We start from the raw sequence: 57,671 nt of genomic DNA on the forward strand, positions 1-57,671 counted from the left end.
GAAGGCCTTGCTGAACTCGGGCGAGGACGGGCGCATGTCGCCGCCGACCAGCACCGTCTTGCCCTCCAGCGCCAGGACGTCGACGAATGCCGCGCCCACCGCCTCGACGATTTCGGCGGTGATTGATTCGCCGACAATGCCGCGCACGTCGTAGGCCTTGAAGGAGGCCGAGAGGTCAAAAGTCTTTGTCTGGTCCATAGTCACGCGTCTTATCTTACGTTGACGGCCGAATCTTACGTGGACCGCCGGATCGTGCCGCGACGGCGCGGCCGTGGGGCTTCCCGGCGCCGGACCGCGGGCGGATCCGCTGTGATTGTCCACATAGCGGCGCCCCCGGCTTCGCTGCTGTCGGAGGGGGCTGGGATACTGAGGCAATGGCCAATAACCAGAACGCTGCAGTCCTTTCCGCCTCCGCCGACCCCGCCGGAGGCGCCGGTTCCGCCGCGGGCGCCTCGGGTGCCGGGACCCGGGAGCAGGCCCAGGAAGTGCTGCGCGAGCTGGTCGGGCACCCGGCCGCGGAGTTCCACGACGGCCAGTTTGAGGCCATCGAGGCCCTCGTCGACGGCGGCCGCCGGGCCCTCGTCGTGCAGCGCACCGGCTGGGGAAAGTCGGCGGTGTACTTTGTCTCGTCCCTGCTGCTCCGGCGCCGCGGCGCCGGGCCCACCCTGATCGTCTCCCCGCTGCTGGCCCTCATGCGTGACCAGGTCGCCGCCGCGGCACGGGCCGGCGTCCGGGCCGTGGCCATCAACTCCGCCAACCAGCTGGAATGGGACACTGTCCGCGAACAGCTCGCGGCCGATGAGGTCGACGTCCTGCTGGTCTCGCCCGAGCGGCTCACCAATCCCTCGTTCCGGGAGAACCAGCTCCCCGAGCTGATCCGCCGCACCGGGCTGCTGGTTATCGATGAAGCCCACTGCATCTCGGACTGGGGCCACGACTTCCGTCCCGACTACCGGCGCATCGCGGACCTGATCACCCAGCTGCCGGAGTCGGTTCCGGTGCTGGCCACCACCGCCACCGCCAACTCCCGGGTGGTCCACGACATCGAGGAGCAGCTGGGCGCCGGCGTGCTGACCATCCGCGGCGCCCTGGGCCGTGAATCGCTGCGGCTCGGCGTGCTGCGCCTGCCGGACTCCCGCGACCGGCTCGGCTGGCTGCTCACGCACCTGAAGGACCTGCCCGGCAGCGGCATCATCTACACCCTGACGGTCTCCGCCGCCGAGGACACCGCCCGGCTCCTCGCCGAAGCCGGGCACGAGGTGCTCGCCTACACCGGACGGACCGACCCCGCGGACCGGGAACGCGCCGAGCAGCTGCTCAAGGACAACCAGGTCAAGGCCCTCGTGGCCACATCCGCCCTCGGCATGGGCTTTGACAAGCCGGATCTCGGGTTCGTCGTGCACCTTGGGGCGCCGTCCTCGCCCGTGGCCTACTACCAGCAGGTCGGCCGTGCCGGCCGTGGGGCCGCCAACGCCGACGTGCTGCTGCTGCCAGGGTCCGAGGACCGGGACATCTGGCAGTACTTCGCCACCGCGTCCATGCCGTCGGAGGAGAAGGCCGGAGCGGTGCTGACCGCCCTCGCCGACGCGGGGGCCGCCGTGTCCACGGTCGCGCTGGAGGCCCGGGTCGATCTGCGCCGGACCCCGCTGGAGCTGCTCTTGAAGGTCCTGGCGGTCGACGGCGCCGTGGAGCGGGTAGGCGGCGGCTGGCGCTCCACCGGCCAGCCGTGGACCTACGACGCCGAGCGGTACGGCCGGATCGCGGAGGCCCGGGTGGACGAGCAGGACTCCATGGTGATCTACCAGGACACCGCCGGCTGCCGGATGGAATACATCACCTCGGTCCTGGACGACGAGACCGCCCGCGCCTGCGGCCGCTGCGACAACTGCGCCGGACAGTGGTTCCCGGCGGACATTGCCGCCGCGGCCACCGAAGCCGCGGGTCAGACGCTGAGCCGCGCCGGTGTGCCGCTGGAGCCCCGGCTGCAGTGGCCCAGCGGCATGGACCGGCTGGGCGTGCCCGTCAAGGGCAAGATCAAGCCCGAGGAAAGCGTCGCGGCCGGCCGTGCGCTGGCCCGGCTCACGGACCTGGGCTGGGGCGGCGCCCTGCGCGAGGCCTTCGCCGCCGGAGCCCCCGACCGCACCGTGGACCCCGGCATGCTGCAGGCCTGCGTCCAGGTGCTGCGCGAGTGGGGCGCCGGTGACCCCCGCACGCCCGGCTGGAGCGGGGCAGGCCGGCCCGCCGCCATCATCAGCATCCCGTCCCGCGGGAAGCCCGCCCTGGTGGACTCGCTGGCCCGGGGCATCTCGGAGATCGGCCGGATCCCCTACCTGGGCCAGCTGCAGCTCGAGCACGGCGGCCCGACCGGCGGGCGCGGCGGCAACAGCGCCTACCGGCTTGCCGGGGTCTGGGACCGCCTCGTGGTGGGGCCGGAACTGGAAGCTGCCCTGGCCGGGATCCAGGGCCAAAGCGTGATGCTGATCGACGACCTCGTCGACAGCCGCTGGACCGTGACCGTCGCCGGCCGGGCCCTCAGGCGCGCCGGCGCCGGCGCGGTCCTGCCGCTGGTGCTTGGCCAGGCCGGCTGACCTCGGCCCCGGCGTGGCGCGGCAGCGTCAGGCTGTCCAGGGTGCTCAGGAGCATGACCACGGCAAGCACCAGGAACGCCGCCCGGTACGGTGCCACCGGATCCCCGGCACCGGCCCCCGCCCCGCCCAGCAGCGGGCCGCCGGCCTCGTACACCCGGATCAGCAGGGCCCCGATGGCGATCCCGGCCGCCGTCGCGAGCTGCACGAGCGTGGCGGAGACGGCGTTGGCGGACGGCAGCTGGGCGGGAACGACGTCGGCGTACTGCACCGAGGCATAGGCCGAGAAACCGATGGACCGGAAGGCTCCGCTGGCCACGAGCAGCCCGAAGATCAGCGGCTCCGGGGTGCCGGCGTCGAGCAGGGCGCACAGCGCGAAGGTCGCCGCCGAGGCCAGCGACGCGAAGACCAGCACCGGCTTGAAGCCGAAGCGCCGGATGAGCGGGGTCGTGGCGGGCTTGATCCCGATATTGCCTACAAACACCGCCGCGACGAGGACCCCGGCGCGCAGCGGATCCCAGCCGAAGCCGTTCTGGAACATCAGCGGCAGCAGGAAGGGTACGGCGCTGATGGTGAGGCGGTAGATGAAGCCGCCGGTCGCCGTGGCGCGGAACGTCCGGGCGGAAAAGACCCCGAGGTCGAACAGCGGGGAGCGGGCCCGCCGCATCCACCAGGCCGCCGTGACCAGGAACAGCAGCCCGGCGGTGATGCTGAGGGCTGCCAGGCGTCCGGCCTCGCGGCCGCCGGCCAGCTCCAGGCCCACCACAACGCACCCCACGCCCAGGGTTGTGAGGGCCAGACCCAGCCAGTCCAGGCGCCGTGTCCGGTCACCCGCGGCGGCGGGGACCAGCCGCAGGGCCGCGAGGAACGCCGCGAGCCCCAGCGGGAGGTTGATCAGGAAGATCCAGTGCCAGGACAGGAACGTGGTGAGCGCCCCTCCCACCAGCGGGGCGAGGACCGGCGCCAGCAGCCCCGGCCACACCAGGTAGGCCGTGGCGCGGAGCAGGTCCTTTTTTGCCGTCCCGCGGAGCACCACGAGGGTGCCCACCGGGACCATCATGGCGCCGCCCGCGCCCTGCAGCACCCGGCTCAGGGTCAGCATGGTCAGGTCCTGGCTGAGCGCGCACAGCAGCGACGCCACCGTGAACGTCGCAATGGCCAGGCAGAACACCCGCCGCGCCCCGAAACGTTCGGCCAGCCAGCCGCTGAGCGGGATCCCCATCGCCACCGTCAGGAGGTAGGCGGTCATGGTGATGCTCACGTCCGCCGAGGGCACGGAGAAGTCCGCCGCGATGCTGGGGATCGCGGTGGTCAGGACGGTGCCGTCCAGGAACTCCATAAAAAAAGTCGCAGCGACGAGCAGGGCCAGGCGTGGACTCCACTGCTCCGCCGCTGGGCCGGCGGACGGTGCGGGCCGGCTCATGCACGGACCGCCGCGGCGCCAGGTTCAGCCCTGCGGAGCACGGCCGGAGTCCCGCGGGCCGGAGCCCGGCGACCCGGACTCCAGGGACCCGGACTCCAGCACCGCCATGGCCGCATTGTGCCCGCCGATGGCGCTGACGGCACCGCCGCGCCGGGCCCCGGAGCCGCAGAGCAGCAGCTGCGGGTCATCCGTCGCGACGCCCCAGCGCTGCGCCGGGGTCTCCAGCGGTGCGTTGTCCTCGACGAAGGGCCAGTCCAAGCCCCCGTGGAAGATGTTGCCCCGCGGCATGCCGACCGCGCGTTCAATGTCCAGGGTGGTCTTGGTTTCGATGCAGGGCTGCCCGTCCGGACCGGCCAGCAGCAGCTCCTCGATGGGTTCGGCCAGGACCGAGTTCAGGGACTTCAGGACCGCGGCCTGCAGCTCCGCCCGGCGCCGGTCATTGTTCTCCGCGGTGATCAGCCGGTCCGGGACGTGCAGGCCGAACACGGTGAGGGTCTGCGCCCCGGAGGCCTGCAGTTCCGGGGACAGGATGCTGGGGTCCGTGAGGGAATGGCAGTAGATCTCGCAGGGCAGCGGGTCCGGCACGGTTCCGGCCGCGGCGGCGAGGTAGGCGCCGTCGAGCTGCGACCAGGTCTCGTTGATGTGGAAAGTCCCGCCGAAGGCCGCTTCCGGGCTGACATCCGGGTCCAGCAGCCGGGGGAGCCGTTTCAGCAGCAGGTTCACCTTGACCTGGGCGCCCTCCCGGAGGTGGTTCGGGTTCCGGGTGGAGTGCGGGGCGCTGCCGCCGGCAGCCCCGGAACTCCTGAGCCGGTCCAGCACCACCGGTGCCACGTTGGCGAGGACCCAGGAGGCGGTGGCAGTGTGCTCTGCCCCGTCATGCCGGTAGCTGACCACACCGCCCGGGCGGACGGCCGTGACCTCCGCGGACGTCAGGATCGCCGCCCCGGCCTCCCGGGCGGAGCGTTCCAGCTCCCCGGACACCGCGCCCATCCCGCCCACGGGAACGTCCCAGTCGCCCGTCCCGCCGCCGACCAGGTGGTACAGGAAACAGATGTTCTGCTGCAGATCCTCGTCGCCGGCCCGGGCAAAGGTGCCGATCAGGGCGTCGGTCAGCACTACGCCGCGGACCAGGTCGTGCTGCAGCGACCGGGCGATGGAATCCCCGAGGGGCCGTTCGATCATGGCATCCCACACCTCCGCCGCCCCGGCCCCGGCCGCGAGGGCCCTGGCCTCGGAACGGGTCGGCAGCGGCGCCGTCATGGTCGGCCAGAGGGCCTCGGTGAGGCGGCGGCAGCCGGCGTAGAACTCGGTGAAGGCGCGGAATTCGCCGGCGGGAGCCCCGACGGCGGCAAAGGACGCCGCAGTGGCCGCGGCATCGCCGTTGTCGATCAGCAGGGCACGCCGGCCGTCGTGCGGGTCCGGGGTGTAGGACGAATACCGGCGCCGGGCCAGCCGGATGCGCAGGCCCAGATCGTCGATGACCTGCTGCGGGAGCAGGCTCACCAGGTAGGAATACCGCGAGAGGCGCGCGTCGACGCCGTCGAACGCCTGGGCGGACACCGCGGCACCCCCGGGGTGTTCCAGCTTCTCCAGCAGCAGGACCTTCCGGCCGGCTTTGGACAGATATGCGGCCGCGGCCAGGCCGTTGTGGCCGCCGCCTACGATGATCGCGTCAAACGCGCTGTTGCTCGACATGGGCTAATCCTGCCACCCGGGCCGGGGTAAGGCGTCCCGTGTCCGGCCCCCGGACGTGCCCGGGGACGCAAAAGGCCCCGGTCCAGGGACCGGGGCCAAACGCGGAGACGGGGGGATTTGAACCCCCGGTGGAGTTGTGCCCCACACTTCATTAGCAGTGAAGCCCATTCGGCCGCTCTGGCACGTCTCCAATTGCTATTAACTAGCCAACCAAGGATACGCAGAAGGTGCCATGCAGTGCAAAACGAGCACCGCGGAGCCACTTCCGGCCCATGTTGGGCTGCGCATGGGCGCGGAGTGGCCCCGCGCTGCTCTTCGGGGGGACTGCTCAGGCGCCGCGGCCGGCCAGCGCCCGCCAGAGGAAGTGCTGGCTGCGGCTCTGCAGCGCCGCAGCCTGCCGGTTGTCCGACGCGCCGGCATGGCCGCCTTCCAGCGCCTCGTGGAACCAGACGTTGGGGATGCCCATCGCCTGCATGCGGGCGGCCATCTTCCGCGCCTGGACCGGGCCCACGCGGTCGTCCGAGGTGGCCGTCCAGATGAACGTCTCCGGGTAGTCCACCCCGTCCCTGAGCAGATGGTACGGGGAGAACGTCCTAATGAAGTCCCACTGTTCGGGAACGTCGGGATCGCCGTATTCGGCAATCCAGGAGTACCCGGCGGACAGCTTGGAGTAGCGGCGCATGTCCAGCAGCGGGACCCCGCAGGAGACCGCCCCGAAGAGCTCCGGATACGTGGTGAGCATGTTCCCCACCAGCAGCCCGCCGTTGGATCCGCCGACACAGCCGAGCCGCTCGCGGGAGGTCACGCCGCGGGAGATCAGGTCTGCGGCCACGGCGGCGAAATCCTCATAGGCCCGGTGCCGTTTCTCCTGCAGCGCCGCGCGGTGCCACGCGGGGCCGTATTCGCCGCCGCCGCGGATGTTGGCCACAACGTAGACGCCGCCGCGGGTGTGCGGGGCATCCCCCTCGTGCCCGGCGGATTCCGGGGTGCGGCGTTCCAGCCAGGCCCGGCCGACCGCGCCGCTGTAGGCGGGGGTCCGGGAGATCTCGAAGCCGCCGTAGCCCGACAGCTGTGTGGGGTTCTGGCCATCCAGCACGAGGTCCCTGGACGCCACCTGGAAATACGGCACGCGGGTGCCGTCCTTGGACACGGCGAAGTGCTGCTGGACCTCGTAGGCGTCTTCGTTGAAGAACGACGGCGAGGTCCGGATCACTTCGTGCGTGCTGTCCACGCCGCCCCGGGCGGTGCGCCTGAGCGTGCCGCGGGTGAGGGTGCTGGGCGTGGTGAATCCGGTGGCCACGAGCCAGAAGTCGTTCCCCGCGCCGGGAGCCTCCTCCTCGGCGACCGGTGCGGCGCCGTCGGTACCGTCATCGTCCGTGTCGTCGTCCGTGCCGCGGGCGTCGTCCTCGTCGTCGACGGCGTAGGCGTTGACGTCGTGCAGCGGCGGGCAGGCATCCAGCACGGTGGAGGCCCAGGTTGTGTCCGTCCCGGGCATCTGCGGGTCGAGGACCCGGATCTCCGAGGAGACGTCGCGGAGCAGGTTCAGCAGCAGGAAGTCCCGCGTCCAGCTCCAGGACTGCAGGGAGGTGTGCTCATCCGGCTCGAACAGCACGGACAGTTCCCGGCTGCCGGCCAGGAAATCCTCGAAGCCGGCGGCGAGCAGCGATCCTGCCGGGTGGGTCGTTGCGCCGACGGTCCAGTCCTTTTGCGGCCGGAACAGCAGCCAGCCGCGGTGCGCGCTGAGGTTGACGTCCGGGGGGACGTCGAGCTGGACCCACCGGCCGTCGCGCAGCACCGAGGTGGTCCGCTCGAAGAAGCTGATCCAGTCCACGGCAAAGGTCCGCTCGAACCCCGGGGTGGAGTCGTGCGCCACGAGGGCCATCATGTGGTCCTCGGGGATTTCGAACAGCCGTTCCGCCGTGGCCAGGGTTCCGCCGCGGCGCAGCTTGACGCCGGTCCGGGCGTAGGAGGACGTGGTGGCGGGCAGCCCCTCGGCCGTGGAGGAGACCAGCAGGGTGTCGGCGTCCAGCCAGGAGGCGTTGCCCTTCGCGGTCGGCAGGTCGAAGCCGCCGGCGGCCGGATCCACGAAGTGGCGGGACTCGACGTCGAACTCGCGGTAGCGGTTCGCGTCGCCGCCGTCGGGGGAGAGCGCCAGCAGCGCCAGCCGGTGCGGTTCACCCGCGGCCGGGCGCAGGAAGTTGGCGCCGTGGAAGACCCACTCCTCGCCTTCCGCCGCGGCCAGCGCGTCCACATCCAGCAGGACGTCCCACTCCGGAGCCCCGCCGCGGTAGCTGTCCCAGCTGGTCCGGCGCCACAGGCCCTTCGGGTTGACCCGGTCCTTCCAGAAGTTGTAGTACCAGTCGCCGTGCTTGCCCACCATGGCGATCCGGTCGGTGGAGTCCAGCACCTCCAGAATGCTGCCTTCCAGCGCGGCGTATTCCGCGTCCTCCAGCAGCTCCTCGGTCCGGGCGTTCTGCTCCCGCACCCAGGCCAGCTGTTCCTCGCCGTAGATCTCCTCAAGCCAGATGTTCTCGTCAACGGGTTCGGGCGCGGTGCCCTCGGCGGTGTCCGCGGCGGGACGGTCGGACTCGGGCGGGGGAGCAGCTTCGGCGGTGGTCATTTTTCCATCCAAGCAACATCGGCGCGCCAGTAGCAAGTCAAGCCGAAGCGCCGCGGAACCCGTGCCGGGGACATCAGGCAGGTCGGGGCCGTGTGCCGGTAGCGGATACGCTGGATGCCGTGGGCATATCGCAGAGCATCCGGACGGCACTGATTGGCGCCGGCCCCCGGGGCACCAGCGCGCTGGAGCGGCTGCTGGCCAACTGGGTGCCCGCCGGACCGGACGCCACCTTGCACATTGATGTCATCGACCCCTATCCCGCGGGACCCGGACACGTCTGGCAGCCCGGGCAGTCCCGGCTGTACCTGATGAACACGCAGTCGTTCTATCCCACGGTCATCCCCGAGGACCCCGACCTCGCGCGGCCGCTCGCCGGCCACACCTTCGACCGCTGGCGTGAACTGCAGCAGCACCAGCCCCACCCCTCCCTCACCGCCGAGGACCGCGCCGAACTCTCCGGGCTGGGCTCCGCGGACTTCCCCAGCCGGGCCCTGTACGGGCGCTACCTGCGCTGCACCCTGGAGGAGCTGCTGTCCCGCCTCCCGGCCGGCGCCACGGTGGACTTCCACAACACGACGGCGACCTCCGTCCGCCACGCCGCCGCGCCCGGGCCGGGCGACGACGGCCGCGTGCGGTTCGACGTCGGACTGGCCGACGGCGCGGTCCTCACCGTCGATTCCGTGGTCCTGGCCCTCGGCCACCTGGAATCGCGGCTCAACCCCGAACAGCGCGACCTCAAGGCGGCGGCGGAGGAGCTCGGGCTGCTGTACCTGCCTCCCGCAGCCCCGGCCGACGTCGACTGGTCGCTGGTGCCGGCAGTCAAGCCGGTGCTGGTGCGCGGCATGGGCCTGAACTTCTTCGATGCGATGGGCCAGCTGACCGAAGGCCGCGGCGGACAGTTCCTGCCCGGCGAGAACGGCGGACTCAGCTACCTTCCCTCCGGCCGCGAACCGCTCATCATCGCGGCCTCCCGGCGCGGCACGCCGTACCGGGCCAAGGCGACCCTCGCCGGCTATTACCCCGAGGCCGTGACGCTGCGGTACTGCACCGAAAGCGCCGTGGCGAAATTCGCGGAGGCGGGCATCCGGCCCGCCTTCGACCATGACCTCTGGCCGCTCCTGCACCGCGACGCCCTCTGGGCCTACTATTCGACGCTGGCGCGCTCGCAGCCCGGCGCCGTCCTGACGGAACCGAAGGAGTTCCTGAGGGCGCTGGAGGAGGCCCTGCATCCGCACGCGCACTCCGCCGCGAAATGGGACGATCTGGTCGACGACGTGCTGGAAATCCACGTCCGCCCGGCCCACCGGCTTAACCTGCTGGGACTCGCCGCACCGCTGGCCGGGAGATCGTTCACCACCCGCGCGGAACTCGACAACGCCGTCGTCGACTATCTGCTCGACGACGCCCGGCGTTCCGCCCTGGGCGAGGACGACCCGGTGAAGATGACCATCGGCGCCCTGCACCACGGCCGGGCCGTGCTGAAGACCGCCGTCGCGGACGGCGGGATCACCGATGAATCGTGGGTCGCGGGCCTGCGCGGCTGGTTCGAGTCCTTTGTGGAAGGCCTGGCCAGCGGTCCGCCGGCGCTGCGGTCCGAACAGCTCGCCGCCCTGGTGAGTGCCGGCGTCGTCCGGTTCGTCGGCCCGGACCCGAAGTTCGGCGTGGACCGCAAGACGGGGACCTTCACGGCGGTCTCGCCCTGGGTGGGAAACAGCGCGGAGGACGTCCCCGGGGAAGTCGTCCAGGCCGTGGCCATGGTCGAGGCGCTGGCACCGGCCAACAAGGTCCCGGTCAACAAGTCGCCGCTGCTGGAGCAACTGCTCGCCGAAGGCCTGGTCCGCCCACGGCTCATGATGACGGTGGAAGGGACGCCGGTGCCGACGTCCGGGCTCGACGTGGCGCCGCACCCCTACCGGCCGCTGGGCGCCAACGGCTCGGTGACCGAGGGCCTGTTCGTGCTGGGACTGCAGCTCTCCGCCGTGCAGTGGGGAACCGCCATCGCGGCCGAGGCCCGGCAGAAGAGCGGACCCGTGTACCGCAGCGGCCAGCGCACCCTTCGGGACGCCGACGAGATTGCCCGGGCCATCCTCGGACGCTGACTAAGCAGCCCGCGCCCGCCCGAAAAATGAGCATGCCCTCCGTCCGGGTGGCCGAAACGTGCCCGAAAAATGGGCATGCCCCCGTTCGGGTCCCCGACAAATGAGCATGCCCCCGCCGGGTCCCCATTAATGAGCACGCCCTCAGGTCGCATTCACGAAAAATGAGCATGCCCTCCGTCCGGGCCGAGCACTGGACATATGGGCTATATGTCCAGTGCTGCAGCCCGGGGGAGGGCATGCTCACTGGTGCGGGGGTGCGGGCTGGCTAGCCCTTGAGGCAGTGGCGGTAGGCCGCCATCGCCTTGCCGTACGCAACCTGGCCCACGATGTCCGCGGACCGCTTCGGCTTGACCGGGGCGGTGCACGCCGGCGGGACCGGAACGCTGGCCGCGACCAGGACGGCCGTCCTCACCACGGTTCCGGACTCGACGGCGGTGAGCACCAGGGTGCCCGTGCCGGCCGCGGCGCCGGCGGGAACCGCCACCTCAACCGTGGCGGCGCCGGCGGAAACCGGCACCGTGCCCAGGGCGGTGACGGTGCCGTCCGCATCCGTGAACTCGGCGCGCAGCGAGGTGTTCACCGGGCTGCCCAGCGAGGTGAGATCGAGCTTGGAGACGGCCAGGGTGATGGCCTCCCCGCCCTTGACCTCGGCGGCCGTGGTGTTCACCACGGCAACGGAGCGGCGGGCGAAGTCCGGCGAGACCGGGCTTTGGGCCTGCAGGTACTTGATCCACGCGTCGCGGTCCACCAGTCCGGAGTCCTTGGTGTTGGCGCCGGACGTGAAGATGCGGAAGTTGTCGCCGCCCGTTGCCAGGAAGCTGAACGTTCCGATCCGGTAGGACTGCGCCGGGTCGATCAGCGCGCCGTTGACACGGATCGAGGTGATCCGGTCACCGGCGGCGCGGGCGGCGTCGTAGGTGTAGTTGACGTTCTGGGACAGGCCGAGCTGCTGGTAGGCGCGGCTGGGAACCGTACCGTCCGGGTTCGTCTGCCACTGCTGTTCCAGGAGCGTCTTGAACTGTTCGCCGGTCAGCGAGGTGGTCCACAGGTTGTTCACGAACGGCAGGACCGCGTTGGCCTCGGCGTAGGTGATGGTCCCGTCCGGCGCGTAGTACAGCTCGTTGCGCAGGCCGCCCGGGTTGACGACGCCGATCTCGGCGCCGCCCAGTTCCGGGGCCCTGAGTGAATCCACCAGGGAATCCGCGACCAGGTTGCCCAGGGTGGACTCGCTGGCACGGTCATCGCGTGTTGCCGGGGTGGTGGCGGTGGCCGGGGTGAATGCGGTGGTGATATCCGCGGTCACCGAGCCGACCGGCTGGTTGCCGACCACTGCTGCGTCGGCCAGGGCCTTGTCAACGATGGTCTTGACGGCGGCGACCCGCGGGTAGTTGGCCACGAGGTCGGCCGCCGGCTGGTCTGCCGAGGTGGTGCGCTTGACGTTGCCGGCCGTGTAGCCGGTGACTGCCATGGTTGCCGTGTCGATGGTCAGCCGGATCTGGCCGATGAACTCGCCGTAGTTGCCGGTCTGGACGATCGGGCGGGTCTTGCCCTCGACGCCCGGGATAGGGGCATCCCACGCGTACTGCTTGTGGGTGTGGCCGTTGAAGATCGCGGCGACATCCGGGGTGACCTCGGTGACCATCCTGGCGAAGGGGCCGCCGGCGGCGACTTCCTGCTCCAGGGTGGAGCCTTCGGGCACGCCGGACCCGGCGCCGTCGTGGTTTTCCACGATGATCACATCGGCCAGGTTGTCCGCCTTGATCTTCGCGGCGACGCGGTTGATGGCGTCGACGGGGTTGCCGAACTCAAGGTCGGCGACGCCGGCAGGGGAGACCAGCGACGGCGTTTCCTGGGTGACCGTGCCGATCACGGCAACCCTGACGCCGTTCATGTCCAGCACGGTGTACTCCGGCAGGACCGGCTCGGTGGTGCCCTTCCGGTAGACGTTGGCGCCCAGGTAGGGGAACTTGGCGTTGCTGCCGCCCGCGATGACGCGGTCGCGCAGGTCGGCAAAGCCGCCGTCGAACTCGTGGTTGCCCACGGCGGAGGTCCGCAGTTCCAGGGCGTTCAGCACGTCGATGGTCGGCTGGTCCTTGGCAACGGCCGAGGCGAACAGCGAGGCGCCGATGTTGTCGCCGGCGGAGAGGAATGCCGTGGCGCCGGGGGCAGCCGCGGCGCGCAGCTTCTCGATGGTTCCCGCAAAGAACACGGTGTTGGAATCGATCCGGCCGTGGAAGTCGTTGATGCCCAGGAAGTTCAGCTCAACGCTGGCGGGAATGGAGGGCAGGTCGAGGCCCACGACCACCGGATCGTGGTCGCTGGCCCGGAACTGGTCCGGAGCGTAGTAGTCGGTCACGTTGTTGTTGTACCGGCTGTACTCCAGGGCCACGGACTCCACGGAGTTGATGTTCCAGATGTCGGCGCCGGTGACGATGGCGTTGGCGCCCGGCGAGGCGAGGATGTGGTCCAGCGAGCCCACCAGGCCGCCGAAGAGGTAGGAGTGCTTGGCGGAACCATCGGCGTTCCTGGCTTTTTCGTCCTGGTTGACGTAGCCCGCGGCCGTGAAGACGTTGATCGGGTCTTCCTTGGCGTAGGCGTTGAAGTCGCCGATCAGGAAGACCTTGTCGGTGCCCTTGGCGGTCTGCAGCTCGTTGGAGAACGCGAGGAGGGACCGGGCCTGCGCGGTGCGGGCGAGGTTCGAGGCGCCCTGGCCCTTGTCGGTGTCCTCCGGGGTGGCGGCTGAGCCCTTGGATTTGAAATGGTTGGCGATTGCGATGAACTTCTTGTCATCGGCGGCGCCGACCGGCTTGAAGACCTGCGCCAGCGGCTTGCGGGCATTCGCGAAAGCGACGGTGTCGTTGTGGATGATGGATTCGCCCACCGGCTCCGCTGCGGACTTCTTGAAGATGAAGGCGGTGCGGATCATGTCCTCGTCGGCCAGCGGGGGTGCGTTGGCGGGTGTGCGGACGTAGTCCCAGATCCCCGGCGTGGCGATGTTCAGGGCATCGACCAGCTTGGCCAGGGCGTCGTCACGGTTCTTGCCGAACTGTGCTGAGTTCTCGATTTCCATGAGGGACACGACGTCGGCGCCGGACTTGGTGATGGCGGCGACGATCTTGTCCTGCTGGCGCTGGAGGTTGTCGGCGTTGGCCGCCCCGCGGGCGTCGCAGCCGCCGCGGACGGTGATCGGGTTGCCGGCGCGGTCCGTGTAGTAGGTGCATCCGGTGAGCTGGTCACCTGTGGTGGGGAAGTAGTTAAGCACGTTGAACGAGGCGATCTTGAGGTTGCCTCCCACGGCCGCCGGGGCCGCCGTGCGGGTGGTCGCGCCGAAGCTGACGGGCTGGACGGCCTCCGCGTTGGCGGGGGTCAGGTGGGTCAGCGGCTGGAACTTCCAGGAGCCGTTCGCGAAGTTGAGCACCACGTTGGTCTTGAAGTTCACCGGAGCCCCCACGCGGACGGGGTCCACCGTGGTCAGGTACGGCAATTCCAGGGCCTTGGTGCCGGCGTCCTTGAGGAAGTTGGTGGTGGCGCCGTCGTCGAGCTTGATGCCGCGGGCGGAATTGGCGGCGACGGTGGCGGTGTATTCGGCGGAGCCGAAGGGCGCGACGGCGGTGGGCTGCTCCAGCGGGGTGGTGCCTCCGGCCAGGCCGATTTCGCCGTACTGGTTCAGCGAGTAGTTGTCAGTGACCGTGACGGGTCCCTGCGGGGTCAGCAGCATGCCTTCGAGCGCTTCGCGGAAGGCCTCTTCGGCCGGAAGGGCAAAGCCGGTGGCCTTGACCTCGGGGACGGCCTCGGTGAGCTTCTTCAGGTCCGCCGCGGCGGAAACCGTCACCTGGGTCATGCCGAAGTATTCGCTGACCGCGCCGGTCACCTCGACGTAGTCGCCGATCTGCACGGAATCGGCCGTGGCGGCCGAGAAGACGAAGAGGGCGTCCGACGCCGAGTGGTTGGCTGGGGTGAGGTCGCCGCCGGTGCCGGGGGTCTGGATGTAGTAGCCGGCGAAGCCGCCGGTCGGGAAGGCCGCGGTGACCTTGCCGCGGGTGACGACCGAGGTCCCGACGAGCGGGCTCGCGGCGCCGTCGCCCTGGATTTCGGCGATGGTCCTGGCTGCCGGGGGAGTGACGGGACCGGGATCGACCGGGGGATCGACCGGGGCCGCTGCACCGTTGGGTGCCTTGGGGGTGATCGTGGCGTTGAGGCTGAAATCGGCGGAGTTGTTGTTGCTGTCCACGCCGTTGCTGCGGTTGAGGCTCTTCACGTCACCGGTGCCGGCCGGGGCCTTGGCTGCCACGGTTTCGAAGGTCAGTGAGCTGCCGTAGCCGAGGAGGTCGGCCACGTTGGCCGGTTCGACGACGGAGCCGGTGGCGAGATCCGCTACCGCCGTCGTCTGCTTGGCCAGCACGATGGTTCCGCCTGCAACGGCAGGATTGAAACCGCCGGCCGAGGCGTCAGCGGCGGGCAGGTCCAGCCCGACCGTCCCGTTGCTCCCGCCCTTGAGCAGATAGTGGCCCTTGGCCGCGATCGTGCCGGTGAGGGGAACGACAGTGCTCGGGAGACCGGTACCGGGCGCGTTGCGGTACTGGAGGGACCAGCCGTCCAGCGGGACCAGGGCGTCGGAGGTGTTGTACAGCTCGACGAACTTGTTCTTGAAGGCGGCTCCGGCGCTGCCGCCGCTGAGGTACGCCTCGTTGATGATCACTGGCGAGCTGCCAGCCGCTGCCGGGGAGGCCTCCACGGCGAACGCCGGCACGGCCGCCAGCGGGGCTGCGATGAGCCCCGCCGACAGCGCCGTGCCCAGCGCGGTCTTCCAAGGTATGTGTTTCATCCGCTCTAACTCTCATTAGGTGCCCGGGTAAGGGCTGGGTGGAAGGTGCCCGCGTGATGCCGCGGACCGCCGGTCGCTGCTCCTGGTCAAGCAGGTCCCGGCACATCAAAACAGGGGTGAATGAACACGGCGTGTCTTGCATGTGCATTCGGCGAGACGTCCCCCAGCGGAACGCGTCACAGCCGTCACGGGCCACCAACGGTGCGCCCCAGCGACGGAGTTGGTGAAGCTGCTGACCTGCGTCAGTTTGAGCATGCCCGGCGCCGAGGCGGCGGGCATGGCAAAAAGAATACCGGCCAGTAACCGCCTTTGAAGCGGCTGGCCGGTATTCCCGGGGGCATTTTTACGGAAGGATTTCCCGAGGATTTTCCTCAGTTATTCCTGAGGTCAACGGGACACTCAGACGCCCTCCGGCCGGGCATCAGCACCGGCCTGCGCGGTTTCCGCAATGACCTTGAACATGGCTCCAGTGGGGTCAGTCAGCGTGGCCAGCCGCCCGAACGGGCTGTCCTCCGGCCCGTCGATCACCCGGGCGCCCATGGACACGGCCTTCTCGACGGTGGCGTCCGCGTCCGCAACCGCGAAGTAGACCTGCCAGTTGGAAGGGACCTCGGCAGGGAGGTAGCGGGCGGCGTCCATGATCCCGGCCTTGGCGGCATCTCCGGCGCCCAGGGTGGTGTACCGGAAATCAGGGGTGTCACTCATGACGTCGGTGTCCCAGCCGAACACGTCCTGGTAGAACTTCACCGCGGTGCCGTAGTCCTTGGTGTGGAGTTCATGCCAGGCAGGCGTGCCCGGTTCGGCCGCGACTCCGTAGCCCTTCATCTCACCGGGCTGCCACACGCCGATGGATGCCCCGGTGGCATCCGCGATCAACGCCATGCGCCCCTGGTCAGGAACGTCCATGGGCTCCACATAGACCTGTCCGCCGTGCCGGGCCGCGGCTTGCGTGGTGGCTGCCGCGTCATCCGAGCGCAGGTACGTGCTCCACACGTCCGGCATGCCCGCCATGGCGTCATCCTTTTGCATCATGCCGGCAACCGGCTTGCCGTCCCTCGCCGCCATGATGTACCCGCCGTATTTCTCCTGGTCTCCCGTCTCGAAGGTCCAGCCAAACAGCTCCCCGTAGAAGGCCTTGGCTTTTCCGGTGTCGGAGGTCATCAGATCGATCCAGCATGGCGCACCGTTGGTGTGGTCCGGTGTAGGCATGGTGGGCTCCTTCTCTGCTCTGCGGCCCGGGGTCGTGCGGCGGGCCGACGGATTCGTGCGGGTGGTGAAGACACAGAGAGACTATTCCCGGGCACCGACGGTTTCAATGGTTCCGCGGCTCCCGGCGCTGGCCCCCGGCCGTGAGGTGTCCGTCGGTGCCCCGTGGGCAGATCAGGGCGCATTCGCTGCCCGCATCCGCCCTGATCTGCCCACGCCTGGCGACGGGCACCCGTCCGCGCTGCGCATCCGGCTGCCAACACATGCCAGCACCTACCTGCACCCGCAGCCACCTCCGGCGCGCCGATGCCATCCGACCGGTTCCACGCCCCCAGCCCCCGCGCCGGGGCTGTGGATAACCCGACGCGGCCCGCGCCGCGTTGTGGCCTAATGGGCCCATGGCAACAGCAAAACCGCTGCCGGAGGAACTAGCGGCACGGTCCTTCACTATCAGTGAGGGCAGGCTGAGCGGCATTTCCCCGTGGCGGGCCAAGGCGAAGGACATCCATGTGCCGAGCCGCGGCATCCGTGTGCCGGTCGGACCGCAGCAGTCGTTGCTGGAAAGGGTGCGGCCATACACGGAACTGGGGACGCCCGACACTGTCAGCTACTACTCCGCGGCCGCCGTCCACGCCTTCAAGCTCCCGGGCAGCCTGGCGGAAGGGCGTTCCACGACAAGGTCAGGCCTGCTGGACCTGACCAGGGCGGGGTCCGCCGCTCCCCGCCGGAAGGGCGTTGTCGGTCACCGCGCCATGCTGGAGCCCGCCGATATTGTCATCGTGCAGGGCGTCCCGGTCACCTCAATTTTCCGGACACTGCTGGACCTCGCCGGGACGGGCGCGCTGACGCTCGAGGACCTCGTTGTCATCGCGGACGACCTCGTTTGCGAGCATGTGCGCTACCTGCACCCGCGGACCGCGCGCATGACGTTGGAGGAGCTTCAGCGCTATGCCGGGAGCCGCCGCCCGGTGGCGGGTCTTCGCCTGCTGAGGAAGTCGCTCGGGCTGGTCCGCGTAGGCGTCGACTCGCCCCCGGAGACCAGGCTCCGCCTGCTCTTTGGGCGCTCCGGGCTCCCGGCGTTTGAGCCGAACTACGTGCTGCTGGATGAACAGGGCACTCCGCTGTGGATCGACCTGGCCTGCCCTGAATTCCGACTCGCGGTGGAGTACGACGGCGGCCATCACCTTACGCCTGAGCAGCAGCTCGCCGATGCGTTGCGTAACGAACGCACCGTCGGCGCGGGCTGGCGGCAGCTGGTAATCAACAAACTCGACGTCCGGAGTGGTGACGACTGGGTGCTGACGCGGGTGCGGCGGGCCCTCCGGGGTCAGGGATGGTCCGGATAGTCACGCCCAGCGGATGATCACCCATCGCACCGCGGGGGCAGATCGGGGCGCATCCGCGCTGCGCATCCGCCCTGATCTGCCCACTGCCCGGCTACGTGCCCCCGTCCGCGCTGCGCATCCGCCCTGATCTGCCCACTGCCCGGCTACGTGCCCCCGTCCGCGCTGCGCATCCGCCCTGATCTGCCCACGGCCCGGCTACGTGCCCCCGTCGGCGCCCCACAGGCGTCCGCTCTGTACCGCCCGCCGGCCCGGCACGCAAAAATGCCCCCGGTTCCGCCGTAACAGCGGAACCAGGGGCATTATTCGCGGAAGGTAAGAGATTCGAACTCTTGGTACGGGGTTACCGCACACTGGTTTTCAAGACCAGCTCCATCGGCCGCTCGGACAACCTTCCCTAACGAGTAGTGTTTCATAGGCAGTCGGCAGCAACAAAAAATGCGGTTGCGCTCGCGGACACGGATATCTCCCGCGCCTACTCTGGGAGAATGCTCTTCGGGTGTGGGGTGCCAGGTGCGTCCCTGCATGGAGTTGCAGCAAGTTTATTTACGAATCGGGAGTTGTCCATGAAGGCCGTCTACATTTCAGAGCCGGGCGGACCCGAGGCCCTGGTGGTCCGGGAGGTCCCGTCCCCCGTGCCCGGCACCGGCGAGGTGCTGATCGACGTCGTCGCCGCGGGGCTCAACCGCGCCGACGTCCAGCAGCGCAAGGGACACTACCCGCCCCCGCCCGGGGCCTCGGACATTCCCGGACTGGAAGTCTCGGGCCGGATCGCCGGCTTCGGACCCGGCGTGACCAAGCCGTTCTCCGTGGGGGATAAGGTCGTCGCCCTGCTGGCCGGCGGCGGCTACGCCAAGCAGGTGGCCGTTCCGGCCGGCCAGGTCCTGCGGGTCCCCGACGGCATCGACCTTGTCACCGCCGCATCGTTGCCGGAAGTGGCCGCGACGGTCTATTCCAACCTGATCATGACGGCGCAGCTGCAGCCGGGCGAGACTGTCCTCATCCACGGGGCAACCGGCGGCATCGGCACGATGGCCATCCAGCTCGCGAAGGCCTTCGGCGCCGTCGTCGCCACCACGGCAGGAACGGCGGAGAAGGTCGGCACCGCCAAGGCCTTCCTTGGTGCCGACATTGCCATCAACTACGCCGAGGAGGACTTTCCGGAGAGCCTGCGTGCGCAGAACGGGGGCAAGGGCGCCGACGTCATCCTCGACGTCGTCGGGGCCAAGTACCTCACGCGGAACGTGGACGCGCTGGCGGACTACGGCCGGCTGGTGGTGATCGGGCTGCAGGGCGGGGCCAAGGGTGAACTGGACCTGGGCAAGCTGCTGAGCAAGCGCGCCGCGATCATCGCCACGGCGCTGCGCCCGCGGCCGGTGGAGGAGAAGGCCGTGATCATGGACGCGGTCCGCGACGCGGTCTGGCCGCTGCTGACCGACGGTAGGATCCGGCCGCTGGTGGCAAAGACCTTTCCGCTGGAGCAGGTTGTTGCCGCGCACCGGTACTTCGACTCCGGTGACCATGTGGGAAAGATCCTGCTGGTCCTCTAGGAGATATTCCGGTTATGGCATATCCCGAATTGCTTCGACGTTGCGAATCACTGTAGTGTAATTCCATACGCGGTATACACGCGTCTTGGGGCGCGTGTATGCTTCGTCCCGCTACCCTCCGGGAGCAACATGTCCATCCGTCACAGCCTCCTGGCCCTCCTGCAGGACCGGCCACGCTACGGCTACCAGCTGCGGATCGAATTCGAGGACCGCACCGGATCCACCTGGCCCCTCAACATCGGGCAGGTCTACACCACCCTCGACCGCCTGGAGCGCGACGGCCTTGTCCGCAAGGAAGGCGCCGACGGCGAGGGCCACGTCGTCTACACCATCACCCCCGAGGGACGCGCCGAAGTCCGCGCCTGGTTCACCTCGCCGGTTCCGCGGACCAGCCCTCCCCGGAACGAACTGGCCATCAAGCTCGCCCTCGGGCTGACGCTGCCCGGCGTCGACGTCGGCGCCGCCATCCATGCCCAGCGTGCCGTGTCCATCCGGGCCCTGCAGGACTACACCAAGGCCCGCCGCGATATGGCATCCCAGCACCGGTCCACGGACACCGCCCTGGTGCTGGATTCGCTGATCTTCCAGACCGAGGCCGAGGTGCGGTGGCTTGACCTCTGCGAGGCCAGGCTCATGCAGCTGGCCGGCCCGTCCTCCTGAGGTCCGCCCGTCCCAGATACCTGCGGGTAACACCCGGCGGTAACAGCCCCGCCGTTCGGCGCGTTGGCCCGACCGTTCGCCGCGTCCTGGGGGCCGTCTAGCGCAAAGCCGTATCCATGGATCGCCGGGGTTGGTAGGGTGCCTTGGGGCACATCTGTCGAGTGGATTTGCCCGGTTTGGGTTTCTCAAGGAGGAGACATGGGCACAATGCCAGATGGCACGTCAAAAAACTTACTGGTCGATGACGGCATAACGCCGGATCCGGCCTTGCCGCCCACAGCCGTGGACGAGTCCGTGCGCGAGGCCGAAGAGCGCAAATGGACGCCGACCAAGATTGCCATCTGGGCGGCAATCTCCCTGCTGGGCGCCGTGGCATGGTTCATGCTCGCGATTGTCCGCGGTGAAACGGTCAACGCCATCTGGTTCGTGTTCGCGGCAGTGTGTACGTACCTGATCGGCTACCGCTTCTACTCCAAGGTGATCGAGCGCTTCCTGCTCAAGCCCAACGACCGCCGGGCCACCCCCGCGGAGTACAAGGCCGACGGCAAGGACTATGTCCGTACGGACCGCAACGTCCTGTTCGGCCACCACTTCGCCGCGATCGCCGGCGCCGGGCCCCTCGTAGGCCCGATCCTCGCTGCCCAGATGGGCTACCTCCCCGGCACCATCTGGATCATCATCGGTGTCGTGTTCGCCGGAGCAGTCCAGGACTACGTCGTGATGTTCTTCTCCATGCGCCGCGGCGGACGCTCCCTGGGCCAGATGGCCCGCGAGGAACTCGGCGTCATCGGCGGCACCGCCGCGCTGATCGCCACCCTGCTGATCATGGTGATCATCGTCGCCATCCTGGCCCTCGTCGTCGTCAACGCCCTGGCCGAGAGCCCGTGGGGTGTCTTCTCCGTCGGCATGACCATCCCGATCGCCCTCTTCATGGGCGTCTACCTGCGCTTCATCCGCCCCGGCAGGATCATGGAAGTGTCGCTGATCGGCTTCGTGCTGCTCATGGCCGCCATCATCGGCGGCGGCGTCGTCGCCGCCACCGAATGGGGCGACGCCCTCTTCACGCTGGACAAGGTCACCATCGCCTGGGCCATCATCATCTACGGCTTCATCGCCGCCATCCTGCCGGTCTGGCTCCTCCTGGCGCCGCGTGACTACCTCTCCACCTTCATGAAGATCGGCGTCATCGTGATGCTGGCCTTGGCCGTCATCGTGGTCCGCCCGGAAATCACCGTCCCGGCCTTCAGCGAATACGCCAGCCGCGACAACGGTCCCGTCTTCCCGGGCTCCCTGTTCCCGTTCCTCTTCGTCACCATCGCCTGCGGCGCGCTCTCGGGATTCCACGCCCTGATCGCCTCCGGCACCACACCGAAGCTGATCGAAAAGGAACGCCAGACCCGCTACATCGGGTACGGCGGCATGCTGATGGAGTCCTTCGTGGCCGTCATGGCCCTCGTCGCGGCGATCTCCATTGACCGCGGGCTCTACTTCGCAATGAACTCCCCGGCAGCCCTCACCGGCGGCACCGTGGAAACCGCGGCCGCCTGGGTCAACAGCCTCGGACTGTCCGGCGTCAACATCAGCCCGAACATGCTCGCCGAGACGGCTGCCAACGTCGGTGAGGACAGCATCGTCTCCCGCACCGGCGGAGCCCCGACACTGGCCGTGGGCCTTGCCCACATCATGCAGCAGTTCATCGGCGGCACCGCCATGATGAGCTTCTGGTACCACTTCGCCATTATGTTCGAGGCGCTGTTCATCCTCACCGCGGTCGACGCCGGCACGCGCGTTGCCCGCTTCATGCTCCAGGACTCGATCGGCAACTTCGTGCCGAAGTTCAAGGAGCACTCCTGGCGTCCCGGCGCCTGGCTCTGCACCCTAGTCATGGTCGGTGCCTGGGGCGCCGTGCTGCTGATGGGCGTCACGGACCCGCTGGGCGGCATCAATACGCTGTTCCCGCTGTTCGGCATCGCCAACCAGCTGCTGGCTGCTATTGCACTGTCCGTCTGCCTGGCCATCGCGGCGAAGAAGGGTTCCTTCAAGTACCTCTGGATCGTGGCGATCCCGATGGCCTTCGCAGCCGTCGTGACCATCACAGCCAGCTACCTGAAGATCTTCTCCTCCACTCCGGCAGTCGGCTACTTCGCCAACAACGCCGCCTTCTCCAAGGCACTCGAGGAGGGCAAAACCTCCTTCGGCACGGCCAAGACCGTCCCGGCGATGGAAGCCGTGATCCGCAACACCGCGATCCAGGGCTGGCTCTCGGTCATCTTCGTGGTGCTCAGCATCATTGTCATTACGGCGGCCCTGGTTGCCACGTCCAAGGCATTCCGCAATGCCAAGGCCGGCCTGGCCACCACTAGCAACGAGGATCCGGCGCTGCCGTCGCGTGTCTTCGCCCCGGCCGGCCCGGTTCCCACGGAATCCGAGCGGGCGCTCGTGGCCCAGTGGAACCAGCTGCCGGCGGACAAACGGACCGAGAAGTCCGCCCACCACTGATGCGGAGGAACAGATGAACGCTTTAGTTGCAGGTTTCCGGGGATTCGCCCGGTACCTGGGCGGTGTCATGGGTGCGGATGCGTACACGAAGTATCTGGCGCACCATGCCGAGGCCGGCCACGGCACCCAGCCGATGACCGAGCGGGAGTTCTGGCGTGACCAGACGGACCGTCAGGACACCAATCCGCAGGGCCGGTGCTGCTGACCGGTTTCGGCTGAGCGGCGTCGCCGCTGTCTGAGGGCGCCGCCGGGCACATTAGTGCCCGGCGGCGCCCTCAACCGTTTGTTGCGCCGTTTGTTGCGCTGTTCATTGGGTCTGCGTCGGAGCCCGGCGGCTGCCCCGCCCCGCGGCCCGGGCTCGTGAGAGTATGAAGCCATGAGCGATCCGCACGACACTCAGCCCGGCGGCGGGACCCCCCTTGAGGGCGCCACCCTGGACCCCCGGCCGGACAGCGACGACGGAAAAGGGGCCCGGGATCAGCCGCTGGAGCCCGGACAGCCCGGGGGACTGCGGGGCCAGGGACAATCCGTCCAGGCCGGGGCGCCCGCGGGGGGACGTCCCAAGACCAGCCAGCTTCAGGACCTCGTTGACGAACCCGCGAAGGTAATGCGGATCGGCACCATGATGAAGCAACTGCTGGACGAAGTGAGGTCCGCCCCGCTCGACGACGCGGCGCGGGTCCGGCTGGCAGAAATCCATGAACGCTCCATCAAGGAACTGGAAGACGGCCTGGCGCCGGAACTGGTCGAGGAGCTGGAGCGCATCACCCTTCCCTTCCCCGCGGACGGAACCCCCTCGGATGCGGAACTGCGGATTGCCCAGGCCCAGCTGGTCGGCTGGCTGGAGGGCCTCTTCCACGGCATCCAGACCGCCCTCGCGGCCCAGCACGCGGCCCGGGACCACGCCGTAGCGCAGGCACAGCTCCGGCAGTTGCCGCCCGGAACTGTGATTGCGCCCGGAGTCGTTATCGGCGAGAACGGGGAACCCCAACGCGCCGCGGCACCCAGGCCCGGCGCGGATCACCCGCAGCCTGTCGTCCCCGTGGACCCGGACCACGGTCCCGGCCAGTACCTTTAAGGCACCCTTGGGATTCTTCAGCGCCGCTCGGCAGGGGCGGAAAGACGACGTCGAACTCGGTAAGGGCCTCTGGCGCCGCGCCCATGACCGGTTCACCCGCGGCCTCGACCGCTACCACCAGGTTCTCGCCGGGGTGGAGGACGATGCCCTCTATGACGAACTCCTGGAGATCGCCAACGAACTCACGGCGCTCTCCGGGCGGGTCCGGCAAATCTGCGTGGAGGCCCAGCGGCGTTCACCCAGCGAAGGACTCGACATTCCCGGGAGCCTGGCCGGAGTCCACCGCGCCCTGTCCACTGCCGGCAACTCCCTGGCGACCACGGCCGAGGCAGCCGCGATGCTCCGGCTCGCCGTCGGCCCCGTCCCCGCCGGTGCGGTGTCGGTGCGGCGCCGCGCCGAATCGGTGCTGGAACAGGTCAACGACGCCGAACGCCAGCTCGCGGAGGCGGCCGCCACCGACTGAGGGCTCCGAACTGACCCTGGCTAGGGCGGAAAATTCCCGGTTAAGCGCCTAGCTTAGCTACGCCCTTTAAGCTGGCGGTATGCCGAGGACGTTGGCAGGATGGCGGGATGACTTTTTCACCGGTACTGACTTTCAATGATGGCAACACCATTCCCCAGCTTGGCTACGGAGTGTGGCAGGTTGAAGACGACGTCGCCGAGAAGGTGGTTGTCCAGGCCTTCGAGGCAGGCTTCCGCCACATCGACACCGCCAAGATCTATGGCAACGAAGCAGGCGTGGGCCGGGCGATCGAGCGCTCAGGCCTCAAGCCCGAGGAAATCTTCATCACCACCAAGCTGTGGAACGCGGACCAGGGCTACGAGTCCACGCTGCAGGCCTTCGAGGAATCCATGGACCGCCTCGGCCTGGAGACCCTGGATATGTACCTGATCCACTGGATGCAGCCCAAGCAGGACAAGTACGTGGACACCTGGAAGGCACTCATCGAGCTGCAGAAGCAGGGCCGCGTCAAGACCATTGGTGTCTCGAACTTCACCAAGGAGGGTCTGCAGCGTCTGATCGACGAGACCGGCGTTGTGCCGGCCATCAACCAGATCGAACTGCACCCCTTCTTCAACCAGTCCGAGCTGCGTGAATTCAACGCCTCCAAGGGCATCCTCACCCAGGCCTGGTCGCCGCTGGGCCAGGGCGGCGAGCTGCTGGAGAGCGCTGTCATCGGCCAGATCGCGGCCAAGCATGACGCCACGCCGGCGCAGGTTGTCATCGCCTGGCACCTTGCCATCGGCAACGTGGTCATCCCCAAGTCCGTGACCGAATCCCGCATCCGCGAGAACTACGCCGCGCTGGACGTCAGCCTGGACGAGACCGATGTGCAGGCCATCAACGGCATGGACAACTCGGCCGAGGGCGCCGGCCGCATCGGCGCCGACCCGGCAGTCTCCGACTTCGCCTAAGGCCTAGACGGAGGAACAGCCGGCAGACCCGGCGTGAACCGCAGCAGGGCCCTCACCCGCACCGGGTGGGGGCCTTTCTGCTGCCCGTTACCTCCGCGGTCCCGGGCTGGCGGCGTCGGGTTATAGCCGGCTCACACTCTGGCGAACCCTGAGCCAAGGTCGTGAAGGATCACGGTCCCGCCCAGCAGCTGCGTCTTGGCCGTGAGCTGTTCCAAAACTGCCTCGGTGACTGCACCGAAGATTTCAACGGTCAGAAGTTTGACGAGAGGCGCAATCGGCGGGAACAGCGGGCCAGCTACCTTCATGTGAAATTCGAGCGACGCTACGTCCTTGTGGATGTGAAGGACACTCATCCGGCTGCCGTCGCCCGAGAAGTAAACGTTGTAGGCGCTGATCCGCGGCTCATTGGCTTCGACGAAGCTGGCAAGGTGCGCCATTTTGACCTTAAGTGTGCCAAGCTCCCCGGGGCGCACCTCGGAGGTATCGAGATACACAACGAAATCACTCATGTTGCCCTCCGCTGGGCCAGGCCCGAGGCGCCCTGAGAAGACGTCCCGGTACCATTATTCGCCGGGCTCAAACCTCTGTCGAGGCACCCCTGACGACCAGGCCCGGCTCCAGCAGCAACCGCTCAGCACGCTAGGCGGCCCTGCGGCCTTCCTGCACCGGCACCGCGTCAATGATGGCCCAGCCGTGCTCGTCGGCCACCCGGCGGCTGGCGAAGCGTTCGGCGTCGGAAACGTCGTCGAAGGTCTCGGTGCGGATGCGGCCGCAGTCCGTATCCAGGTACGTGACTTCAAAGTACTGGTTGGTTTCCATGCATTAAGTGTGGCGCCGGCCTCCGACACTTTCCGGTCATCAGTGCGGTGTGTTGCCCAGCCGCAGCACCCGTTCCCGGGCAAGGTCCTCGGTGCGCCGCGTCTTCGCCGCCGCCCGTGCGGCCTGCTGCGCCCGGGCGGCGGCCAGTTCCCGCCGCTTCCTGGCAGCCTTGAGCTCCTGCTCGCGCTCGGCGAGCTGTTTCCGCAGCGTATCCACCGCGTCGGCGAGGCCTGCGGCCAGGGCCGCGGACTCGGCCAGCTCCTCCTGTTGCTGCCGGGATTCCTGCGCGGCCGCTGCGGCGGCATCTTCGGCATCCTTGAGCAACGCCCGTGCCCGTTCCAGCGCGGAGGGTGTGGACCGCCGAGGTTCCTGCCGGACAGCGCGCAAGCGGGGTTGCTCCGCCGCTTTCCCGGCTGCAGTCCCGATGCGGGCCGCGGTTCCGGCCCGAACCGCCTCCCCGGCTGAACCGGCGGGGACCGGTTCGGCCTCCGCGGGAAGCACCAGGCCGGGCAGTGCGACGGCGCCTGAGAGATCCACCACGTCCACGCCGTCGGCGGACAGCCCCCGGAGCAGGCGGCCGGACTGCACGGCGGCCGCGGCCCCCGCATCCGCTGTCGCCGCGCGCAGGGTCGCCTCCACCTCCGCCGCGATCGCACCGCTGATCTTCCGCCCCTGCTGCTCGGCGACCTCCCTCGCTGCCTTCACCGCGCTGCCCAGCAGTTGACGCCGTTCCTGTCCCAGCCGTCGGAGTTCCGGGGCGTCGAGCGACAACTGCGCCGCACGCATGGACGTGCCCAGCCCGGCGAGTTGCCGGAGGGTCTCCGGCCGGCGGGCAGCGAGCATGTTCACCGTCCACGCCGCCACGGACGGTTTCGGCAGGGACCGCAGCTCCGCGGCGAGGGTCGGCTGCTCCTTCGCGGCAGCCGCGTCCTTGGCAGCAGCTGTCCGGGCGGCGACAAAATCGTCGAACGGGAGGGCATAGAGCCGTGCCGCAACGTCCGCCAGCGTCTGCTCTCCCATGCAAGAATCATAGAAGCCCGGTCCGAGGCTACGCCGCCGCCACCGGGCGGTTCTGACGGATAGGGGCACACAATTGAGTGAACCACTTAGCGGTGTCGCGCCTGACACGTCGCCGCGCAGTCTTTCCATCCCGGCCGCGGGGGCCCCCGCCGGGGCCCTCCCGTGGCACCTCCGCCGCGCCCTCGAGGCCCTGGACACGCTCGAGGTCAGCCCGGAGACCGGGCTGGACTCGGACGAGGCGGATCGGCGCCTGGCACTCTACGGCGCCAATGAACTCCGTTCCGCACCTCCGGTGCCGCTGTGGCGGAAGATCCTCCGGCAGTTCCAGGACCCGCTGATTTACCTGTTGCTGGCTGCCATCGCCATCTCGGTTGTTGCCTGGGCGGTGGAAGGTGCCGCCGGTGTGCCGGTTGACGCCCTCGTGATCGGGGCCGTGGTCCTGTTCAACGGCGTCCTGGGCTTCGTGCAGGAAAACAAGGCCGAGAGCGCGGTCGCGGCGCTTCGCATGATGACGGCAGCGAACTCCACGGTGCTGCGGGACGGCCAACTAAAAACCGTGCCGTCCGCGGAACTGGTGCGCGGTGACATCCTGGTCCTCAACGAAGGGGACTCCGTCGGTGCCGACGCCCGGCTGATCACGGCAAGTTCCCTGGGCGTTGCCGAGTCCTCGCTGACCGGCGAAAGCGCCCCCGTCTTCAAGAGCCCCAGGGTCCTCAGCGGTGACGTCCCCCTCGGCGACCGGCTGAACATGGTTTACAAGGGGACGGCCGTGGCGCAGGGCGTGGGCCGGGCCGTGGTGACCGGAACCGCGATGGACACCGAGGTCGGCGCGATCGCGGGAATGCTGGCCGCCGCCGAGGACGCCCCCACGCCACTGCAGCGCGAAATCGCCGGCGTCAGCAAGCTGCTCGGCATCACCGTGATCGCGATCGCCGTCGTCGTGATGGCCACGATCATCATCGTCAACGGGGTGTCGTCGCTGAGCGGGCTCGTCACCGTCCTGCTGCTGGGGGTCTCGCTCGCCGTGGCCGCCGTGCCCGAAGGTCTGCCCGCCATCCTGTCCGTGGTGCTCGCCATCGGCGTCCAGAACCTGGCCAAACGCAACGCCGTGGTCAAGGAGCTGCACTCGGTGGAAACCCTTGGCTCCGCCTCGGTCATCGCCTCGGACAAAACCGGAACGCTGACCCGCAACGAGATGACCATCTGCAGGATCACCACCGCGTCCGGCCAGGTCGAGCTCACCGGCGTCGGGTACCGGCCGGAGGGCGGTGTGCTCCACCACGGCCACGAAGTCCGTGATCCGGCCCTGCTCCGCGAGGCACGCATGGTGCTGGCCGGGGGCTCCTTCGCCAACAACGCGCAGCTGCTGGAGCGCGGCGGTGAATGGGAGATCCAGGGCGACCCGACGGAAGCGGCGTTCCTCGTCGCGGCCCGCAAGCTTGAAGGGGTCACGGACACGACCGGGGAGTTCGAGCGCCTTGGCGAAATTCCCTTCACCTCCGAGCGGAAACTGATGTCCGCGCTGGCCCACCACCGCGAGGCCGACACGCTGTCCCTCGTCACCAAGGGTGCCCCGGACGTCCTGCTGAAACGCTGCACCGGGCTGCAGCTCGGAGCGGAAGTTGTTCCGATGGACGCGGACCGCCGGGCCCGGGCGCTCCGCGACGTCGAGGAGCTCTCGTCCCAGGCCTTCCGCACGCTCGGCGTGGCCTACCGCCGATACACCGAAGCGGACCGTCACGAAGCGGACATCCTCGACGAGGAGGACGAGAGCACGCTGGTGTACGTCGGCGTCGTCGGAATCCTGGACCCGCCCCGGGCCGAGGCGGCCTCCGCGGTGGCCGAGGCACGGCGGGCGGGCATCCGCGTCGTGATGATCACCGGGGACCACCCGCTCAGCGCCGCCCGGATCGCCCGGGACCTCGGGATCGCCAGACCGGGGGAGCAGGCGGTGACGGGCGCGGAGCTGGACGAACTGGACGACGACGGGCTGCGCGAGCTCACCCGGGACACGTCGGTGTACGCGCGGGTGGCACCGCAGAACAAACTGCAGATCATCACTGCCCTGCAGGCCCAGGGCAACGTAGTGGCGATGACCGGGGACGGTGTCAATGACGCGCCGGCCCTGAAAACCGCGGACATCGGCATCGCCATGGGCGTCACGGGCACCGAGGTCACCAAAGAGGCCTCGAACATGATCCTCGGCGACGACAACTTCGCCACGATCGTCTCCGCGGTGCGCCAAGGCCGGGTCATCTTCGAGAACATCGAAAAGTTCCTGCGCTACCTGCTCTCCTCAAATATGGGCGAAGTGTTCACGGTCTTCCTTGGCGTCGTGTTCGCCGGGGCCATGGGCCTGGCCGGAGCGAGCCCCGGCGAAGTCGCGGTGCCGCTGCTGGCGACGCAAATCCTGTGGATCAACCTTGTGACCGACTCCGGCCCCGCCCTGGCGATGGGCGTGGACCCGGAAATTGACGACGTCATGGCGCGCCGGCCCAGGCAGCGCGGCGACCGGATCCTCGGCACACGAATGTGGCTGGGTATCCTGAGCATCGGCCTGGTCATGGGTGTTGCGTCGCTGCTGACCATCGATATCTTCCTGCCCGGCGGGCTGGTCCCGGGCGGCAGCGACTCACTCGACGTCGCACGGACCGCCGGCTTCACCACCCTCGTGTTCGCCCAGCTGTTCAACGCCTTCAACTCCCGTTCGGAGACGACGTCGGCCTTCCGCCGGCTCTTCGTGAACAAATGGCTCTGGGGGTCGGTGCTGCTGGCTACGGTGCTTCAGGTGGCGGTCGTCGAGCTGCCCTTCCTGCAGCGGGCCTTCGGGACGGCGTCCCTGGACCCCGGCCACTGGGCGGTCTGCGTTGCGATGGCCTCGACCGTGTTGTGGTTCGATGAGCTTCGCAAGATCGTCCTGCGGGCGGCCGGGCGGCGCCGGGAGGCGCGCACCGGCGGGTGAGGATCGACGCCGGTACCCGCTGCTAAGCGGGCTTGCGGATACTCAGGAACGCCCATACCGCGACCAGCAGACCGCCGAACGCCAGCAGGATCGCGCCGGGCAAGCCGCGGCCGTCCCGGCCGGAGGCCTGCGTCGCTATGGCGGCAGGATCCGCCGTCGGTGTTGGCATTGGTGCGCCGCCGGAGGGGGAGGCCGGTGCAACTTCCGCTGGCGGGAGGGCACCGGGTTCGGCGGCCGGTGTTCCCTCCGGCGTAGCTGCCGGGGCTCGGGCTTCGGAAATCCGCGGCCCAGGGACGGTGACGGACGGGATCGACGGGGATGCCGGCACGGCAGCGGCGCTGGCTGTCGGGACAGGTGCCGGGACGGGACGGTTCGGGGGCGTCGGGCAGTCGCGCGCCGGAACGCTGACTCCCTTGGGATCGCAGGGGGCGGCGGTGGCCGGCAGGGCGAGGATCAGCTGGGGTAAGGCCAGCATCAGCGCAGCCGTGACGGTGTAGCCTGCCCCCTTTGTGGTCTTCACCCGATCCATCCTAGGGGTGCGGAAGCCGTCACCCTGACCCTGGCGGGGGACGACGGCGCCAGGGTGCAAGTGTAAGCCGCATCAGCGCGGGAGCCGCCCAAGGTCGCGGACAACGAACCGCTGGGCAGGTGTCTCAAACTCGGTGACGACCCCGTACTCGGTGTCAACGAACGCCGACCCGGTGAAACTGGGGTCTTCCATGTGGACGAGGGACAGGCGGACTCCCGTGGCGTCCGCCTCGGCTCCCACCACCCGGAAGTTGTCCTGCAGGCCTCCCCAGATGGGCATGGACAGGGGGAAGAACGGCACGATTTCCTCCGGCAGATAATCGTCTCTGTCACGGGGGATCCGCTGGACATCGCCTGCGCGGCTTTGGATGGTGCCGCCGCCTGAGGGCGTGAACGAATAGGCGTTCAGCCCGTCCGTGAAACTCCAGGTCATGTCACCGTAGTGGACCTCCGCCTGGGCGGACCGGCTGCCCCCTGCCCGGTCTTCGATGTGAACGCTGCCAGCGCACGGCGGCCGCAGCCGGGAGCTCCGCACGGCGGCCAGAATCAACAGCAGGGCATTGAAGGATTCATCCACGGCGACGTCCTCTACCTGGGGAACAGCGGGCAGGCCACTTGGTGCCAACCTATCCGAAGAAAGCGCTTGGCGCTGATCCGTTGCCGAGGTCCCGGACGTGCTCGGAGAACGACAGAACCCCCGGAAATCATTGATTTCCGGGGGTTCTTCTCGAGCTTCCTGCCAGAATCGAACTGGCGACCTTCTCATTACGAGTGAGACGCTCTACCAACTGAGCTAAGGAAGCAACAGCCTAGAGTGTCCGGGCGGTGGCCCGGGCGCTTCATGCCAGAGACAACTGTAGTAGAGTCCTCCGGCCCGGGTCAAAATGAGTGCCTGACGCCTCAGCAGACCGTGTTGTCTGCCGGAGTCTTGCCGTCGACCAGGTAACCGTCCACGGCATTGCCGACGCAGTCGTTGGAGCGGCCGTAGGCCGTGTGGCCCTCGCCCTGCCACGTCAGCAGCGAGGCCTTACCCAGCTGCTTGCGCAGCTCGCTCGCCCATTCCACCGGGGTCGCCGGGTCGCCGGTGGTGCCGATCACCAGGATGTCGTTCGAGCCTTTGTATTCCACCGGCGCCGGCGTGCGGACGTTCTGGTACGGCCACTCCTTGCAGCTGGTGCCGCCGTAGGCGAAGTACTTGCCGAACGTGGGCGAATCCAGCCGGAGTTGCTGGTCGTCCGCGCGCATCCCCGCAGTGTCCGTAACCATCGGGTGGTCCAGGCAGTTGATGGCGCTGAAGGCAAAGGTGCTGTTCGACGAATAGCTGCCGTTGGGTTCACGTTCGGCATTGAAGTCGGCCAGCCGCAGGAACGGCGAGGCGTCATTCTTCAGGGCCGCGCCGAGGGCCTGCGTGAGCAACGGCCAGTTGTCGTCGTTGTACAGCGGGACGATCATGCCGGTGACCAGGGTGGACGCCGAGACCATCCTGCCGTCCTTGGCGCGCATCGGATTCGCCTCCACCGCCGCGATCAGGTCCCGGATCTGCTCGATCCCGTTGTCAACCCCGCCGCTGAGCGGGCAGCCATCGGACTGGAGGCATTTTTCGACGTAGGCGCGGAGGGCTTTTTCAAAGGCCTTGGCCTGACCGCTGGTGAGTTCCTCATAGCTGAGGGAGGGGTCCATCGCGCCGTCCAGGACCATCGAGCCGACGTTGTCGGGGAACAGCGAGGCGTACGTCGAGCCGAGGAATGTCCCGTAGGAGAACCCCATGTAGTTCAGCTTCGTGTCGTTCAGGGCAGCACGCAGGATGTCGAGGTCCCTGGCGGAGTTCTCGGTGTCGACCTCGCCCAGGACGGCCCCGGTCTTTTCCTCGCACTTGGCGGCGATCGCCTGGTTGTCCGCCAGGGTTTCGGCCAGGCCGGCGTCGGTGTCCAGGTCGTAGATCTTCGCGCGGGAGGCGTCGCGTTCCGGATCCGTCAGGCAGGTGACCGGGGCGGAGCGCTTCACACCGCGCGGGTCGAAGCCCACGATGTCAAAGTTGGCGCGGAGCTTCTCCGAGAAGTGCGTGGCTCCGGCGTCCTTGACGAAGTCGTAGCCGGAGCCGCCGGGTCCGCCCGGGTTGATGAGCAGGCTGCCCTTGCTGTTGCCCTTCGTGGAGAGCTTGATCGCCGCGATCTCGATGCTGTCGCCGTCGGGATTGCTGTAGTCCAGCGGCACCTTGATCTTGGCGCACTGGAGGTCCGACTCGCAGGCGGTCCAGTCGGCCTTCTGCGCGTAGTAGCTGCGGAGTTCGGCGGGCGCGGAGGCCGCGATCTCGGGATTGGGGGTGCTGGCGCTGTTGGCCCCGCCGTCGCCGGCTCCGAACAGGGTGCACGAGGAGAGCACCACGGCCAGGGCCATGGCGCCGGCTGCCCGCATGCCGATCGCAAGGGATCGGGATCTGGCGGGCACTGCTCGTGCAGACTTCATGCGGTTCTCCTTGGAGGATCGGAACGGAGGGGGCTGGCACTTCACACCGGACCGGTGCTGGGGGCTGGGCTGATGGTCGGTTCACCGGGGACGGTTACTCTATGATCCCTCAGATGAGGCTTGCGGCCATCGACTCGATGGCCAGCAGCGGTGCCACGTTGGAAGTCGTGATCCGTTTGCGGGCCTTGTTGATGGCGTCCATGCGGGCAAGTGTTGTTTCGGCGGAGGACTGGCGGGCGAACTCCACGAGTTCGCTCCTGAGTTCAACGTTGACCAGCTCGACGGCGTTCCCCATCTGGATGATCAGCACGTCCCGGTAGAAGGACAGCAGATCGGTCAGGGTGCGGTCGAGGGAGTCGGTCACCGAACGCTTGGCGCGGCGCTTCTGGTCGTCCTCGAGCTGCTTGACCTGCCCGCGCATGGCCGGCGGCAGCGTGCCGCTCTCGGGCGCGCCGAGGGTGGCGAGCAGCGCGGCTTTTTCCGCCGCGTCGCGCTCGTCGTTGGAGCTGTTGGCTTCCTCGGTGGCGATCTTGACGAGCTTTTCCGCCATCAGCACCGCGGCGGTGACGCCCCGGAGGCCCAGCGGGAACCGCACGGTTTCGAGCCGCCGCTCGCGGGCTTCGGGATCCCGTGCCAGCCGGCGGGCGATCCCGACATGGCTTTGCGCCGCCCGGGCCGCACGTTCGGCGACGGCGGGGTCGACACCGTCGCGCTTGACCAGCAGGGCCGCGACGTCGGCCGCGGGCGGGAGCCGCAACGCCACCGCCCGGCACCGGGAGCGGATGGTGACCAGCACGTCGGCCGGGGAGGGCGCGCACAGCATCCAGATGGTGCGGGGGGTCGGTTCCTCGATCGCCTTCAGGAGCACGTTGGTGGTGCGTTCCGCCATGCGGTCCGCGTCCTCCACGACGATGATGCGCCAGCGCGCCGAGGACGGCCGGTTCCCGGCTGTGGAAACCAGCTCGCGGGCCTCGTCGATGGTGATGGTGACTTTCTCGGTGCGCACGAACGCGACGTCGGAGTGGGTTTCCCCCAGGATGGTCAGGCAGGCCGCGCATTCGCCGCAGCCGCGCCGGCTGACATCGTCCTGGTCGCAGTTCAAGGCGGCGGCGAAGGCCTTCGCCGCGTTGGACCGCCCGGAACCCGGCGGGCCGGTGAAAAGCCACGCATGGGTCAGGCCGTCGCCCCCGGCAGCCTGGCGCAGTTGGGCCACGACGGCGGGCTGGCCCTGGAGGTCGTCCCAGACGCTCATGCGGTCACGCCCCGGGGGAGCGCCAGCAGCGACTCGACCCGTTCGAGGATCCGCACCGCCAGCTGCTCGACCGGGAGGCGGGCGGGAAGGACGAGATACTGCTCGGGCCGGGCGGCGGCGAGGGCGAGGAACGCGGTGCGGATCCTGGCGTGGAACTCGTCCGCCTCTGATTCCAGCCGGTCTTCGGCCGCGTCGCCCGCGGTGCGGCGGCGCCGGCCGACCTCGGGGTCAACGTCGAGCAGCACGGTGAGGTCCGGGAGCAGGCCCGAGGTGGCCCACTCGTTGATGTCGCGGACGGCATCCGTGCCCAGATCCCGGCCGGCGCCCTGGTAGGCGACGGAGGAATCGATATAGCGGTCGGTGAGGACGATCTCGCCTCGTTCCAGGGCCGGGCGGATGACCTGGCTGGCGTGGGCGGCGCGGGAGGCCGCGAAGATCAGGGCTTCGGTGTGCGCGTCGATGTGTCCGTGGCCGTGGTCCAGGACCAGGGAACGGAGCTTTTCGCCGATCGGAGTGCCGCCCGGTTCCCTGGTCCGCAGCACCTTGAGGCCGCGCGATTCAAGGGCCGACGCCAGCTCGGCTGCCTGCGTGGACTTGCCGGCGCCGTCGCCGCCTTCGAAGGCGATAAACAGTCCGGGATTATGGGTAGTCACTGCTCTAGCGTACCGACAATCCCTGACAGCCACGTGCCTGCCCGTAACGCCTTGGGCGCCCTGCGGGGCGCCGAAGTACCCTGTGACCATGAGTCTTTCCGATGCACAGGCAGCCTCCCTCTCCGCAGAAACGGTTGTGGTGGCGGCGGGCCGCCCGCCGCGTGAACGCGACCAACCGGTCAACCCCCCGCTGGTGCTCTCCTCGACCTATTACGGCACGGGACCGCTGGGCGACGGCGACCGCGGCTACGGCCGGTATTCCAACCCCACCTGGGACCCCTTCGAGGAAGCCCTCGCCCAGCTGGAGGGCGCCGAGCTCCCCGGCCTGCTCTATGCGTCCGGCCTCGCCGCCGTCAGCTCCGCACTGTCCCTGGTTCCTGCCGGGGGAGTGCTGGTCATGCCGTCCCACAGCTACGCCGGATCCCTGGTGATGGCCACGGAACTGGCCGCGAAGGGGTTCCTGGAACTGCGCACCGTGGACATCGCGGACACCGACGCGGTCCTGGCGCAGCTCGCCCCGGCGGACGGGCGCCCGGCCAGCATGCTCTGGCTGGAGAGCCCCACCAACCCGATGCTGGGCGTCGCGGACATCCGCGCCCTCACAACCGCCGCGCACGCGGCGGGCGCCGTCGTCGTCACGGACAACACCTTCTCCACCCCGCTCGTGCAGCAGCCGCTGGCGCTGGGCTCCGACGTCGTCCTGCACTCGGTGACGAAATACCTCTCCGGCCACTCCGACGTTGTGCTGGGCGCCCTGGTGACGTCCGACGCCGGATTGCGCGCCGCGCTGCTGCACCAGCGCACCATCCACGGCGGGATTGCCGGGCCCTTCGAGGCCTGGCTGGCGCTGCGGGGGCTGCGTACCCTGGCCCTGCGGGTCGAGCGTTCGCAGGCCTCGGCGGCGGTGCTGGCCGGGCGGCTGAGCACGCACCGCAGGGTCGGCAGCATCCGGTTCCCGGGACTTCCCTCGGACCCGGGCCACGAACGGGCCAGGAGCCAGATGAAGGGCTTCGGCTCCGTGCTGTGCATTGAAATGGCCCCGATCGCCAGCGGCGACGGCGGTCACGAAGGCGGCCTCAGCGGGGCCGATGCCGCGGACAAGATGATCCGGGCCCTGAAGCTGTGGCTGCCGGCCACCTCCCTGGGCGGGGTGGAGTCGCTGATCGAACGGCGGCGCCGGCACACGGCCGAGCCGGCCAGCGTGCCAGACAACCTGGTCCGGATGAGCGTGGGCATCGAAAACGTCGAGGACCTTTGGGCCGATTTGGAGCAGGCCTTGGCCGGCTTGGACGGCTAGGCTGGGGGCATGGATGGACGAGCGCTTATTTACTATGTCGAGACCGGGATCTACTTTCTCCTGGCCCTCGTAGCCCTGGCCCTAGAGGTTTGGGCTTTCTTCGATTGCCTGCGGCACAAGGCGAACGCATTTGAAGCCGTCTCCAAGCGCACGAAAACTTTCTGGCTGGCCGTCACCGGCGGCGCCATGGCCGTGGGCCTGCTCTCCCTGTTGGGCGGCGGAGGCGGAGGCCTCCTGGGGCCGCTGGGACTGTTCGGCCTCGCCGCCGTGACGGCGGCCTCCGTTTACCTCGCCGACGTCCGCCCCGCCGTCAAGGACGCGGGCCGCGGCGGGAGCCGCAACACGGGGCCCTACGGCCCCTGGTAATCCCCGCCGGCCCCCTAAGCTCGCAAGCTCGCCCAGGGAACCCTGCCGGCGTGGGCCCACCACCGGACCCTAAGGCCCCGGCGCGACGGCGTCCCAGCTCACCGTCAGTTCGCCCAGCCGCCACCGGGCCGGACCATCCTGAACCGGCCAGCCGGCGTCGAGCAGTGCCCGGCACATCGCCGTCCAGCGCTGCCGGTGCCCGAACGACGCCAGCGGCGCGGCCCCCAGCCAGGCCTGGTCCATCGCCTGCAGGAAAGCTCGGACCCGCTCGCCCGGCACGTTGCGGTGGATCAGGGCCTTCGGGAGCCGCTCAGCCACCTCCGAAGGCAGAGCAAAACTGCCGAACCGCATGGACAGGCTCAGGCTCAGCGGCCGCTCGGCGTCCAGTGCCACCCACGTGACCCGGCGGCCGATCTCGTCGCAGGTGCCGTCGATGAACAGCCCGCCCGGGGCCAGCCGCCCCTGCACCAGACGCCAGATCGCGGCGACGTCGGCCTCCTCGTACTGCCGGAGCACGTTGAACGCCCGCACCAGGACGGGCCGGCCGGCCACCGGCAGTTCGAAGCCGCCCAGCCGGAAGCTCAGCCCGGGCCGTTCCAGTGCCCGGGCCAGCCGGACACGCTCGGGCTCGATTTCGACGCCGACCACCCGCACGTCGGGACGGACCGCGGAGAGCCGTTCAAAGAGTTCGACGGCGGTGGCCGGGGAAGCGCCGTAGCCCAGATCGACGGCGAGGGGATCAGCCGCCGCCCGCAGCCGCCAGGCTTGCGGGCCGGTCAGCCAGCGGTCCAGCCGCCGCATCCGGTTGGGGTTGGTGGTGCCGCGGGTAATGTTGCCCACCGGCCGGCCCGCCCGGGGTCCGCTTTTCGCCACGCCGCGTTTTTCCATGCCGCCTTTGCCCATGTCGCCTTTTCCCACGACATGGGGTTGCGGGGACGCCACCCGCTCAGCCTTCTGCACCACCAGCCCACCCTATCCTCCACCGCGATCCTGCCCGCGCGGGGTCAGTTCCGGCCGCCGCGGCGCCCCTGCACGGGCGCGGAGTGACCACGTGTTGCCGCGTGGCGCGGGCGTTGTAACGCGCGGCACTGCCCGGGGCCGCTCAGCTAGGATGAAAACCATGACTTATAAGCTGATTTTGTTGCGCCACGGCCACAGCGAATGGAACGCCAAGAACCTGTTCACCGGCTGGGTGGATGTTGACCTCAACGACCAGGGCCGGGCCGAGGCGATCCGCGGCGGCGAGCTTCTCGTGGAGCACAACATCCTCCCGGACATCCTGTACACCTCGCTGCTGAAGCGGGCCATCAACACCGCCAATATGACCCTCGACAAGGCCGACCGCGGCTGGATCCCGGTCAAGCGGGACTGGCGGCTCAACGAGCGCCACTACGGCGCCCTGCAGGGCAAGGATAAGGCCCAGACCCTCGCCGAATACGGCGAGGAGCAGTTCATGACCTGGCGCCGGTCCTACGACACCCCGCCGCCGCCCCTGGACGACGACTCCGAGTTCTCCCAGGCGCACGATCCGCGCTACGCGGACCTCGGCGACGCATTGCCCCGCACCGAATGCCTCAAGGACGTCCTGGTCCGCCTGCTGCCCTACTGGGAATCGGACATCAAGGAAGACCTCAAGGCCGGCAAAACCGTGCTGGTCACGGCCCACGGCAACTCGCTGCGCGCCCTCGTCAAGCACCTGGACGGCATCAGCGACGAGGCCATCGCCGGACTCAACATCCCCACGGGCATCCCGCTGGTCTACGAACTGGACGAGAACTTCAAGCCGCTGAACCCGGGCGGCACCTACCTCGATCCCGAGGCTGCGGCCGAGGCGATCCAGGCGGTCGCCAACCAGGGCAAGAAGTAGCGCCCCTCCGCACCACGACGGAAACGTACGACGCCGGCCGGTCACCTCGCAAGGTGACCGGCCGGCGTCGTTGTGTCTGCGGCGGTGCTGTCCGGCGCTCCTGTCCGGACGCTGCCGTCCCGAACTTGGGAGGGCTAGCTGTGCTCGATGCCGTTCGGCTGCCAGGCGCCGGTGACCAGGTAGGTGACCTTCTGCGCCACGGACACGCCGTGGTCCGCGAAGCGCTCGAAGTAGCGGCTGGCGAGGGCGACGTCGACCGTCGTGGCGGGGGACTCGTGCCAGTCGCTGCGGGCGATCGCCTGGAAGACGCTCAGGTGCAGGTCGTTCACGGCGGTGTTGGCCTTCATGATGTCCCGGGCCACTTCAAGGTCGCGGGTTTCCAGCAGGACCGTGAGCTTCCGGGCGATCAGCAGGTCGTACTCGGCGAAGCTTTTGAACGTCTCACGCAGTTGGGCGGGCACCACGGTGGCGGGGTAGCGGAGCCGGGCCAGCTGGGCGAGGTGGCGGGCGAGGTCGCCCATCCGCTCCAGGGACGCGCTCATCCGGAGGGACCCCACGATCATCCTCAGGTCGCTGGCCACGGGGCCCTGCAGGGCGAGGATGTCGATGGCGCGCTCGTCCAGGCTGTTCTGCAGGAAGTCGATCCGTGCATCGGCCGCGATGACGTCCTCGGCCAGGTCGATGTCGGCGCCGTCGAAGGCCGTCGTGGCCTTATCAATGGCTTCACTGACCAGCTTTGAGATTTCGACGAGCTGATCCCCGACCTGGGCGAGCTCTTCCTGAAAAACCTTGCGCACGTGTGCGTCCTTTCCTTGGAAATATTGCCGGCCACCACAGTGGCGGGCCCATTTCGGTTCACCTCGCGGCGCTTCAACTGTCCAGTGTTCCAGCGTCCGGTGAACTGTTACGCCCCAATAGATGAACGTTAGCTGAACCGGAGTGGGAATAGCGGGAGATTACAGTTTCCGACGCGGGGCAGAGCATAAGCTGGAGCCGTGGACCCAATGCTTATCGGCGTGATCGCCGGCCTGATCGGCCTCTCGCTTGGCGTCTTCGGCGTGCTCGCCTTCCGGGTCAGCGAGCAGCAGCGCAAGCTCGTGGACGTTGAGTTTGAGGATCCCTCACTTCCCGAGGGCGCCGCCGAGGTGCTGGCCGCCGTCGGCCGGGCGTTTGTGGTGGTGGACGCGATCGACGGCGTCGTCCGCGCCAGCCCCGCCGCGTACGCCTACGGGCTGGTGCGCGGCCATACCCTGGTCCATGAGCAGCTGCTGGAGATGACCGCGAAGGTGCGCCGCGACGGCGTCATCCTCGAACGGCTCCTCGAACTGCCGCGGGGACCGCTGGGCCAGGGAACCATCGTGGTCCAGGTGCGGGCGGCGGTGATCGCGGAGGAATACATCCTGCTGCTGGCCGATGACCGGACCGAGGTGACCCGCACCGAGGAAGTCCGCAACGACTTCGTCGCCAACGTCTCCCACGAACTCAAGACGCCGGTCGGCGCCATCTCGCTGCTGGCCGAGGCGCTTGAGTCCTCCGCCGATGACCCGGAAGCCGTGCGCCGTTTCGCCCAACGCACGCACAAGGAGTCCGCCCGCCTGGCGGCCCTGGTGCAGGACATCATCGAGCTCTCCCGGCTGCAGGGCTCCAACGTCGCAAAGCAGGGCCGGGCCGTGGACATCAACACCGTCGTCACCGAAGCGGTGGACCGGTCCCAGCTGCCGGCGGAAAACAAGAACATCGACCTCGTCGTGGGCGGCCACACGGATGCCATGGTCTACGGCGACCAGGACCAGCTCGTGACGGCGCTGCGGAACCTGATCGACAACGCCATCCGCTACTCCCCGGAAAACACCCGGGTCGGCATCGGCATCCGGGCCAAAGACGGCCTCGTGGCCGTCTCCGTCACGGACCAGGGCGAGGGGCTCAGCCCCGAGGACCAGGAACGCGTCTTCGAGCGCTTCTACCGCGTGGACGCCGCCCGGTCGCGCCATACCGGCGGCACCGGCCTGGGCCTGAGCATCGTCAAGCACGTGGTCGCCAACCATGGCGGCGAGGTGACACTCTGGTCCAAGCCCGGGCAGGGCTCCACCTTCACCATCCGGCTTCCGGAGCTGGAAGGCCAGGACCTCGACGGCGTTGCCGACGCGGGCGAACCCGCGGACCGGGCGGTCGCCCGGATCGCGGCCAACGGCCCGACCCAGCACCCCAGACCAACCCGACGGGACGCCGCCGGCGCCCATGAGCAAGGAGCTACCGCTTGAGCAGGATTCTGATTGTCGAGGACGAAGAGTCGTTCAGCGACCCGCTGTCCTACCTACTGGGCAAGGAAGGATTCGAGGTGGAGGTGGTGGACAACGGACTGGATGCCATCACCGAGTTCGACCGCAACGGCGCCGACCTGGTGCTGCTGGACCTGCAGCTGCCCGGCCAGTCGGGCACCGAGGTCTGCCGGCAGCTGAGGCAGCGCTCGTCCGTCCCGGTCATCATGCTGACGGCGAAGGACGCGGAGATCGACAAGGTCGTCGGGCTGGAACTCGGCGCCGACGACTACGTCACCAAGCCCTACTCGTCGCGGGAGCTGGTGGCCCGGGTCCGGGCCGTGCTGCGCCGCCAGGGCGAGCCCGAGGACCTGGTGCCCAGCACCGTGCAGGCGGGACCGGTCCGGATGGATATCGAGCGGCACGTCGTGACGGTCAGCAGCGAACAGGTGTCCCTGCCGCTGAAGGAATTTGAACTGCTGGAAATGCTGCTGCGGAACTCCGGCCGGGTGCTGACCCGCGGACAGCTGATCGACCGGGTCTGGGGGTCGGACTATGTGGGGGACACCAAGACCCTCGATGTCCACGTCAAGCGGCTCCGCAGCAAGATCGAACCGGATCCCTCAGCGCCGCGGCACCTCATCACGGTCCGCGGCCTGGGCTACAAGTTCGAGCCCTGAGCCCGGCGGACCGCTGGCCCGGACCGGGCCGAACCCACAGAGCAAACAGAGCACACAGATAAGGAGGGGCGCCCGGTGACCGGGCGCCCCTCCTTATGGGTGTGGAAACTAGTGGTTCGCGCTGCTCGTCGGCGACGGGGTCGGCGTGGCCGAGCCGGTGGGCTCGCTGCCGGCCGGCAGGTACTGCTTGTAGTCCGTGATGGTTCCGTCCAGCACCGGCACCTTGAACGTGGCCTTCTGGTTGGTGCCGTCCTCGCTGATGCCGACCTCAACGAGGGAACCCGGGATGCCGCCGGTGGTGCTCAGGATGGCCTCGTCGGTGGAGTCGTTGAGCAGCGTGTAGGAGTTCTGCTTGACCGGGACCTCGGTCTGGGAACCGCCGGCACCGGCGATGGTCAGCGTCACGTCCTCGGAGGAGGAGTTGTACACGGCGCCGATCACACGGCCGGGCTTGTCCTCGCCGGCGGAGATGATCATCATGTTGCGCAGCTGAAGCGCGCCAACGTTGGCCTGCGTTCCGTCCGAGGCCGCGTACTCCGCGGCGGTCGCCTGGGGGTTGGTGTAGCCGCAGCCTGTTACGGACAGCAGGCCGATGCCCAGAGCAGCCGTTGCCATTGCCAGCTTGCCGCGCTGGCCCCGGTTCGTCGCAGTGAAACCCACGTCTCGCACTCCTTGAGAGTCTTGGAACATTATTCAGCCATAGCCTATCGGCAATCCCCGCCAAACGATGATTCGGGCCGTACACAATCCCGTCGCTCCGTGGCCGCCCGGGCGCCGGCGGGGGATGGCGGGCGACCTTGGCAGGGGCGGGACAATGCACTAATATCCGCTTTCGTCAAGGGGTCTGACGGTGCCGTTTAAGGCCATTTTCCCCGTATTTACGCGGTTCTTGGGTGCGTTCCATGGCAGTCGTATGCCTTAAACGTGATAAACTGGTCTGCGGGAAAGGGGAATGTCCACATGGTTTTTGAGGTCGGCGAGACAGTAGTTTACCCTCACCACGGTGCAGCCAAAATTGAAGAAATCAAGATGCGCACTGTCAAGGGCGAAGAGAAGATGTATCTCAAGCTCAAGGTGGCTCAGGGTGATCTGACCATTGAAGTTCCAGCAGAAAACGTTGACCTTGTTGGGGTCCGGGACGTAGTGGGCAAAGAAGGTCTGGAGCACGTGTTTGAAGTGCTGCGGGCCGAGTTCACTGAAGAACCCACCAACTGGTCACGTCGATACAAGGCAAACCTGGAGAAGCTTGCTTCCGGTGACGTCATCAAGGTGGCAGAGGTCGTCCGCGACCTGTGGCGCCGCGATCACGATCGGGGTCTCTCCGCAGGGGAGAAGCGCATGCTGGCCAAGGCACGCCAGATTCTGATTTCAGAACTGGCGCTGGCTGAAAAGACTGATGAAGAGAAGGCCGCAAGCGTTCTCGACGAGGTCCTGGCTTCCTAAGCAAGTCGAACAGACAAGAATCGAACCCCGGTAGCCTAACGGCTGCCGGGGTTTCTTTTTGCCCTTTTCCGGCGTTGAGCTGTCAGCTCTGGCGGTTCACAACGCCCCGGAAGCACCAGGACTGATAGCTCAGTGGGATGCGCGCGGGGCGCCGGGACGTAGTCTTGTGCGCATGGACTCAGCACCGACCAACACGTCAGCGGACGGCCCCGTCACCGCAGTCATCGTCGTGGCTGCCGGCTCCGGCCAGCGCCTGGGCTACGGCATGCCAAAAGCCAAGGTTCCGCTGGGCGGGGATAGCATCCTCACGCACGCCCTCCGGGGTGTCGCCGCGGCCGGGATCGCGCAGCAGATCTGCGTCGCCATCCCTCCCGGCGATACGGAACTCCACGCCCTTTGTGAGGCCTTCACCAAGGAGCTCAAGGCGGAGCGCCGGAGCACGCCCGCCGCGGGCCAGGGCGTGCAGCTCCCGGTCGTGACGATTGTCGACGGCGGCGCCACCCGCGCCGCGTCGGTCCGCGCCGCGCTGGCCGCACTCCTCCCGGCCACCGAGGCCGTCCTGGTCCACGACGCCGCCCGCGCCCTGACCCCGGAGGCTGTCTTCCACCGGGTGTCGCAGGCCCTGGCGGCCGGCGCAGTGGCCGTCATCCCGGTCATGCCCGTGGTGGACACGGTCAAGACGGTGGAACCGACCACGGGCGACGGCGCCGCCATCGCCCCGGAGCTCGTCACCGGCACCGCGGCGCGGGAGACCCTCCGGGCCGTGCAGACCCCGCAGGGCTTCGAGCTCGGCACCCTCCGGCGGGCCCACGAAACGGCGGCCTCCCTCGACGCCGGCCAGGCGGCCGCCGTCACCGACGACGCCATGCTGGTGGAACTCCTCGGCGTCCCGGTCCATGCGGTGCGCGGCGCCAGCCAATCGCTGAAGATCACCACCCCGCTGGACCTGATCATCGCCGAGGGTCTCCTCGAAGGCCCGCTGGGCGTCCGCTGGGTGGAAGGCTGAGCATGTCCGAGAACCAGAACGCCCTGCTGCCCGTCATCCCGCGGACCGGAATCGGCATCGACGTCCACGCCTACGCGCCCGAGGACGCGCCCCAGCCGCTCTGGCTCGGCGGCCTGTTCTGGGACGGGGAGCGCGGGCTGTCCGGCCACTCCGACGGCGACCCCGTCGCGCATGCAGCCGCCGACGCCCTGTTTTCCGCCTCCGGCGTCGGGGACCTCGGCACGCACTTCGGCACCGACCGCCCGGAGTATGCCGGGGCGTCCGGCGTGACCCTGCTGGCCGAGGCTGCCCGGATCGTCCGCGCGGCGGGCTTCGAGATCGGGAACATCGCCGTGCAGTTCGTGGCCAACAGGCCCAAGTTCGGCCCCCGCCGGGAGGAGTCCCAGCGGGTCCTTAGCGAAGCCGCGGGCGCCCCGGTCAGTGTCTCGGCCACCACGAGCGACGGCCTGGGCTTCACCGGCCGCGGCGAGGGCATTTCGGCCACGGCGACGGCCCTCGTCTACCGCACCGGCTCGGCGTCTGCGGAGTCCGTCGCCTAGGCTTGACGGATCGCCCCTTCCCGCAACATCAGGAGACCCCCTGTGAAAAAGCTGCTGCCCGCCGTCGTCCTGCTGGCCGGACTCATGCTGACCGGGTGCGCCGCGACGCCGAAGATGAGCGTTCCGGAAAGCTGCGCGTTCCTCAACCAGGACACCTTCGTCCCCACCGGCAACCAGCAGCAGCAGGCGGAGCAGATCTCCAAGCATTACCAGGAGGTCGCGGACAAGGTCGCGCCCGAGGTGGCCGATCCGATCCAGAAGATGGCGGACATCATGAAGCAGGTGGCCGGCACCTCACTCGGGGCCAGGAGTGATGAGCAGACCAAGCAGCTCACTGAACAGAACAACAGGATCGGCGAGTACTGCAAGTAGGACGCGGTAAGCCGGGGAAGCGGTCCCCACGCCGGGGCCGGATCGCCATCGGCTAATCTGGAGCGGTGACCCTGCGCTTCTATGACACTGCATCCGCCGAAGTCCGCGACTTCGTCCCCCTGGTTCCGGGCAAAGTGAGCCTCTATTATTGCGGCGCCACGGTGCAGGGCATGCCGCACGTCGGGCACATCCGCTCCGCCATCGCCTTCGACCAGCTGACCCGCTGGCTGCAGTACCGGGACTTCCGGGTCACCGTGGTCCGCAACGTCACCGACATCGACGACAAGATCCTCGCGAAGTCCGCCGCCTCCTTCGGCCCCGACTTCGAGGACGAGCCCGGCGCCCTCCGGAATGAGGAATGGTGGGCGCTGGCCTACCGCTACGAGCAGGAATTCCTCAAGGCCTACGACACCCTGGGCGTCTCCCGCCCCACCTACGAACCGCGCGCCACCGGCCACATCCCCGAAATGCACGCCCTGATCCAGCAGCTGATCGACCGCGGCCACGCCTACCCGGCCCCGGACGGCTCGGGCGACGTCTACTTCGACGTGCGCTCCTGGAACAAGTACGGCTCGCTGACCCGGCAGAAGGTCGATGACATGCAGGGCGCCCCCGACGTGGAGGCCCAGTTCAGCAGTAGGAAGAAGGATCCGCGCGACTTCGCGCTCTGGAAGGGCCACAAGGACGGGGAGCCGACGACGGCGAGCTGGGCCTCGCCGTGGGGCGCCGGACGCCCGGGCTGGCACCTCGAATGCTCCGCGATGGTCACCAAGTACCTCGGCGCCGAGTTCGACATCCACGGCGGCGGACTGGACCTCAGGTTCCCGCACCATGAGAACGAGATGGCCCAGTCGCAGGCCGCCGGCCACGGTTTCGCCAACTTCTGGATGCACAACGGCATGGTCACCTACGCCGGCGAGAAGATGTCCAAGTCCATCGGCAACACCGTCAGCCCCGCCGAGATGCTGGAGCTGGCCCCGCCGCGCGTGGTCCGCTACTACCTCGGCCAGGCCCAGTACCGTTCGGTGCTGGACTACCAGCCGTCCTCGCTGCAGGAAGCCGCCGCCGCGGTGGAACGGGTCGACGGGTTCGTCAGCCGCGCTGCCCGGGCCCTGGCCACGGCGGACGGGGACTTCGTCTCCGGCAGCCACGGGGCCGTTCCCGATGCTTTCGCGGCCGCGATGGACGATGACCTCAACGTCCCGCAGGCCCTGGCAGTGCTCCACGAAACCGTCCGCACCGGCAACACCGCCCTCACCGCCGGGGAACTCGACGCCGCCCGGCAGGCACTGCTCAGCGTCACCGACATGCTGCGTGTCCTTGGTCTCAACGACACCGCGGGGCCCGCCGTGGACGAACAGAGCACCACCGCCCTCGGCGTCCTCGTCGAAGCGCAGCTCGCGGCCCGCGCCCGGGCCCGCGCCAGCAAGGACTGGGCCGCCTCCGACGCCATCCGCGACACCCTCGCCGCCGCCGGCGTCGTCGTCGAGGACGGTCCGGACGGCGCAAACTGGAGCCTCAAGCGCGGCTGAACCGGCCCGGTTCCCGGCGCTGCGCCGGGGTCCGGCCATGCCCTGCGGTCGAGGATTTAACTCGAGTCAGTAGACTGGAGTTCAGACTTGTCAACGAATCGCGTATTTAAAAGGGTGGAACTCATGGCCAACAACGGTCGCCGGTCGGTCAAACTGAAGAAGGGCCCCTCCGTCGGAACCGGCGGTCACGGCCGCAAGGCTCTTGAGGGCAAGGGGCCGACGCCCAAGGCGGAGGACCGCCCGTACCACAAGGCCCACAAGAACAAGCAGCTCGCGGAACGCTCCGCGGCCAAGCGCCCGGGAGCCCCGCGCAACCCCGGTGCCCGTTCCGGCCCCAAGGGCCGCGCCACCGAGGAAGTCGTCACCGGGCGCAACTCCGTCGTGGAGGCACTGCGCGCCGGCATTCCGGCCAAGGCCCTGCACGTGGCCATCCGCATCGAGATGGATGACCGCGTCAAGGAGTCCCTCAAGCTGGCGGCCGAGCGCGGCATCCCGCTGCTCGAAACCGGCAAGCCCGAGCTGGACCGGATGACCGACGACGCCATCCACCAGGGCCTCGTGCTGCAGATCCCGCCGTACGAATACCAGGACGCCTACGAGCTGGCCGAGGAAACCCTCGCGAGCTGGAAGAAGGGCCACGTCTCCAACGCGCCGCTCTTCGTCGCACTGGACGGCATCACCGATCCGCGCAACCTTGGCGCGATCATCCGCTCGGTCTCGGCCTTCAGCGGCCACGGCGTCATCGTCCCGGAGCGCCGCTCCGTCGGCGTCACCGCCTCGGCATGGAAGACCAGCGCCGGTGCAGCCGTCCGCGTCCCCGTGGCACGCGCGGCCAACCTGAACAACACGCTGAAGGCGTTCAAGAACATGGGCATCTATGTTCTGGGACTCGACGGCGACGGCGACGTGTCGCTGCCCGATCTCGCCCTGGCCACCGAGCCGGTCTGCATCGTCGTGGGTTCCGAGGGCAAGGGCCTCAGCCGCCTGGTCCGCGAAAACTGCGACCAGATCGTCTCCATCCCGATCGACTCCGCGATGGAGTCGCTGAACGCCTCCATGGCCGTGGGCATCTCCCTCTACGAGATCTCCCGCCAGCGCGCCGTCAAGTAGCCTTCACTGGTTGCTGCGGTTGGCTCCGCCGTTGCCGGAGTTTTGCCGTCGCTTGGCGGGAAGCCCCTTCCCAAACTTCGCAAGCTCAGTTCGGGGCCCGCGGGGCTTCCCTTCCTCCCGACGACGCCTCCGGCCGCAGGCGGCCTCGCTACGCTCTGGTCGGCGATGCGCTCCTTAGCAAACCTCCGGAAACGGCTCTGACGCTTCCGCACCTTTGGCGGCAGATAGGGAAACGCTCCCGCACCTTTGGCGGAAAGTCAGGAAACGCTCTCTCACGTCTCGTGAGGGAGCGTTTCCCGTTAAGCCGCCAAAGGTGAGGGAGCGTTCTATTGCTGACGTAGTCCGGCGGGTGGCGACCCGGGTTCGAGCTGGCGCCGGGACAGGCACGCCGTTCTTCCTGCGACGCGCCGTTCCTCCTGCGACGCGCAGATGTCTTCCCGCTACCCGAATACCCGTAGCGCCAGCGCGTTGGCGGCTCGCCAGGCTGAATGCGCAGCGTCAGATCATCAGCGGCGCCGGGGTCTGGCCAGCGACGAACAGTGACGCGCCTTCCTTCATGCGACGCGCCGTTCCTCCTGCGACGCTCAGATGTCTTCCCGCTACCCGAATACCCGTAGCGCTAGCGCGTTGGCGGCTCGCCAGGCTGAATGCGCAGCGTCAGATCATCAGCGGCGCCGGGGTCCGCGGAAGGTGACCACACGAAGGTGACCCCCGCAGCGGAAGCTAGAACTTGTGGCGGTTGGCGAGGACCGGGAGTTTGGCTCGGGCTTCTTTGACGACGGCGGGGTCCAGGTCTGCGAACAGCAGGCCGGGGGCGCCGTCGAGCTCTTCGAGGACTTCACCCAGCGGGGAGACGACGACGGAGTGCCCGACGCCGGTGGGCGCCGCACCCTTGGGCTCGACTCCCTGGCTGGCCGGGTCGCCCTGGCCGCAGGCGAGGACCACAGTGGTGGAATCCAGGGCGCGGGCCCGGGCCAGGAGCTTCCATTGTTCCGCTTTGCCGGGGCCGGATCCCCAGGAGGCGCAGACAATGTTCACCTCGGCCCCGCGGTCCGCGTTCTCGGTGAAGAGATCCGGGAACCGGATGTCGTAGCAGGTCGCCAGGCCGAAGCTCACGCCGTCGAACTCGAAGGTGACGGGCTCGGTGCCGGCGTCGACGGTGTCCGATTCCGCGAAGCCGAAGGCATCGAAGAGGTGGATCTTGTCGTAGCTGGCCTCGATGCCGCGGCCGGTGACCAGGAGCGTGTTGCGCACCTTGCCGCCGTCGTCCGCTGTCCCCGGGGTGAACATCCCGGCGACGATCACGATGCCGTGTTCCGCCGCGATGCTGCGCACCCGCGATGCCCACGGGCCGTCCAGCGGTTCGGCGATGTCCAGCAGCGAGTTCCCGAAGGCGCGCATGGTGGCTTCGGGGAACACCACGAGCTCTGCCCCGCCGGCTTTGGCGCGGGCCGCGTAGTCCTCCACGAGGGCCAGATTTTCGGCAAGATCGCGTCCGGTAATGATCTGAGCGAGTGCAATCCGCACTATTACCTCCAGTTTTAGGCGCTTGTTCAAGTATGCAACGCAGCTTTTCCGTAAACTGCACTTCGTCAGGAAATCAGAAACCGGGTCTATTTGTTCCGCCCCGCTAAACTTTAAGCAATGGTTATGACCTACGTAGACACAGCTTCCACGGTAGACGCCTCACGGGCGTTTCCGCTGGGAATCAGCGTTCCGAGCACCGGTTCGCCGGTAACGGACGATCCTCGGAGTGCCTTCGCGAATGTGGCGGTCTACGCGCCCGGCGTGGCCACCCTGGAAATCGCCTATCAGGCGCCCGGCGGCACCTGGCAGCTCAAGACACTGCCGAACGTGACCGACGGTGTGCACCACGGCATCGTCGAGGGCATTCCGGCCGGTTCGCGCTACGGCTTCCGGGCCACCCCCGATCACGAGGCACTCCCGTTGTCCATGCCGGCGACGGATTTCGACAGCAGCGGCGAGCAGCCGCTGCTGCTGGACCCCTATGGCCGGGCCGTGGACGAGCGCGAGGATTTCATCACGAGCGTCCGGATGGACAGTGACTTCGACTGGGGCAACGACCGCGGCCCCAGGACCCCGTGGCGCAACACGATCATCTACGAGGCGCACGTCCGCGGCCAGACCAAACTGCACCCCGACGTCCCCGAGGACCTCCAGGGCACGTACGCCGGGCTGGCGCACCCGGCCATGGTCGAGCACCTCATCGCGCTGGGGATCACCGCCGTCCAGCTCCTTCCGGTGCACTTCCACGTGGACGAACCGCACCTGCAGAATCTCGGGATGCCGAACTACTGGGGCTACAACACGGCCGCATTCTTCGCCCCGCACCCCGGCTATGCCACCGAGGCCGCGCAGGCAGCGGGCCCGAAGGCCGTCCAGGACGAGTTCAAAGGCATGGTCAAGCTGCTGCACGCCGCCGGCCTCGAGGTCATCCTCGACGTCGTCTACAACCACACGGCCGAGGGCGGCAGGGACGGCCGGACCCTCAGCTTCCGCGGCCTGGGGGAGATGACCTACTACCGCAACGACGGCCACGGCAGGTACGTGGACACCACCGGCTGCGGCAACTCCCTGAACTTCGGCGAGCCCCGCGTGGTCCAGCTGGTGCTGGATTCGCTGCGTTACTGGGTGACCGAGTTCCACATCGACGGCTTCCGCTTTGACCTTGCCGTGACGCTGGCCCGCAACGCCGCCAACGAGTTCGATCCCCGGCACCCGTTCCTGGTGGCGATCGGGGCCGACCCCGTGCTGTCCGCCGCCAAGCTCATCGCCGAACCCTGGGACATCGGCTACGGCGGCTGGCAGACCGGCCGCTTCCCGCCCGGCTGGGTGGACTGGAACGACCACTTCCGCGACGCCGTCCGCAGCTTCTGGCTCGCTGACCGCGCCGCGATCGACGCCGGCGGGCAGGGTGGCTCGGTGGCCCGGCTCGCGGACGCGCTCTCGGGCTCCGCGAGCCTGTTTGAACCGTCCGGCCGGTCCCGGCTCGCCTCGGTCAACCTCGTCACCGCCCATGACGGCTTCACCCTGGCCGACCTCGTGTCCTACGACCGCAAACACAACGAGGCCAACGGTGAACAGAACCGGGACGGCCACGGGGACAACCGCAGCTACAACCACGGCTTCGAGGGCCCCACGGAGGACGAGGACATCCTCGCCCGGCGTGAGCAGTCCAGCCGCAACCTGATGGCGTCGCTGATGATTTCCCAGGGCGTGCCCATGATCACCGCCGGCGACGAGATCGCCCGCACCCAGCAGGGCAACAACAACGCCTACTGCCAGGACAACCCCATTGCCTGGATCGACTGGACCAGCACACCCGAATCCCACTCGATGCTGCGCACCACCAAGCGGGTGATCCGGCTTCGCAAGGAATTCCTGGCCGGGCAGCCGCATGACTACCCGACCCGCGAAAAACAGTCGTACTTCCACTGGTTCGACGAGCACGGCGAGCCGATGGCCGGGGAGCGCTGGCAGGATCCGGGGCACCGGGTGGTGCAGCTGCTGCTCGGGTCCGACGACGGCCACGTGGACGGACTCGTCGTGGTCAACGGCGGCGCCAAGGACATCAAGGTCACGCTGCCGCTGCTCAGCAATGAGGAGGGGACCGGCAACCGGCTCTTCGAGCTGCGCCTGACCACCTCCGGACTCCACGACCGGCGCCAGGGCGTCCGGGTCGCTTCCGGGGAGCGGGACGTTGTGCAGGCCAATTCCATCAACATCTACCGCACGTAGCCCGGCCCCCGAACCAGGCATAAGGAAAACTACGCATGAAGGTCCAGCGGCTGACGGCCCTGCTCGTCCTGCTGCTCGGACTCGCGGTGCTGGCGTTCGTGCTGGCAGGGGTTCCGGGGACCGGCACGGCGCCGTCCGGCGCCGGCACCACGGCGCCGTCCAGCACCGCCGACCCCGCGGCTCCAACGGCTGCGCCGCCTGCCCTCGCGAACCCGTCCGGGCTGCCGGAAGTGAAAGCCTCGGAGCTTCCCGCCGAAGCGGGCCAAACACTCGCGCTCATCGCCAGGGGAGGGCCGTTTCCCTACAGCAGGGACGCCGCCACGTTCGGCAATTTCGAGCGCATCCTTCCGCGGAAATCCTCCGGCTATTACAAGGAATACACGGTCCGGACCCCGCGTGAATCCGACCGCGGAGCCCGCCGGATCGTGGCCGGGCAGGCCGGCGAGAAGTACTACACGCCGGACCATTACAACTCGTTCAGATTCATCATCGAAGGCAAATAACCCATGAAGATTTACTCCGCAGACACCTGGACCATCGAGGAGCTGCAGGCCCTGGTGGCGGACGCCGGGCGGCGAGCCGTGCTGATTCCGGCCGCCGATACCAAACGGACGGTCCTTGAGACGTTCGCCGAGGCCCTGGACTTCCCGGCGGACTACGGCGTGAACCTCGACGCGCTCAACGACTCCCTGCACGACTTCGCCGACGCAGTCGCCGACGACGGCCAGTCCCCGATCACCTTCATCTGGGAGGTCCCGGCGGCCTTCCGCTCGGACCGTTCATTCGGTGTCATCTGCGAAATCCTGCAGGACGCCGAACGCTATGCCGGCAGGAACCTGGCCGTCATCGCCGTCTGCCTCTAGGCCCGCCATAGACAACAGCGCCGCCTCCCGGGCCTCCGGGGTGCGGCGCTGTTGTTGTCAGGCAGCGGGCTCAGGCGTTGACGATCAGGCCCAGTTCCGCCTTCGACGCGAGGGCCTCGTGCTTCGGGAGCACCCGGACGGTGTAGCCGAACGAACCGGACCGGTCGATCACGAGGGTTCCGCTGAAGAGGTGACGGCCCTTGCCGAGGTCTTCCACCGCCTTCAGCTCCGCCACCGTGACGTCGGCCAGCTCGTCGCTGTCTTCCGCCTTGCCGTAGGCGACCTCGACCGAAACATCATCCGGGCTGAGGTCGTGCAGGGCCACGTAGGCATTGACCTGGAGGATGTCGCCGATCTGCGGGTCCTCCGAGACGCCCACCGAGTCCACATGCTCCACCTGGAGCTGCGGCCAGGCAGCCCGGACCCGGGAAATCCAGGCCGCGAGGGCCTTGGCCTCGGCAAAATTGTCCGCGCCGGCCCGGCGGCCCGCGTCGGCGGCCGGCCGGTACAGGACGTTGACGTAGTCCTTGAGCATCCGGTCCGCGGAGACTGCCGGACCCAGGTGGGACATGGTGTGCTTGATCATCGAGACCCAGTGCGTCGGGACCGCCTGCGGTCCGGACTGCGAGGGCCCGGCAGCGCCGGCGCCGTCGGACACCGTGAGTCCGTAGAAGCGGGGGGCCACCTGCGTCTCGAGCAGCTCGTACAGGGCCGCCGCCTCGATGTCATCGCGTTCCTCGGGGGCCGCGTCGTTGTTGGCGGTCGGAATCGCCCAGCCGTTCTCGCCGTCGTACATCTCGTCCCACCAGCCGTCCAGCACCGAGAGGTTGAGCGAGCCGTTCAGGGCCGCCTTCATGCCGGAGGTGCCGCACGCCTCGAGCGGACGCAGCGGGTTGTTCAGCCACACGTCGCACCCCGGGAACAGGGTCCGGGCCATGGCGATGTCGTAGTTGGGCAGGAACGCGATCCGGTGCCGCACCGCCGGGTCGTCGGTGAACCGGACGAGGTCCTGGATCATCTTCTTGCCCGCGTCATCGGCAGGGTGGGACTTGCCCGCAATGACCAGCTGGATCGGGTGAGTCTTGTGCAGCAGCAGGGCCTTGAGCCGCTCGGGCTCGCGCAGCATCAGCGTGAGCCGTTTGTAGGTCGGCACACGCCGGGCGAAGCCGATGGTCAGGATGTCCGGGTCCAGCACCGAATCCGTCCACGCTAGCTCGGCGTCGGCCGCCCCGCGCTTCTTCCAGGCGGCCCGCAGGCGGCGCCGGACGTCCTCCACGAGCGACACCCGCATTTCGCGGCGGAGGGCCCAGACGTCCTCGTCACTGACGTTGTAGGCGAGGTCCCAGCGGCCCTGGGCTTCCGCCTCGGCGCCGAACTGGTCACGCGCCAGCTGGGACACCCGCGGGTCCACCCATGTGGGCACGTGCACACCGTTGGTGACCGAGGTGATGGGCACCTCGGAGTGGTCGAAGCCCGGCCACAGCGCGGAGAACATGCCGCGGGACACGACGCCGTGCAGCTTGGCCACGCCGTTGGCACGCTGGGCCAGGCGCAGGCCCATCACGGCCATGTTGAACACGAACGGGTTCCCGTCCGTGTAGTCCTCGCGGCCCAAGTTCAGGATCTTGGACACCGGCACGTTCGGAGCCAGCCCGGCGTCGAAGAAGTGCTGGATCTGCGAGACCTCGAAGCGGTCAATGCCGGCCGGGACCGGGGTGTGGGTGGTGAACACGGTGGAGGCGCGGCCGGCGGCCAGCGCCTCGTCCCAGCTCAGCGGTTCCGCGGCGGACATCATTTCCTGGATCCGTTCGACGCCCAGGAAGCCGGCATGGCCCTCGTTGGTGTGGAACACCTCCGGTGCTGGGCTGCCGGTCAGCTTCTGGAAGGCGCGCAGGGCCTTAACCCCGCCCATGCCCAGCAGGAGCTCCTGCTGGAGGCGGTGGTCACCGCCGCCGCCGTACAGGCGGTCGGTGATGCCGCGGGCGGCATCGTCGTTGCCCGGGACGTTGGAGTCCAGCAGCAGCAGCGGGACACGCCCGACGTCGGCGCGCCACACGTGCGCCAGCAGCCGGCGGCCGTGGGGGAGCGGCAGGGAGATCTGGATGGGCCTGCCGTTGCCGTCGGCGGAGGCCTCGCGCAGCAGGGTCAGCGGCAGCCCGTCCGGATCCAGGACCGGATAGGTTTCCTGCTGCCACGCGTCGCGGGACAGCGACTGCTTGAAATAGCCCGCCTGGTACAGCAGGCCGACGCCGATCAGCGGCACGCCCAGGTCCGAGGCGGCCTTCAGGTGGTCGCCGGCGAGGATGCCGAGGCCGCCGGAGTACTGCGGCAGCACCTCGGTGATGCCGAACTCGGGGGAGAAGTAGGCGATGCACGCCGGTGCGTCGTCGCCGAGGCTCTGGTACCACCGGGGCTGTTCGAGGTACCGGTCGAGGTCCTCGGCAGCCGCGTGGACCCGCCGCACCACGTCCAGATCCGCGGCAAGGCGCTGCAGCTCTTCCCGGCTGACCAGGCCGAGGAAGGTCACAGGATCGTGGTCGCTCGCGGCCCATACCTTCGGGTTCAGGCTCTCGAAAAGCTCCCGCGTGGGCCTGTGCCAGGACCACCGGAGGTTGGTGGCCAGCCGGGCCAGCGGCCGGATCGACTCGGGAAGAACGGTTCGGACGGTAAATCTGCGGATTGCCTTCACCTGCGAAACACTAACGGACAAGTTGGGGGCCCGGAACCGGTTTAAGTTTCTTTTGCATAAATGACGGTCCGCCTCCCGGAAAACGCCGGAAAAAAGTGAGCAGCCTTAGCAATCTGGCCGTTTTGTCGATAACGTCGAGGCTGTGACAACTAACTCGCGAACCAGTGCCGTGTCCAAGCAAAAGCCGAAGGCCCTGATTATGGAGGGCCTTCGCTTTGGCCGTTTTCCAATCACCGCCGTGCAGCCTGCAGTCGAAGGCGGCAAATTCCCCGCCAAGGCCGTAGTTGGCGAAACCCTGGTGGTGGGTGCCACCTCCTTCCGTGAGGGCCACGACCGGCTCGGCGTCAGCGCCGTCCTGCTCGACCCCCGGGGGAAGGAACGCCAGCGCGTCCGCCTCGCCCCGCCCCGCGGCCCGCGCGGTATGGGCACCGACCGGTGGGAAGGGCTCCTGACCCCCTCCGGCACCGGCAACTGGTCCTTTGTGATCGAGGCCTGGCATGACAGCTACGGCACGTGGCACCACAACGCCGAGGTGAAGGTGGAAGCCGGAATCGACGTCGAGCTGATGCTCGCCGAGGGCGCCGCGCTGCTCGCCGTCGCCGCCGAGGACTCCGCCCGCCCGTCCGCCGACCGGCGGACCCTGCGGATGGCCGTCGTCGGGCTCAACGACACCAACAAGACCGCCGAGGAACGCCTCGCCGCCGGATTCAGCGCTGACGTGACGGACATCATCAACCGCCAGCCGATCCGCGAGCAGGTCACCGTCTCCGAGCAGTACCCCCTGCTGGTGGAGCGCGAGCTCGCCGGCCGGGGCGCCTGGTATGAGTTCTTCCCCCGGTCCGAGGGCGCCGTCCGCAACCACGACACCGGCGAGTGGACCTCCGGCACCTTCCGCACCGCCGCCCGGCGGCTCGACGCCGTCGCGGCCATGGGCTTCGACATCATCTACATGCCGCCGATCCACCCGATCGGCATCCAGCACCGCAAGGGCCCGAACAACACCCTGCTCGCCGGACCGCATGATCCCGGCTCCCCCTGGGCCATCGGGGCCAAGGAGGGCGGCCACGACGCCATCCACCCGGACCTGGGCACCTTTGAGGACTTCGATGCCTTCGTGGCGCGGGCCGGGGAGCTGGGGCTGGAAGTGGCCCTGGACCTTGCGCTGCAGGCCGCCCCGGACCACCCCTGGGTCGAAAGCCACCCCGAGTGGTTCACCACCCGCGTAGACGGCAGCATTGCCTACGCGGAGAACCCGCCGAAGAAGTACCAGGACATTTTCCCGCTCAACTTCGACAACGATCCCGCGGGCCTGTCCAACGAGATCCTGCGCATTGTCTTCCTCTGGGTGAGCCACGGCGTCAAGATCTTCCGCGTCGACAACCCGCACACCAAGCCGGTGTGGTTCTGGGAATGGCTGATCGCCAAGGTCAACAAGAAGCACCCCGAGGTCGTCTTCCTCGCCGAGGCCTTCACCCGCCCGGCCATGATGCACGCGCTGGGCCGCGCCGGCTTCCAGCAGTCCTACACGTACTTCACCTGGCGGAACACCAAGGAGGAGCTGGAGGAGTACTTCCAGGAGGTCAGCCACGAATCACCGGCCTACTTCCGGCCGAACTTCTTCGTCAACACCCCGGATATCCTGACCGAGTACCTGCAGTACGGCGGCCCGCCCGCATTCAAGATCCGGGCGGCGCTGGCGGCCACCGCGAGCCCCATCTGGGGCGTCTACGCGGGCTTCGAGCTCTACGAGCACGTGGCCCGTCCCGGCGCCGAGGAGTACATCGACAACGAGAAGTTCGAGTACAAGGACCGTGACTGGGACGCGGCGGCTGAGTCCGGCCGGACGCTGGCCCCGTACCTGACCCGGCTGAACGCGATCCGCCGCGCCCACCCTGCCCTGGGGGACCTGCAGAACCTGACCGTGCACGAAAGTACGGACAACGCCACCGTCGTCTACTCGAAGCACAAGACCCTCCCCGACGGCACCAAGGACACCCTGATCATCATCGTCAACGTGGATCCGCACGGCATCCGCGAGAGCACGGTGACCCTGGATCTGGCGGCGCTGGAGCTGGACGCGGACGACCTGACGCACAATGGCCGGTTCATGGTGGATGATCTGTTGACCGGCGAGAGCTGGGAATGGGGGGAGTACAACTACGTTCGGCTGGACGCCCATGTCGAGCCGGCGCACATTCTTAGCATCCGGAGGCACCACCAGTGAGTTTCAGCCCGTCAAACCCCAACCAGCACTACAGCTCGAAGGGATCTTTTGAACTGAACGCGCCGGGGCTCCAGCACGATCCGCACTGGTACCGCAAGGCGGTCTTCTACGAAGTGCTGGTCCGGGGATTTGCCGACGGAAACGGCGACGGCTCCGGGGACTTCCACGGGCTGATCGAGAAGCTGGACTACCTCCAGTGGCTCGGCGTCGACTGCCTGTGGCTCCCGCCGTTCTTCCAGTCCCCGCTCCGTGACGGCGGCTACGACATCTCGGACTACAACTCCGTGCTCGACGAGTTCGGCACCATCAGCGATTTCAAGCGCCTCGTCGCGGAAGCCCACGCCCGCGGCGTCCGCGTGATCATTGACCTCCCGCTGAACCACACCTCCGACCAGCACCCCTGGTTCCAGGAGTCCCGCAAGGATCCCGACGGACCGTTCGGGGACTTCTACGTCTGGAGCGACACGGACGAGAAGTACGAAGACGCCCGCATCATCTTCGTCGACACCGAGGAATCCAACTGGACCTTCGACCCGATCCGGCGCCAGTTCTTCTGGCACCGCTTCTTCGGCCACCAGCCGGACCTCAACTTCGAGAACCCCAAGGTCATCGACGCGCTCTTCGACGTCGTGCGGTTCTGGCTCGACCAGGGCATTGACGGTTTCCGCGCGGACGCCATCCCTTACCTCTTCGAGGAAGAGGGCACCAACTGCGAGAACCTGCCGCAGACCCACGAGTTCCTGCGCAAGCTGCGCAAAATGGTCGACGAAAGCTACCCGGGACGCGTGATCATCGCCGAGGCCAACCAGCCGCCGGCTGAAGTCGTGGAGTACTTCGGCACCGACGCGGAACCGGAATGCCACATGGCGTTCCACTTCCCGATCATGCCGCGGCTCTACTACGCGCTGCGGGACCAGAAGGCCGCGCCCATCATCGAGACGATGAAGGACACCCCGAACATCCCCGA

Annotated in this window: 46 protein-coding genes and 3 tRNA genes (2 of these 49 running past the window's edge); 27 read left to right on the forward strand and 22 right to left on the reverse strand. The window is 68.4% G+C overall.

All coding sequences use genetic code 11. The features are described 5' to 3' along the window. Positions 1-204, reverse strand: the start of a protein-coding gene (locus tag J2W14_RS10840) for a phosphomannomutase/phosphoglucomutase (RefSeq protein ID WP_307462242.1). It extends 1,215 nt beyond the left edge of the window; 204 of the gene's 1,419 nt are visible here — the first part of the coding sequence; it begins with the start codon at positions 202-204; the stop codon falls past the left edge of the window. Between the two features lie 170 nt (positions 205-374). Between J2W14_RS10840 and J2W14_RS10845 the strand changes: the two genes are divergently transcribed. Next, the gene (locus J2W14_RS10845) at positions 375-2,588 is read left to right on the forward strand and encodes a RecQ family ATP-dependent DNA helicase (RefSeq protein WP_307462244.1); all 2,214 of its coding nucleotides are present in this window, start codon (positions 375-377) and stop codon (positions 2,586-2,588) included. On the opposite strand, the gene J2W14_RS10850 is transcribed toward J2W14_RS10845, so the two are convergent. From J2W14_RS10850 to J2W14_RS10865, 4 genes are all read right to left on the reverse strand, one after another. After that, positions 2,533-4,008: an MFS transporter gene (locus J2W14_RS10850; protein ID WP_307462245.1), complete on the reverse strand. Its 1,476-nt coding sequence runs from the start codon at positions 4,006-4,008 to the stop codon at positions 2,533-2,535. The two genes, J2W14_RS10845 and J2W14_RS10850, sit on opposite strands and share 56 nt — an antisense overlap. Positions 4,009-4,032: 24 nt before the next feature. Further along, a complete protein-coding gene (locus tag J2W14_RS10855) occupies positions 4,033-5,703 on the reverse strand; it encodes a phytoene desaturase family protein (protein WP_307462246.1) in 1,671 nt (556 codons plus the stop codon). A gap of 102 nt (positions 5,704-5,805) precedes the next feature. Next, positions 5,806-5,893, reverse strand: a tRNA-Ser gene (locus J2W14_RS10860). Positions 5,894-6,031: 138 nt separating this feature from the next. Further along, positions 6,032-8,323, reverse strand: a complete 2,292-nt coding sequence (locus J2W14_RS10865; RefSeq protein WP_307462247.1) for a prolyl oligopeptidase family serine peptidase — start codon at positions 8,321-8,323, stop codon at positions 6,032-6,034. Positions 8,324-8,442: 119 nt separating this feature from the next. Here J2W14_RS10865 and J2W14_RS10870 point away from each other — a divergent pair, with 119 nt between their 5' ends. Further along, on the forward strand, positions 8,443-10,422 hold the full coding sequence (locus J2W14_RS10870) for an FAD/NAD(P)-binding protein (protein ID WP_307462248.1): 1,980 nt from the start codon (positions 8,443-8,445) through the stop codon (positions 10,420-10,422). A 265-nt stretch (positions 10,423-10,687) separates the two neighbouring features. On the opposite strand, the gene J2W14_RS10875 is transcribed toward J2W14_RS10870, so the two are convergent. Next, positions 10,688-15,247, reverse strand: coding sequence for an ExeM/NucH family extracellular endonuclease (locus tag J2W14_RS10875; protein ID WP_307462249.1), 4,560 nt, complete (start codon positions 15,245-15,247; stop codon positions 10,688-10,690). Positions 15,248-15,646: 399 nt separating this feature from the next. After that, positions 15,647-16,456, reverse strand: a complete 810-nt coding sequence (locus J2W14_RS10880) for a VOC family protein (protein WP_307462250.1) — start codon at positions 16,454-16,456, stop codon at positions 15,647-15,649. 395 nt (positions 16,457-16,851) lie between these two features. Between J2W14_RS10880 and J2W14_RS10885 the strand changes: the two genes are divergently transcribed. Further along, on the forward strand, positions 16,852-17,799 hold the full coding sequence (locus J2W14_RS10885; protein WP_307462253.1) for an endonuclease domain-containing protein: 948 nt from the start codon (positions 16,852-16,854) through the stop codon (positions 17,797-17,799). Positions 17,800-18,105: 306 nt separating this feature from the next. Here the strand turns inward: J2W14_RS10885 and J2W14_RS10890 are convergent. Further along, a tRNA-Ser gene (locus tag J2W14_RS10890) sits at positions 18,106-18,193 on the reverse strand. Between the two features lie 169 nt (positions 18,194-18,362). Here J2W14_RS10890 and J2W14_RS10895 point away from each other — a divergent pair. The 7 genes from J2W14_RS10895 to J2W14_RS10925 all read left to right on the forward strand — a co-directional run bounded on the left by J2W14_RS10895 (position 18,363) and on the right by J2W14_RS10925 (position 24,999). Further along, positions 18,363-19,346: an NAD(P)H-quinone oxidoreductase gene (locus J2W14_RS10895; protein ID WP_307462255.1), complete on the forward strand. Its 984-nt coding sequence runs from the start codon at positions 18,363-18,365 to the stop codon at positions 19,344-19,346. Between the two features lie 129 nt (positions 19,347-19,475). Next, positions 19,476-20,006, forward strand: a complete 531-nt coding sequence (locus tag J2W14_RS10900) for a PadR family transcriptional regulator (RefSeq protein ID WP_307462258.1) — start codon at positions 19,476-19,478, stop codon at positions 20,004-20,006. Positions 20,007-20,204: 198 nt separating this feature from the next. Continuing rightward, positions 20,205-22,505 (forward strand): carbon starvation CstA family protein, encoded by a 2,301-nt coding sequence (locus tag J2W14_RS10905; protein ID WP_307462260.1) that lies wholly within the window; start codon positions 20,205-20,207, stop codon positions 22,503-22,505. Positions 22,506-22,518: 13 nt separating this feature from the next. Further along, positions 22,519-22,710, forward strand: a complete 192-nt coding sequence (locus J2W14_RS10910; RefSeq protein ID WP_307462262.1) for a YbdD/YjiX family protein — start codon at positions 22,519-22,521, stop codon at positions 22,708-22,710. A gap of 171 nt (positions 22,711-22,881) precedes the next feature. Further along, a complete protein-coding gene (locus J2W14_RS10915; protein ID WP_307462263.1) occupies positions 22,882-23,583 on the forward strand; it encodes a bacterial proteasome activator family protein in 702 nt (233 codons plus the stop codon). A 7-nt stretch (positions 23,584-23,590) separates the two neighbouring features. Next, a complete protein-coding gene (locus J2W14_RS10920) occupies positions 23,591-24,046 on the forward strand; it encodes a hypothetical protein (protein ID WP_307462265.1) in 456 nt (151 codons plus the stop codon). Between the two features lie 107 nt (positions 24,047-24,153). Continuing rightward, the gene (locus J2W14_RS10925; RefSeq protein ID WP_307462268.1) at positions 24,154-24,999 is read left to right on the forward strand and encodes an aldo/keto reductase; all 846 of its coding nucleotides are present in this window, start codon (positions 24,154-24,156) and stop codon (positions 24,997-24,999) included. A gap of 131 nt (positions 25,000-25,130) precedes the next feature. Here the strand turns inward: J2W14_RS10925 and J2W14_RS10930 are convergent, their stop codons facing one another. The 3 genes from J2W14_RS10930 to J2W14_RS10940 all read right to left on the reverse strand — a co-directional run bounded on the left by J2W14_RS10930 (position 25,131) and on the right by J2W14_RS10940 (position 26,838). Continuing rightward, a complete protein-coding gene (locus tag J2W14_RS10930) occupies positions 25,131-25,508 on the reverse strand; it encodes a hypothetical protein (RefSeq protein WP_307462270.1) in 378 nt (125 codons plus the stop codon). 130 nt (positions 25,509-25,638) lie between these two features. Then, positions 25,639-25,818: a hypothetical protein gene (locus J2W14_RS10935; RefSeq protein WP_307462273.1), complete on the reverse strand. Its 180-nt coding sequence runs from the start codon at positions 25,816-25,818 to the stop codon at positions 25,639-25,641. A 39-nt stretch (positions 25,819-25,857) separates the two neighbouring features. Continuing rightward, on the reverse strand, positions 25,858-26,838 hold the full coding sequence (locus J2W14_RS10940; protein WP_307462276.1) for a hypothetical protein: 981 nt from the start codon (positions 26,836-26,838) through the stop codon (positions 25,858-25,860). A 73-nt stretch (positions 26,839-26,911) separates the two neighbouring features. Between J2W14_RS10940 and J2W14_RS10945 the strand changes: the two genes are divergently transcribed. After that, complete coding sequence (locus tag J2W14_RS10945) at positions 26,912-29,800, forward strand: cation-translocating P-type ATPase (protein WP_307462279.1); 2,889 nt, start codon at positions 26,912-26,914, stop codon at positions 29,798-29,800. A gap of 22 nt (positions 29,801-29,822) precedes the next feature. Here J2W14_RS10945 and J2W14_RS10950 read toward each other — a convergent pair whose 3' ends face one another. The 6 genes from J2W14_RS10950 to tmk all read right to left on the reverse strand — a co-directional run bounded on the left by J2W14_RS10950 (position 29,823) and on the right by tmk (position 34,699). Further along, positions 29,823-30,320 (reverse strand): hypothetical protein, encoded by a 498-nt coding sequence (locus J2W14_RS10950; RefSeq protein ID WP_307462282.1) that lies wholly within the window; start codon positions 30,318-30,320, stop codon positions 29,823-29,825. Between the two features lie 81 nt (positions 30,321-30,401). Beyond that, positions 30,402-30,905 (reverse strand): hypothetical protein, encoded by a 504-nt coding sequence (locus tag J2W14_RS10955; protein WP_307462284.1) that lies wholly within the window; start codon positions 30,903-30,905, stop codon positions 30,402-30,404. 153 nt (positions 30,906-31,058) lie between these two features. Continuing rightward, positions 31,059-31,131, reverse strand: a tRNA-Thr gene (locus J2W14_RS10960). A 97-nt stretch (positions 31,132-31,228) separates the two neighbouring features. Next, positions 31,229-32,794, reverse strand: a complete 1,566-nt coding sequence (locus J2W14_RS10965; protein ID WP_307462287.1) for an alpha/beta hydrolase — start codon at positions 32,792-32,794, stop codon at positions 31,229-31,231. 109 nt (positions 32,795-32,903) lie between these two features. Further along, a complete protein-coding gene (locus tag J2W14_RS10970; RefSeq protein ID WP_307462289.1) occupies positions 32,904-34,046 on the reverse strand; it encodes a DNA polymerase III subunit delta' in 1,143 nt (380 codons plus the stop codon). Then, positions 34,043-34,699 carry a dTMP kinase gene (gene tmk, locus J2W14_RS10975; protein ID WP_307462294.1) on the reverse strand — a complete coding sequence of 219 codons (657 nt, stop codon included), beginning with the start codon at positions 34,697-34,699 and terminating at the stop codon, positions 34,043-34,045. Before tmk ends, J2W14_RS10970 begins: the two co-directional genes overlap by 4 nt. An 88-nt stretch (positions 34,700-34,787) precedes the next feature. On the opposite strand from tmk, the gene J2W14_RS10980 reads away from it, so the two are divergent. Together J2W14_RS10980 and J2W14_RS10985 are read left to right on the forward strand one after the other, a co-directional pair. Continuing rightward, positions 34,788-35,996, forward strand: coding sequence for a trans-sulfuration enzyme family protein (locus tag J2W14_RS10980; RefSeq protein ID WP_307462295.1), 1,209 nt, complete (start codon positions 34,788-34,790; stop codon positions 35,994-35,996). 9 nt (positions 35,997-36,005) lie between these two features. Next, positions 36,006-36,362 (forward strand): DUF2516 family protein, encoded by a 357-nt coding sequence (locus J2W14_RS10985; protein WP_307462298.1) that lies wholly within the window; start codon positions 36,006-36,008, stop codon positions 36,360-36,362. 69 nt (positions 36,363-36,431) lie between these two features. Here J2W14_RS10985 and J2W14_RS10990 read toward each other — a convergent pair whose 3' ends face one another. Beyond that, positions 36,432-37,265 (reverse strand): class I SAM-dependent methyltransferase, encoded by an 834-nt coding sequence (locus tag J2W14_RS10990; RefSeq protein WP_370871258.1) that lies wholly within the window; start codon positions 37,263-37,265, stop codon positions 36,432-36,434. A gap of 217 nt (positions 37,266-37,482) precedes the next feature. Here J2W14_RS10990 and J2W14_RS10995 point away from each other — a divergent pair, with 217 nt between their 5' ends. Then, positions 37,483-38,229, forward strand: coding sequence for a phosphoglyceromutase (locus J2W14_RS10995; protein ID WP_307462301.1), 747 nt, complete (start codon positions 37,483-37,485; stop codon positions 38,227-38,229). 134 nt (positions 38,230-38,363) lie between these two features. Here J2W14_RS10995 and phoU read toward each other — a convergent pair whose 3' ends face one another. Then, positions 38,364-39,026 (reverse strand): phosphate signaling complex protein PhoU, encoded by a 663-nt coding sequence (phoU, locus tag J2W14_RS11000; protein WP_307462303.1) that lies wholly within the window; start codon positions 39,024-39,026, stop codon positions 38,364-38,366. A gap of 207 nt (positions 39,027-39,233) precedes the next feature. On the opposite strand from phoU, the gene J2W14_RS11005 reads away from it, so the two are divergent. Beyond that, positions 39,234-40,490 carry a sensor histidine kinase gene (locus tag J2W14_RS11005; protein WP_307462386.1) on the forward strand — a complete coding sequence of 419 codons (1,257 nt, stop codon included), beginning with the start codon at positions 39,234-39,236 and terminating at the stop codon, positions 40,488-40,490. Continuing rightward, entirely contained in the window at positions 40,487-41,167 is a 681-nt protein-coding gene (locus J2W14_RS11010) for a response regulator transcription factor (protein WP_307462304.1), read from the forward strand. The genes J2W14_RS11005 and J2W14_RS11010 overlap by 4 nt, the downstream gene beginning before the upstream one ends. 108 nt (positions 41,168-41,275) lie before the next feature. Here the strand turns inward: J2W14_RS11010 and J2W14_RS11015 are convergent, their stop codons facing one another. After that, positions 41,276-41,827, reverse strand: a complete 552-nt coding sequence (locus J2W14_RS11015) for a hypothetical protein (protein ID WP_307462305.1) — start codon at positions 41,825-41,827, stop codon at positions 41,276-41,278. 300 nt (positions 41,828-42,127) lie between these two features. Between J2W14_RS11015 and J2W14_RS11020 the strand changes: the two genes are divergently transcribed. The 6 genes from J2W14_RS11020 to rlmB all read left to right on the forward strand — a co-directional run bounded on the left by J2W14_RS11020 (position 42,128) and on the right by rlmB (position 47,169). Then, a complete protein-coding gene (locus J2W14_RS11020; protein ID WP_024367191.1) occupies positions 42,128-42,610 on the forward strand; it encodes a CarD family transcriptional regulator in 483 nt (160 codons plus the stop codon). A gap of 172 nt (positions 42,611-42,782) precedes the next feature. Next, positions 42,783-43,616: a 2-C-methyl-D-erythritol 4-phosphate cytidylyltransferase gene (gene ispD, locus J2W14_RS11025; protein WP_307462314.1), complete on the forward strand. Its 834-nt coding sequence runs from the start codon at positions 42,783-42,785 to the stop codon at positions 43,614-43,616. Positions 43,617-43,618: 2 nt separating this feature from the next. Further along, positions 43,619-44,155, forward strand: coding sequence for a 2-C-methyl-D-erythritol 2,4-cyclodiphosphate synthase (ispF, locus tag J2W14_RS11030; RefSeq protein WP_307462318.1), 537 nt, complete (start codon positions 43,619-43,621; stop codon positions 44,153-44,155). Positions 44,156-44,197: 42 nt separating this feature from the next. Beyond that, positions 44,198-44,527: a hypothetical protein gene (locus tag J2W14_RS11035; RefSeq protein WP_307462320.1), complete on the forward strand. Its 330-nt coding sequence runs from the start codon at positions 44,198-44,200 to the stop codon at positions 44,525-44,527. Between the two features lie 65 nt (positions 44,528-44,592). Then, positions 44,593-46,059 (forward strand): cysteine--tRNA ligase, encoded by a 1,467-nt coding sequence (gene cysS / locus J2W14_RS11040; RefSeq protein ID WP_307462323.1) that lies wholly within the window; start codon positions 44,593-44,595, stop codon positions 46,057-46,059. Positions 46,060-46,182: 123 nt separating this feature from the next. Continuing rightward, complete coding sequence (gene rlmB, locus J2W14_RS11045) at positions 46,183-47,169, forward strand: 23S rRNA (guanosine(2251)-2'-O)-methyltransferase RlmB (protein ID WP_307462328.1); 987 nt, start codon at positions 46,183-46,185, stop codon at positions 47,167-47,169. A gap of 723 nt (positions 47,170-47,892) precedes the next feature. Here the strand turns inward: rlmB and J2W14_RS11050 are convergent. Next, complete coding sequence (locus J2W14_RS11050; protein ID WP_307462331.1) at positions 47,893-48,696, reverse strand: carbon-nitrogen hydrolase family protein; 804 nt, start codon at positions 48,694-48,696, stop codon at positions 47,893-47,895. Between the two features lie 117 nt (positions 48,697-48,813). Here J2W14_RS11050 and glgX point away from each other — a divergent pair, with 117 nt between their 5' ends. Genes glgX through J2W14_RS11065 form a run of 3 tightly spaced genes read left to right on the forward strand, consistent with a single transcriptional unit; the run spans position 48,814 to position 51,791 of the window. Beyond that, positions 48,814-50,928 carry a glycogen debranching protein GlgX gene (gene glgX, locus J2W14_RS11055; protein WP_307462336.1) on the forward strand — a complete coding sequence of 705 codons (2,115 nt, stop codon included), beginning with the start codon at positions 48,814-48,816 and terminating at the stop codon, positions 50,926-50,928. A 35-nt stretch (positions 50,929-50,963) separates the two neighbouring features. Further along, the gene (locus J2W14_RS11060) at positions 50,964-51,431 is read left to right on the forward strand and encodes a ribonuclease domain-containing protein (protein WP_307462338.1); all 468 of its coding nucleotides are present in this window, start codon (positions 50,964-50,966) and stop codon (positions 51,429-51,431) included. 3 nt (positions 51,432-51,434) lie between these two features. After that, the gene (locus J2W14_RS11065) at positions 51,435-51,791 is read left to right on the forward strand and encodes a barstar family protein (RefSeq protein WP_307462341.1); all 357 of its coding nucleotides are present in this window, start codon (positions 51,435-51,437) and stop codon (positions 51,789-51,791) included. Between the two features lie 70 nt (positions 51,792-51,861). Here J2W14_RS11065 and glgP read toward each other — a convergent pair whose 3' ends face one another. Continuing rightward, positions 51,862-54,480 (reverse strand): alpha-glucan family phosphorylase, encoded by a 2,619-nt coding sequence (gene glgP, locus J2W14_RS11070; RefSeq protein ID WP_307462344.1) that lies wholly within the window; start codon positions 54,478-54,480, stop codon positions 51,862-51,864. A gap of 199 nt (positions 54,481-54,679) precedes the next feature. Here glgP and J2W14_RS11075 point away from each other — a divergent pair, with 199 nt between their 5' ends. Both J2W14_RS11075 and treS read left to right on the forward strand, forming a co-directional pair. Further along, positions 54,680-56,704: an alpha-1,4-glucan--maltose-1-phosphate maltosyltransferase gene (locus J2W14_RS11075; protein ID WP_307462390.1), complete on the forward strand. Its 2,025-nt coding sequence runs from the start codon at positions 54,680-54,682 to the stop codon at positions 56,702-56,704. After that, positions 56,701-57,671, forward strand: partial view of a maltose alpha-D-glucosyltransferase gene (gene treS, locus J2W14_RS11080; RefSeq protein WP_307462347.1) — the 5' portion only. 826 nt of this gene lie beyond the right edge of the window; 971 of the gene's 1,797 nt are visible here — the first part of the coding sequence; it begins with the start codon at positions 56,701-56,703; its stop codon lies off the right edge, out of view. Before J2W14_RS11075 ends, treS begins: the two co-directional genes overlap by 4 nt.

The organism is Pseudarthrobacter oxydans (genome assembly GCF_030812335.1).
In the GTDB taxonomy this organism is placed as follows: domain Bacteria; phylum Actinomycetota; class Actinomycetes; order Actinomycetales; family Micrococcaceae; genus Arthrobacter; species Arthrobacter oxydans_B.

What these genes read in the sequence shown, in the direction of transcription:
- J2W14_RS10845 (WP_307462244.1), top strand. Translation starts at nt 375, where the DNA reads ATGGCCAATAACCAGAACGCTGCAGTCCTTTCCGCCTCCGCCGACCCC.
- J2W14_RS10850 (WP_307462245.1), bottom strand. Translation starts at nt 4,008, where the DNA reads ATGAGCCGGCCCGCACCGTCCGCCGGCCCAGCGGCGGAGCAGTGGAGT.
- J2W14_RS10855 (WP_307462246.1), bottom strand. Translation starts at nt 5,703, where the DNA reads ATGTCGAGCAACAGCGCGTTTGACGCGATCATCGTAGGCGGCGGCCAC.
- J2W14_RS10865 (WP_307462247.1), bottom strand. Translation starts at nt 8,323, where the DNA reads ATGACCACCGCCGAAGCTGCTCCCCCGCCCGAGTCCGACCGTCCCGCC.
- J2W14_RS10875 (WP_307462249.1), bottom strand. Translation starts at nt 15,247, where the DNA reads ATGAAACACATACCTTGGAAGACCGCGCTGGGCACGGCGCTGTCGGCG.
- J2W14_RS10880 (WP_307462250.1), bottom strand. Translation starts at nt 16,456, where the DNA reads ATGCCTACACCGGACCACACCAACGGTGCGCCATGCTGGATCGATCTG.
- J2W14_RS10885 (WP_307462253.1), top strand. Translation starts at nt 16,852, where the DNA reads ATGGCAACAGCAAAACCGCTGCCGGAGGAACTAGCGGCACGGTCCTTC.
- J2W14_RS10895 (WP_307462255.1), top strand. Translation starts at nt 18,363, where the DNA reads ATGAAGGCCGTCTACATTTCAGAGCCGGGCGGACCCGAGGCCCTGGTG.
- J2W14_RS10900 (WP_307462258.1), top strand. Translation starts at nt 19,476, where the DNA reads ATGTCCATCCGTCACAGCCTCCTGGCCCTCCTGCAGGACCGGCCACGC.
- J2W14_RS10905 (WP_307462260.1), top strand. Translation starts at nt 20,205, where the DNA reads ATGGGCACAATGCCAGATGGCACGTCAAAAAACTTACTGGTCGATGAC.
- J2W14_RS10910 (WP_307462262.1), top strand. Translation starts at nt 22,519, where the DNA reads ATGAACGCTTTAGTTGCAGGTTTCCGGGGATTCGCCCGGTACCTGGGC.
- J2W14_RS10915 (WP_307462263.1), top strand. Translation starts at nt 22,882, where the DNA reads ATGAGCGATCCGCACGACACTCAGCCCGGCGGCGGGACCCCCCTTGAG.
- J2W14_RS10925 (WP_307462268.1), top strand. Translation starts at nt 24,154, where the DNA reads ATGACTTTTTCACCGGTACTGACTTTCAATGATGGCAACACCATTCCC.
- J2W14_RS10930 (WP_307462270.1), bottom strand. Translation starts at nt 25,508, where the DNA reads ATGAGTGATTTCGTTGTGTATCTCGATACCTCCGAGGTGCGCCCCGGG.
- J2W14_RS10935 (WP_307462273.1), bottom strand. Translation starts at nt 25,818, where the DNA reads ATGGAAACCAACCAGTACTTTGAAGTCACGTACCTGGATACGGACTGC.
- J2W14_RS10940 (WP_307462276.1), bottom strand. Translation starts at nt 26,838, where the DNA reads ATGGGAGAGCAGACGCTGGCGGACGTTGCGGCACGGCTCTATGCCCTC.
- J2W14_RS10965 (WP_307462287.1), bottom strand. Translation starts at nt 32,794, where the DNA reads ATGAAGTCTGCACGAGCAGTGCCCGCCAGATCCCGATCCCTTGCGATC.
- J2W14_RS10970 (WP_307462289.1), bottom strand. Translation starts at nt 34,046, where the DNA reads ATGAGCGTCTGGGACGACCTCCAGGGCCAGCCCGCCGTCGTGGCCCAA.
- J2W14_RS10980 (WP_307462295.1), top strand. Translation starts at nt 34,788, where the DNA reads ATGAGTCTTTCCGATGCACAGGCAGCCTCCCTCTCCGCAGAAACGGTT.
- J2W14_RS10985 (WP_307462298.1), top strand. Translation starts at nt 36,006, where the DNA reads ATGGATGGACGAGCGCTTATTTACTATGTCGAGACCGGGATCTACTTT.
- J2W14_RS10990 (WP_370871258.1), bottom strand. Translation starts at nt 37,265, where the DNA reads ATGGGCAAAGGCGGCATGGAAAAACGCGGCGTGGCGAAAAGCGGACCC.
- J2W14_RS10995 (WP_307462301.1), top strand. Translation starts at nt 37,483, where the DNA reads ATGACTTATAAGCTGATTTTGTTGCGCCACGGCCACAGCGAATGGAAC.
- J2W14_RS11005 (WP_307462386.1), top strand. Translation starts at nt 39,234, where the DNA reads ATGCTTATCGGCGTGATCGCCGGCCTGATCGGCCTCTCGCTTGGCGTC.
- J2W14_RS11020 (WP_024367191.1), top strand. Translation starts at nt 42,128, where the DNA reads ATGGTTTTTGAGGTCGGCGAGACAGTAGTTTACCCTCACCACGGTGCA.
- ispD (WP_307462314.1), top strand. Translation starts at nt 42,783, where the DNA reads ATGGACTCAGCACCGACCAACACGTCAGCGGACGGCCCCGTCACCGCA.
- ispF (WP_307462318.1), top strand. Translation starts at nt 43,619, where the DNA reads ATGTCCGAGAACCAGAACGCCCTGCTGCCCGTCATCCCGCGGACCGGA.
- rlmB (WP_307462328.1), top strand. Translation starts at nt 46,183, where the DNA reads ATGGCCAACAACGGTCGCCGGTCGGTCAAACTGAAGAAGGGCCCCTCC.
- glgX (WP_307462336.1), top strand. Translation starts at nt 48,814, where the DNA reads ATGGTTATGACCTACGTAGACACAGCTTCCACGGTAGACGCCTCACGG.
- J2W14_RS11060 (WP_307462338.1), top strand. Translation starts at nt 50,964, where the DNA reads ATGAAGGTCCAGCGGCTGACGGCCCTGCTCGTCCTGCTGCTCGGACTC.
- J2W14_RS11065 (WP_307462341.1), top strand. Translation starts at nt 51,435, where the DNA reads ATGAAGATTTACTCCGCAGACACCTGGACCATCGAGGAGCTGCAGGCC.
- J2W14_RS11075 (WP_307462390.1), top strand. Translation starts at nt 54,680, where the DNA reads ATGGAGGGCCTTCGCTTTGGCCGTTTTCCAATCACCGCCGTGCAGCCT.